Below are 56,985 nucleotides of genomic sequence, written 5' to 3'. Positions count from 1 at the left end.
TTCGCCCTGCTGGCCAGCGGCGAGCTGGAGCGGCGTTACGCCCCGGGTGAGCTGCGCGGGCAAATCGCCGCAACAGCCCAGGCGGCACAGAGCGAGGACGAGCTGGCGCGCAATCTGCGCCGCGCGCGCAACCGCCAGCAGCTGCGCATTATCTGGCGCGACATTACCCGTCAGGCGGAACTTGGCGAAACCTGCCGTGACCTGTCGGACCTTGCCGATGCGGCCATCGACGAAGCCTACCAATGGCTGTACCCGCGCCATTGCCAGCAATTCGGCACGCCCATCGGCAACCGCAGCGGCCAGCCGCAGCACATGGTGGTGCTGGGCATGGGCAAGCTGGGAGCGGTAGAGCTTAACCTGTCGTCGGACATCGACCTGATCTTCGGTTTCCCCGAGGGCGGTGAAACCGAAGGGGTGAAGCGCTCGCTGGACAACCAGGAGTTCTTCACGCGCCTGGGCCAAAGGCTGATCAAGGCACTGGACCCGGTTACCGTCGACGGCTTTGTGTTCCGCGTTGACATGCGCCTGCGTCCCTATGGTTCGGCGGGTGCCCTGGTGCTCAGCTTCAATGCACTGGAGCAGTACTACCAGGACCAGGGCCGTGACTGGGAACGTTACGCGATGATCAAGGCGCGGGTGGTGGCCGGCGACCAGGCGGCCGGCGCGCAGTTGCAGGAGATGCTGCGCCCGTTCGTGTACCGCCGCTACCTGGACTTTTCCGCAATCGAAGCGCTGCGCACCATGAAGCAGCTGATCCAGCAGGAAGTGCGGCGCAAGGGCATGGCCGAGAACATCAAGCTGGGTGCCGGTGGTATTCGCGAAGTAGAGTTCATCGCCCAAGCCTTCCAGCTGATCCACGGCGGGCGTGACCTCAGCCTGCAGCAGCGGCCGTTGCTCAAGGTGCTGGCCACCCTGGAAGGCCAAGGCTACCTGCCGCCAGCAGTGGTGGCCGAGTTGCGCGAGGGTTATGAGTTCCTGCGGTACACCGAGCACGCGATCCAGGCCATTGCCGACCGCCAGACGCAAATGTTGCCGGAAGGTGAGACCGATCAGGCACGCGTGGCCTACGTGCTCGGTTTTGCCGACTGGCAGAGCTTCCACGACCAGTTGATGTACTGGCGTGGCCGTATCGACTGGCATTTCCGCCAGGTCATTGCCGACCCGGATGATGAAGACGGCGAAGGCGAACTGGTGGTGGGTGGCGAGTGGTCGCCGTTGTGGGAGCAGGCGCAGGATGAAGAAGCCGCTGGCCGGCAATTGCAAGAGGCTGGCTTCAAGCAACCCGCCGAAGCCTTGAGGCGCCTGGCCGGGCTGCGTTCCAGCCCGCAGTTGCGCTCGATGCAGCGCATCGGCCGTGAGCGACTTGACGCATTCATCCCACGGCTGCTGGCCCAGGCGGTGGAGCATGACAACCCCGACCTGGTGCTGGAGCGGGTGTTGCCATTGGTCGAGGCTGTGGCAAGGCGTTCTGCCTACCTGGTACTGCTGACCGAAAACCCCGGTGCCTTGCGCCGTTTGCTGACGCTGTGCGCCGCCAGCCCGTGGATTGCCGAGCAGATTGCCCTTTACCCGCTGCTGCTCGACGAACTGCTCAATGAGGGCCGCTTGTTCAGCCCGCCCTTGGCGCCAGAACTGGCCAGCGAGCTGCGCGAGCGCCTGACGCGCATCCCCGAGGACGACCTGGAGCAGCAGATGGAGGCGCTGCGCCATTTCAAGCTGGCCCACAGCCTGCGCGTGGCCGCCTCGGAAATCAGCGGCAACCTGCCGTTGATGAAAGTCAGCGACTACCTGACCTGGCTGGCTGAAGCCATCCTCGACCAGGTGCTGGCCCTGGCCTGGCGCCAGACCGTGGCCCGCCACGGCCAACCCAAGCGCAGCGACGGCAGCCTGTGCGACCCGGGTTTCATCATCATCGGTTACGGCAAGATGGGCGGCCTGGAGCTAGGCCACGGTTCGGACCTGGACCTGGTCTTCATCCATGACGGCGATCCGCAGGCGGAAACCGACGGTGCGAAGCCTATCGACAGCGCGCAGTTCTTCACGCGTCTGGGGCAGCGCATCATCCACCTGCTGACCACCCAGACCAACTCGGGCCAACTGTACGACGTGGATATGCGCCTGCGCCCGTCCGGCGCCTCGGGCCTGCTGGTAAGCTCGCTGGGCGCCTTCGAGCGCTACCAGCAGAACGAAGCCTGGACCTGGGAACACCAGGCGCTGGTGCGGGCCCGTGTGCTGGTGGGTTGCAAGCAGGTGGGGGCGGCATTCGAAGGTGTGCGCGCCAAGGTACTGGGCCAGGCCCGCGACCTGGAAAAGCTGCGCGGCGAGGTGAGTGAAATGCGCGCCAAGATGCGTGACAACCTCGGTACCAAGGCGACGGCTGCCGGTACCGCGGCGAACGCCTTCGACGCCGGTGTACCCTTCGATATCAAGCAGGATGCCGGCGGTATCGTCGATATCGAATTTATGGTGCAATACGCCGCTTTGGCCTGGTCCCATGACCATCCGGCCATACTTCGATGGACCGATAACATCCGCATTCTGGAAGAGCTGGAGCAGGCGAACTTGATGCCGGCCAGTGACGCGGTGCTGTTGCGTGAAGTGTACAAAGCGTTCCGCTCGGCCTCCCACCGCCAGGCCCTGCAGAAGGAGGCCGGGGTGATCGATGCGGCACAGTTTGCCGATGAACGCCGTGAAGTGCGGCGGATCTGGGGTGAACTGGGGCTGACTTGAGATCGATGGGCTGCAAAGCAGCCCCAAAGGCTCATGCCTCACCACCGGTGTTACACTGTCGGCCACATAGCCTGAATATAAAGAGGGGAGGCCAGGCTGTACCGCAGCCTGTAGCCTCCCCGAGCGTTTCTGGACTAAGCATGAGAATACTGATCATTGGCCCCAGCTGGGTCGGCGACATGGTGATGGCGCAGACCCTGTTCCAGTGCCTGAAACAGCAGCACCCCGACTGCGTGATCGACGTGCTGGCCCCTGAATGGAGCCGGCCGATCCTCGAGCGCATGCCTGAAGTGCGCCAGGCCTTGAGCTTCCCGCTCGGCCACGGCGCGCTGGAGCTGGCCACGCGGCGGCGCATCGGCAAGTCCCTGGCCGGCCAGTACGACCAGGCCATCCTGCTGCCCAACTCGCTCAAGTCGGCGCTGGTGCCCTTTTTTGCCGGCATTCCCAAACGCACCGGCTGGCGCGGTGAAATGCGCTTCGGCCTGCTGAACGATGTGCGCAAGCTGGACAAGGCCCGCTACCCGCTGATGATCGAGCGCTTCATGGCCCTGGCTTACGCACCCGGCGCCGAGCTGCCGCAGCCATACCCGCGCCCCAACCTGCAGATCGAAGCGCAAAGCCGTGACGCCGCCCTGGCCAAGTTCGGCCTGGAACTGGACCGTCCGGTGCTGGCGCTGTGCCCTGGCGCCGAGTTTGGCGAAGCCAAGCGCTGGCCGGCAGAGCACTATGCCGCTGTGGCCGATGCGATGATTCGCCAAGGCTGGCAAGTGTGGCTGTTTGGCTCGAAGAACGATCATCCGGTCGGTGAGCAGATCCGCGACCGGCTGATCCCGGGGCTCCGTGAAGAATCGTCCAATCTGGCCGGTGAGACCTCGCTGGCCGAGGCCATCGACCTGATGTCCTGCGCCCATGCCGTGGTGTCCAACGACTCCGGCCTGATGCACGTGGCCGCTGCGCTGAACCGTCCGTTGGTGGCGGTGTACGGCTCGACTTCACCCGGCTTCACCCCGCCGCTGGCCGAACAGGTGGAAGTGGTGCGCACCGGTATCGAGTGCAGCCCGTGCTTTGACCGCACCTGTCGCTTCGGCCATTACAATTGCCTGCGTCTGCTGGAACCGGGCAAAGTGATCGCCGCCCTGCACAGCCTCAGCGGGCCGGACCTGATCGATACCGTGGCCGAGGTCGACTAAGTGCGGGTACTGATCATCAAGACCTCGTCGCTGGGGGATGTAATCCACACCCTGCCGGCGCTTACCGATGCCGCCCATGCCATTCCCGGCATCCGTTTCGATTGGGTGGTGGAAGAAGGCTTCGCCGAAATCCCCAGTTGGCACCCCGCGGTCGACCAGGTCATCCCGGTGGCGATCCGTCGCTGGCGCAAGAACCTTTGGCAAACCATCAAGAGTGGCGAGTGGAAGGCGTTCAAGCAGCGCGTGCGCGAGCGCAAGTACGACCTTGTGATCGACGCCCAGGGCCTGGTCAAGTCGGCCTGGTTGACCCGTTACGTGAAGGCACCCGTAGCCGGCCTGGACCGCTACTCGGCGCGCGAAGGCTGGGCCAGCCGCTTCTACGACCGGCCTCTGTCGGTTGCCACCGGCCAGCACGCGGTGGAGCGGGTACGCCAACTGTTTGCCATGGCCCTGGCCTATGACCTGCCAGAAGGCATCGGCAACTACGGCCTGGACCTCGACCGCCTGCAACTGCCGCCGGCTGCGCCCTATGTGGTGTTCCTGCATGGCACCACCTGGGCGACCAAGCATTGGCCCGAAGCCTACTGGCGCGAACTGGCCGAGCGCATGGGCCGGCGCAAGCTGGAAGTGCGCCTGCCTTGGGGTAATCCGGCTGAGAAGGCGCGGGCCGAGCGAATTGCCCAAGGCTTGAACAACTGTCAGGTACTCCCCAAATTGAACCTTGCCGGCGTCGCTCGTGTTCTGGCGGCGGCAAAGGCCTGCGTGGCGGTCGATACCGGCCTTGGCCACCTGGCGGCGGCACTCGATGTGCCCACCCTTTCGCTGTTTGGCCCTACCAACCCGGGCCTGACTGGCGCCTACGGACGGACCCAGATTCACCAGGCCAGTGACTGGCCTTGCGCTCCCTGCCTGCAGAAGAAGTGCACCTACAAACCGAGCGCCGATGACCTGGCCCGGTTCGATCTGAAACGCGAGTGGCCGCTGTGCTTCACTCGCCTGAATCCCGAGCATGTGGCGAGCCGCTTGAGCGCGTTGCTGCTGGCTGAGGATGTCCGTTGATGCAACTGGCTTTCGTGCTTTACAAATATTTCCCCTTCGGCGGGCTGCAGCGCGATTTCATGCGCATTGCCCTGGAATGCCAGAAGCGGGGCCACCAGATCCGTGTGTATACGCTGATCTGGGAGGGTGACATTCCGCCGGGCTTCGAAGTGCTGGTGGCGCCGGTGAAGGCGATTTTCAACCACCGCCGCAACGAGAAGCTCAGCGCCTGGATGGCCGCCGACCTGGCCAAGCGCCCGGTCGACCGCCTGATCGGCTTCAACAAGATGCCAGGGCTGGACGTGTACTACGCCGCCGACGGCTGCTTCGAAGACAAGGCGCAGACCCTGCGCGGTGGGCTGTACCGCCGCTGGGGCCGCTACCGGCACTTTGCCGAGTACGAGCGTGCGGTGTTTGCCAAGGACGCCCATACCGAAGTGCTGATGATTTCCGAAGTGCAGCAGCCGCTGTTCATCAAGCATTACGGCACCCCGGTAGAACGTTTCCACCTCCTGCCGCCAGGCATTTCCCAGGATCGCCGTGCGCCGGCCAATGCCGCCGAGATCCGCGCTGAGTTCCGCAAGGAATTCAACCTGGGGGATGACGACCTGCTGCTGGTGCAGATTGGCTCAGGCTTCAAGACCAAAGGCGTGGACCGCAGCCTCAAGGCACTGGCTGCGCTGCCGTCAGCCCTGCGCAAACGCACCAGGCTGATGGTGATCGGCCAGGACGACCCCAAGGTATTCCAGCTGCAAAGCGCTACCCTGGGCTTGGGCGACCAGGTGCAGTTTCTCAAGGGCCGCAGCGACATCCCGCGCTTCCTGCTGGGCGCCGACCTGCTGATTCACCCGGCGTACAACGAGAATACCGGTACGGTGCTGCTCGAAGCGTTGGTCGCCGGCTTGCCGGTGCTGGTGTCCAAGGTGTGCGGTTATGCCCACTACATTGCCGAGGCCGACAGCGGCCTGGTGCTGGACGAGCCGTTCGAACAAGAGCAGCTCAACGGCTATCTGCAGCGCATGCTCGAAGACCCGCAGGCGCGTGCCAGCTGGTCGCGCAATGGCCTGGCATTTGCTGATAGCGCCGATCTGTACAGCATGCCGCAGCATGCTGCTGACGTGATCCTGGGGCAAAAAACCGCATGAAGCTGATATTGGCCGAACCCTTCAAACGCCTGTGGGCCGGGCGTGATGCCTTCGACGCCGTGGAGGCGCTGCAAGGCGAGGTCTATCGCGAGCTGGAAGGGCGCCGCACGCTGCGCACCGAAGTGGCTGGCGAGGGCTTTTTCGTCAAGATCCACCGTGGCATCGGCTGGGGCGAGATCTTCAAGAACCTGTTCACCGCCAAGTTGCCGGTGCTCGGGGCTGGCCAGGAATGGCGGGCGATCCAACGCCTGCATGAAGTGGGTGTGCCGACCATGACCGCAGTCGCCTACGGCGAGCGTGGCAGCAACCCGGCCGCGCAGCACTCGTTCATCATCACCGAAGAGCTGGCGCCGACCATCAGCCTGGAAGACTTCAGCATCGACTGGGTCAAACAGCCGCCCGAGCCGCGCCTGAAGCGTGCACTTATCGCCGAGGTGGCGAAGATGACCGGCGGCATGCACCGCGCCGGGGTCAACCACCGCGATTGCTACATCTGCCATTTCCTGTTGCACACCGACCGACCGGTGACGGCGGATGACTTCAAGCTGTCGGTGATCGACCTGCACCGCGCGCAAACCCGTGCCAGAATCAGCCGCCGCTGGCGCGACAAGGACCTGGCTGCGCTGTACTTTTCGGCCCTGGACATCGGCCTGACCCAACGCGACAAGCTGCGCTTCCTGCGTGGTTACTTCCAGCGTCCGCTGCGGCAGGTGCTGAAGGACGAAGCCGCGCTGCTCGCCTGGCTGGAGCGCAAGGCCCAGAAACTCTACGATCGCAAGCAACGCTATGGGGATGCACTCTGATGGCGAGTTGGACACTGGCGCCGGGGTACGAACACCTGGCGGCGGACTTCGGCAGCCTCGACGCGGTGTTCGCCCTCCAGGGCGAACGGCTGACCCGCGACCCGCTCAGTGAAGTGGTACGCATCGAGCGTGACGGGATCAACTACTACGTCAAGCGCTACACCGGGGCCGGCAAGCACATGCGCCGGTACCTGGGGCGGCCACGCATCAAGGCCGAATGGCAAAACCTCAAGCAGTTCGCCAAATGGGGTATCCCCACTGCCGAAGTCGTGGCCTGGGGCCTGGAGCGCAACGGCCTGGCCTTTGGCCGTGGCGCGATGATCACCCGTGAACTGCCGCACACCGAAGACCTGTCGGCCCTGGCCGAACACAACGATGCGCGCTTGGCCGACCGCGCCTGGGTCGACCATGTCAGTCGTCAGCTGGCGCGCCATACCCGGGTCATGCACGAACACCGCTTTGCCCATAACGACCTGAAGTGGCGCAACCTGCTGGTCGATGACCAAGGCACGCTATTCTTCATTGACTGCCCCACCGGCGACTTCTGGCGCGGTTTCATGTGGCGCCATCGGATGATCAAGGACCTGGCATGCCTGGACAAAGTGGCCAAATACCACCTGTCAGCTACCCAGCGCTTGCGCTTCTACCTGCAATACCGTGGCCGCGACCGGCTGAATGTGCGTGACAAGAAGCGCATTCATCGGGTACTGGGCTTTTTCGAGGGAAGGGAATGACCGATTACCTGGCCAGCGCGGACCTCGCGCTGCTCAAGCGCCATGGCCTGGACAACTTCGAGGCGCTGTGGGCGCTGCAACTTGATGCTGTGGACGAGCCCAACACCGGCCGTGGTGGCTGGAGCAGCGTCTTCCGTCTGGAACTCGAAGGCAAGGGCTACTACCTCAAGCGCCAGAGCGACTACCTGACCCGTACCTTGCACCGGCCGTTCGGCGAGCCCACCTTCGCCCGCGAATTCCGCAACATCAGTCGCTACCAGAAGCTGCGCATTCCGGCATTGCAGGCGGTGTTCTACGGCGAGCGCAAGCAGGGCGGCAAGCACCGGGCCATCCTGATGACCCGCGCTCTGGACGAGTGGGCCGACCTCGACAGCCTGCTGGCGCAGTGGCCGCGGTTGGGTGAAGCCGAGCGCACTGGCATCCTGCAGGCCTGCGGTCAGCTGGCGCGTACCCTGCACAGCGCCGGCCAGGTGCATGGCTGCTTCTACCCCAAGCACATTTTCCTGCGTCAACGCCGCGAGGGTTGGGACGCGCAATTGATCGACCTGGAAAAGACCCGGCCGCTGCTGTTCGGCATGCGTGACCGCCTCAAGGACCTGGAACCGCTGCTGCGCCGCGCGCAGGCCTGGCGCGTGCAGGATGTACGTACTTTGCTGGCTACCTACCTGGGGCAGCCGGCTGACGGCGCGCTGGTCGACACCTGGCTGCAACGGCTGACGCAACGCCGTCGTGAAAAAGAGGCCCGCTGATGCGTTTGTCTGAACTGAAGGATGCCGGGCGCAGCCCGGCGCTGCCCCTGAGTATCACGTTGGTTGATGCCGCCGGCAGCGCCGACTTGCAATTGCTCAGCCTGCTGCGCGTGCTGCCGGGCCAGCGTTATGTGGGCGCTGGTGTCTGGCGTGGCACACCGGTGCTGGCGAAGTTGCTGGTCGGGGGTAACGCCGCGCGGCATTTCCAGCGCGAACTGCAGGGTGTGAAGTTGCTGGCCGAACAAGGCCTGACCACACCGACGCTATTGGCCGACGGCCTCAAGGAAGGCGAGGGCGGCTGGCTGCTGTTCGAGTTCCTTGACGGTGCCCAAAGCCTGGCCGATGCCTGGGCCGCAGTGGAAAACCTGCCAGTGTTGGCGGACGAGCAGCACCTGGTACTGGGCGAAGCGCTCACGGCTGTGGCGCACATGCACGCCCGAGGCCTTTGGCAGGAAGACCTGCACCTGGACAACCTGCTGCGCCATGCCGGCAAGCTGTACCTGATCGACGGTGCGGGCATAAAGGCGGAAACACCTGGTCAGCAGTTGTCGCGTCCACGCGTGCTGGAAAACCTCGGGGTGTTCTTCGCCCAGTTGCCCAAGCGCCTGGAGCCGTTCATCGAAGAGCTGCTGGTGCATTACCTGCTGGCCAATGCCGAGCATGCCTTGCCGCTGGAAGCGCTGCAGAAACAGGTGGACAAGGTGCGCAACTGGCGCCAGAGGGACTATCTGGACAAGGCTGGCCGCGAGTGCAGCCTGTTCAGCGTCCAGCGCACCCTCTCGGGCTTGCAGGCGATCCGCCGCAGTGAGGTCGAGGCCATGCAGCCTGTACTGGAGCAGGCCGATGCGCTGATCGACAAGGGCCATTTGTACAAGACCGGTGGCGCTGCCAGCGTGGCGCGCATCGAGGTCAATGGTCGCCAGTTGGTGATCAAGCGCTACAACATCAAGAACACCGCACATTGGTTCAAGCGCTTCTGGCGCCCGAGCCGGGCCTGGCATTCCTGGATTGAAGGCCACCGCCTGGAATTCCTCGACATCGCCACCCCACGCCCCCTCGCGGTGCTGGAACAGCGAGTGCTGGGCCTGCGCAGCCGTGCTTACCTGGTCACCGAGTATGTCGACGGCCCGGACCTGACGGCATGCTTCGCGCCCCACGTCGAAAGCGGCGATGCGCCCGAGGAGCAGGTGGATGCCTTGGTGCACGTGATGCAGCAGCTGATTCGCGAACGCATCAGCCACGGCGACTTCAAAGGCCATAACCTGTTCTGGCACAACGGCCAGTGGTCGCTGATCGACCTCGATGCCATGTGCCAGCACGCCACCCAGCTCAGCTTCGCCCCGGCCTATGCCCGTGACCGGGCACGGCTGCTGCGCAACTGGCCCACTGGCAGTGCCTTGCATCAGCGGCTGGACCGGCTGTTGCCAAAACTGGTCGACTGAGGCCGCCGGCTCCGCTGTCAGTGGGCCGGCGGTGGTTGATCTGGCAGTGTCAGCCAGTCACTGCTGCGCCCTGCCTGGCGAACGCGTATCAGCCACTGGCCGTTTTCGTGGCGCAGCACCGCCCACGGCACCACCCCGGCGTTGCTGGCAACGGCAATCTCCAAGTGGTAATGATCCGGTAGCAGGTGGCGGCGCACAGGCAACTGCCCGTTCTCGAGTGCCAGGTACAGCTGATCGTCAGCCTGAAAAAGCCCTTGTTCGATGTTTACCGGCAGGCCGGCCACAGGCGTTTGTAGATAGCAGTCCTGCAGTAATTGCTTCAGGTCGGGCAGCCCGTCGTACCAGAGCACCGGTGAGTCGATGACCCACTGCCCGTCGGCTTTGCGCTTGAGCGGTTGCTGCAGATAGGCATCTGGCTGGTCAGGGTCAATGGCTCGCCAGCGGTAGCCGTCGAAGCTGACCTGGTAGTAGCGGTTGTCGCTGTCCTTGACGAAATACAGCGACAGCCCACCAAACGCCGAGCTTTGCTCGTATACACCCTCACCGTAGATACCGTCTATGCGATACCGGAGGCTGCTGCTGTCCGGTTGCGCCTGGAAGCGTGCGGGCAGTGGCAGTGGCGGTTGTTTGGGTATTCCGCGCAGGGACCGGCGTAGCAATCTGGAACCGAGAAAACTGGTACCTGCATCGTTGAGGTGGCTAAGCGCCTGATAGGAATGCCGCATCACCCCTTCGACATCCTCTTGGTTGAAGGCCTCGATGCCGTCCAGGATATCGATTGCCATGCGGCCAATCGACAGCACCAGCAACGCGCGGTTGGGCAGCAGCAGGCTGATGAAATCCAGCAAACGCCAGCTCAGCGCCATGACCGACTCCGCATTCACTTCCCTGGTCGTCATGCTGTCGGCGTCGGCCTGGGCGATCAGCGCCCGGGCCTCGGCCATGTAGTAGTCGAAGAAAAGGTCGTCTTTGACCTCGGGCGTGGTCAAATGCGTGCTCAGGCGCCCCTTGTCCAGCAACCGCTGCACCGTGGCGACAGGCAGCAATGGCAGGCGCTGGGCTACGTACGCTCTCAACGTGGGCTGTTGGCGCAATGTGCGAAGCAGTTCGCGGGTTGTTCGAAAACGGCGCCAGGCCCTGCGGTCCGGGGCATCCGGGGTGTATAGCACGCATGCCGGAGACTTGTAGGGGAGGCTGTTGAGCAGAAGCACGCCCTGCAGGGTATGGCCCATGATGTTCAACTGCCGAACAGTGACCGGGTAGCCTGCTACTGGCGCACGCAAGGCATTGTGTGGTTGGTCCAACACTGCGCGCACCCAGTTGTAGCCATGTTCGAAAGGGTCTTCGCCAAAGTGTCCGGCGTAGCGCGCCTTGACTGCTTCAGCGTGCATGCGTGCACGGTTGACCTTGCTGTGCGCAGTCAGGCGCCATTTGCCTGCTCTGGAACTGATGAGTTGGGTGTGCAGGTACTTTGCGTAGCTGTCACCCACGTTCAGTTCCCGGACCATGTGCTTGACATACTGCGGCGTGAGCCCGGCGGGCATGGCTTTGCCGTGGGCATGGATCACCCGGGCAGTCAGCCAGTAGTCGGTATCGAACCACGGCAAGTTCTTGAGGGCGATCTCTTCGAGGGTGTTGATTTCCTCGACCATCTCCACCATCTCGTGGCCCACGCGTCGCATGCCTGCATAGGTGACATAGGATGAGAGGGCGAAGGGATGCATGATGGCGCCCGTGCGGCGGGCGCGTACGACCACGATCTTGATCTCGCGAGGATCTGTTTCGTACCCCAGGTCATGGCTCAGGCGCTCGCGAAGGCGTGCGTTGGCCCAGGCCAGCAGGCTATTGCGTTGCTTGAAGTCGTCAAGGCTCAGCACTCCCGGGGCAGCAGCCTGCTCGGCGATTGCCACCAGCGTTTGCATGGCCTGCATCATATGGCTCAGGCCTTGCGCAGATGTATTGCGCAGCCAGTTGGGCAGGTGCTTCTCAAGCAATTGGGAGTAGCGTGTTTGCAGGATGGGTTTGGCGCCGACTTCGTGCCATAGCGCCAGGGCTTTATGTATTTGGATGTGCTGGTCGGGTGAGGCGTTGCTCCACAAGCCGGTGTCACTCAAGCGTTGGCGTTGGGCTTCTATCGCACTGTCGATCTGGGCCTCCAGCAGGTTATCGGCGTACCAGTCATAGCGCAGACGCTTTGACCGGCGAGCGCGGTCCGCCTGCGTGTCAGTGTACAGATGCAGCAGCGGTCTGCTCTGGAGTGGGTCTTCCAGGCGTTCGCAAAGCTCCTGGTGCAGTGCGCCCAGTGAGTCGAAAGCCTCGATGCCTTGTGACAGGCTGCACAGCAAGGCAGCGCCTGCGGCATCCTGAGGCGTGAGCATAGGGCCTTCGGCGGTACCGGCAACGATGATCAGTGTGCCTGGCAGGTAGCTTCGCCAGTTGGGCCGTAGGCCTTCCAGCAGAACGCGGTAGACCTGTGGCCTTTTGGCCAGGGGCATATGCCTGCGCTGGGAGGGTAGTGGCAGGTGCAGGCAGGCCCATAGTTGATCGGCTGAGCGGTAGCCCAAGGTCTCGTCGCCCAGGCGCAGTTCAACCTCGGCCAGCATCAGCGCCTTGCGCAGTGCCAGCAGCTTTTGTCTGGGGGTTTCACCATGCTCATCGGCCGTGGTCCAGAAGCTGGCCAGTTCACCGTGCAGCCAGGTGCGTGTGTCGGGGTTGATGGGTTGTTGAAGGTCGAGGGTCGGAAGGCCGTCGAGCAGGTCACCGATCTGTCGGTCGATCTGTTCCAGTTGTTCGAGGGGGCGCATTGGGCGGGTCCTTGGTTGAGGAAAACCCCATGCTTGGCAATACCTGCGGTTGCGGGGTGGTAGCGGGCTAGCGCCCCCGACGCCAGAGCAGCCCGCGCAGGCTCAGCAGGGCCGGCAGGCCCAGGCCGGCCCAGGCCAGAACGTCCCAGCCACCGTCGCCGAGCAGCGCAGCGAACAGGCCCAGGAAGCCAAGCAGGGCAATCAACACTGGCCAGGCGAAGAGGCGCGCAGTGGGTTGCGACCTGTGGCTCATGCGCGTGCCTCCCTGGGTTTGCGCTGTTTGCTCCACCACAGGTAGAGGCCGCTGCCGAGCACGATGATTGTCAGCACGTCCAGTAACGCCCAGAGGATCTGCATCGGTCGCCCGCCGTAATCGCCGAAATGCAGTGGCTGCGACAGGCCCATGGCATCCATGTACCAGGGACGGTCGCCTACGGCAGTCACTTCAAGGGTGCGAGCATCGATCAGTACCGGCGTGAACAGGTGCGAACTCAGGTGTGTGGCACCGTTCATGAATACCGCATAGTGGTGCTCACTGGAGAAACGCGTGCCTGGAAACGCGATGAAGTCCGGGCGCATGCCCGGCGCGGCCTGTTCGGCAATGTCCAGCAGGCGAGTGGCTGGAGCGCGCTCGACGAGCGGCGGGGCGTCGCGGTAGGGGGCAACCATCGCAGCCAGGCTGTCGTTGCGCCAGGCCGCAATGACCAGGTCGGACAGGGCGCTGATTACCCCGGTCACGCTCACCGTCAATGCCCAGGCCAGGGTGACCACGCCGATCAGGTTGTGCAGGTCGAGCCAGCGCAGGCGGCGGGATTTCTTGTGGCGTACGGTGCCGAATTCCAGGCGGCGCATGAACGGCGCATAGAGCACGGTGCCGGAGACAATCGCGACAATGAACAATACGCCCATGAAGGCCAGCAGCAGCTTGCCCGGCAGGCCTGCGAACATGTCCACATGCAGGCGCAGCATCACCATCATGAATCCACCATTGGCGGCCGGCATGGCCACCGCCTCGCCGGTGCGTGCATCGAGCATGAAGGTGTGCGACAGGTTGGGGTCGGTGCCGGCGGTGGCGGCGGTAATGGCGACCACGCCGTTGGGGTCGTCTTCATCGTAGCCGAAGTACTGCATGACCTCGCCGGGGCGATGTTGTTCGGCCTTGAGCACCAGTTGCTGCAGGTCGAGGTGCGGGGTGCCTGCCGGCATTTCACGCAGTTCAGGGGCGTCGCCTAGCAGGTGTTCGAGTTCGTGGTGGAAGATAAGGGGCAGGCCGGTGACTGCCAGCAACAGCAGGAACAGGGTACAGACCAGGCTGCTCCAGGTGTGGATCAAGGACCAGCGGCGGATGGTGGGGCTCTTCATCACGGTACCGATTGTTGTCGGTTGGAACCCGGGGCCGCAAGGCGGCCCCAGCTCACTCAGAACTTGTAAGTGGCGCTGGCGACAACGCTGCGCTCATCGCCGTAGTAGCAGTAGTAGGAGTCACAAGTAGAGAGGTAATCCTTGTTCAGCAGGTTGGTGGCGGTGACCGCGACCGACGCGCCCTTCAGGCTGCCGTTCAGGCGACCCAGGTCGTAATGCACCGACCCATCGAAGACGGTGTAGGCCTTGGCCTTGCCCAGGTAGGTATTGCCTTGGTCGCCGTAGGTATTGCCGGTATAACGCGCGCCCAGGCCGATGCCGAAGCCGTCGAGTACGCCCGAGTGCCAGGTGTAGTCGCCCCAGATGGACGCTTGCTGGTTAGGCATCAGTTGCAGGCGGTTACCTTTGAAATCGCCGTCCTGCACCTCGGACTTGGCCAGGGTGTAGGCGGCAATCACCTTCAGGTTGTCGGTCACATCGGAAACCGCTTCCAGCTCTAGGCCGCGGACTTTCACTTCGCCGGTCTGGCTGGTGATGGTCACACCACCGACCGTGTTGGTGACCGAGACGTTTTTCTGAGTCAGGTCGTACACGGCTGCCGACAACAGGGTGTTGGACCCCGGCGGCTGATACTTCACGCCCAGCTCCCACTGTTTGCCTTCGGTGGGCTTGAACGAGTCCGAGGCCGACACACTGGCATTGCTGGACGGCTGGAACGACTCGGCATAGGACAGGTACGGCACGAAGCCCGAGTCGAACACGTAGCTGATGGCTGCGTTGCCGCTGAACTTCTTGTCCCGCTGGGTATTGGTGGCATCGCCCTGGTTGAAGAACTTGGTGCCGGTGTGCACCCAGTCTTCACGACCGCCCAGGGTCAGGCGCCAGTTACCAAGCGCCATCTGGTCCTGCACATACAGGCCGGTCTGACGGGTTTTCTGGTTGTAGTCGTAAAACGCGGTCGACCGATCAGGGCGAGTGATCGGCAGCCCGTAGACCGGGTTGTTGACGTTGCTGTCCGGCACGTTGAAGTCGAAGATCGACAGGTAGTTGGTGTTGATGCGCTGGTGGTCCAGGCCGATCAACAGCGTGTGGTCGATGTCCCCGGTAGCGAAGTCCGCCTGGAAGTTGTTGTCCACCGCGAACTGGCTGATGTCTTCATCGGTGTTGGTGGACATGCGGCTGACAGTGCCATCGTCCTGCACCGGCGGCGAGCTCTTGTTGTAGCTGCCAGGGGTGATGGTCTGGAACGACAGGTCCGACTTGGTGTAGCGCAGGTTCTGGCGGAACTGCCAGACGTCATTGATGCGGTGTTCGAAGGCGTAACCCAGCGCGTAGTAAGTGCGGTCGTAGAACTCGTAATCCGGGTCACCCAGGTTCTTGTGGTGCGAGATCTTGCCGAACGGCATGTCGATCTTGGTGCCCTGGATGGGCCGGAACTGGCTGGTGGCACCGGTATCGTCACGGGTGAACTGGGTGAGGAAGGTCAGCGTCGTGTCTTCGTCAATGTTCCAGGTCAGGCTTGGGGCAATGTTGTAGCGCTTGTTGTCGATGTGGTCGATTTGGGTGCCACTGTCACGAATAACGCCACTGACGCCATAGAGAAAGCGACCTTCATCGTCGATCTTGCCGGTGCTGGCGAAGTTGATCTGGCGATGGTTGTCGCTGCCGTATTGAAGCTCGATTTCGTGAGCGCTTTCGGCTTGCGGACGGCGGCTGACCATGTCCAGCAGGCCGCCAGGTGGAGTCTGGCCGTAAATCGAAGAGGCCGGGCCGCGCAGCAGGGCGAGGCGGTCGAGGTTCCAGGTTTCGGCTTTCGGGTTGGCATACACGCCGCGGGGCAGGGGTAGGCCATCGAGGAACTGCGTTGGCTCGAAGCCGCGCACGCGCATCCAGTCATACCGCGTATCGCTGCCGAAGCTGGCAGAGACGATGCCCGGCATATAGCGCACTGCATCATCCAGGCTGTGTACACCGCGGTCTTTCATTTGCTCGCGGGTGGCGACAGAGACGGAGCGGGGGACTTCCACAAGTGCCGTGTCAGTCTTGGTGCCAGCAGCGGTGCGCTTGGCCACGTAGCCTTCAACCGGGCCCCAGGCGCTTTCGCTGGCGCTGGTGGCATTCACGGTGGTTTCCGGCAAGGCCAGTGTGCCATCCGGCACGGCCACCAGGCTGTAGCTGCCCGCACTGCTCTGCTGCAACTGCAGGCCGGTACCGCTCAGGGCGGCTTGCAGGGCGCCCAGGCCGTCGTATTGGCCGCTGACCGGGGCCGAGGTGCGGCCGCTGACCAGTGCCGGGTCGATGGCCAAGGCAATGCCGGCCTGGCTGGCGATCTGGTTGAGGGTGGTGGCCAGTGGCGCGCTGGGCAGGTTGTAGGCGCGCGACGTGGATTGCTCGGCGGCGAACAAGGCAGGGCTGGTCAGCGGGGCAGCCAGGCCGATGGCCAGGGCCATCAGGCTGGGGCGCAGGATATGATCAACGGCACGGGACATGCGGCGGTTCCTCGACGGGTAAGTGCTTGCTGCTTCCTTGCCGAGCGAGATCTGAAAAGTGACAGGGTGAATCTGAAAAATATTGAGAATTATTTAATGGGATTTTGCCAGCACCGGCCTCTTCGCGGGTGAACCCGCTCCTACGACGACCCCGATGTGTGTCCACCACCGTGGTAGGAGCGGGTTTACCCGCGAATACGGTGGCGGCGGCAACGCTGAACGACTGGTGGAGATTGGCCAGCAAGCCCGGCCTATTTGGAAGTGACGTTCACCCACCACTGCGTATGCCGCTCGATCTTGACCGGCAACGCCGGCACCAGTGAGGCCAGCGCCAGGTCGGTGTTGGTCAGCGGGAAGCTGCCGGTCACGCGCAGGTCGGCGACCTTGGCATCCACCCCGAGGTAGCCGCTGCGGTACTGGCCCAATGTGGCGAGCAGGTCGCCCAAGCGTACGTTGTCGACCACCAGCATGCCGCGGGTCCAGGCATCGGCACCGGCAGGCACCGTGCCAACCTCGCCGAGGCCGTTGGCGTTCATCAACACCTGCTGGCCTTCGCGCAGCACCTGTTCGTCGCCGCTGTCATGCGGCATGGCGGCGACCGAGGCTTGCAGCACTTCCAGGCGCGTACCGCCGGCTTCGCGGCGCACCAGGAAGCGCGTGCCTAGTGGCCGCAAGCGACCGTCCTCAGTGCGTACCAGCAGCGGGCGCGGGTCCTGGTGGCCGGTTTCGACCGAGATTTCGCCCTGGTGCAGCACGATCACCCGTTGCGCGCCGGCGTAGTCGATGTCCACGGCGGTGTGGGTGTTCAGGCTCAGCAGTGTGCCGTCTTCCAGGCGCAAGGTGCGTAATTCACCCGTGGCGGTGCGCTGGACGGCCAGCCAGTAGCTGGGTGCCAGCGACGGGGCGCCGACCCATGCCAGCAGCGCGCCGAGCAGAAACGTGCCGGCCAGCCCGCCGCCAACCTTGCCAATGCGTCGCCGCAGGCTGGCGCGCGATTGCAGCAGCGCCTGGCGTGCCGGGCCAGCTGCCGCGCTAACGCGTTGGTCCATGGCGCCGAGCTGGCGCCAGGCACGTGCGTGCTCTTCGCTGGCGGCATGCCAGCGCATGAATTCGTTGCGTTCATCAGGCGTGCCGCTGCTCTCGCCAAGGCTGAGTTTCCAGGCAATCGCGGCTTCCAGGACCCGGGACGAAACCGGGAGGTTGCTCACGTCGGCTCCCCGTACAAGGCCACGTAGCACTGGCGCATGCCTTGGGCGATGTACTGGCGCACCCGCGATACCGAAACGCCAAGGCGCTCGGCAATTTCGGCATGGCCCATGCCGTCCAGGCGGCTGTGCAGAAACGCCGCGCGAGCCTTGCTCGACAGCTTGCCGAGCAGGCGGTCGATGGCTTTGAGGTCTTCAAGGATCAGGTGCTGCATTTCTGGCGAGGGCTGTTCGGCTTCAGGGATCAATGCCAGCTCGGCCAGGTAGGCCTGTTCCAGCGCGGCGCGGCGGAAGTGGTCGAACATCAGCCCCTTGGCCACGGCGGCCAGAAACGCGCGGGGTTCGCGGGGGGTGTCCAGTTGCTCACGACCAAGCAGGCGCACGAAGGTGTCCTGGCTCAGGTCTTCAGCACGCTGGCGACAGGCCATGCTGCGTTGCAGCCAGGCGAGCAGCCAGCCGCGGTGGTCGCGGTACAGCGCACCGACCAGATCGGCGTGTGGGCTTTGTGCAGAAGACAAGCAGCGTCCCCCCGGAACGAATGCATTAACTAACGATAATTATTCGCGATTGTTGCAGAGGGGAGGGGGTGGGTGCAATGGACGCTTATCGGATTGCCATCATGGGGCTTGGGTTGAGTTGTGTGGCGCCGGTGAGATCGAGCGCCGCCCGCGCGGCGCATCGCGAGCAAGCTCGCTCCTACATTTGTTTCGGGCCAGTTATGCCTGTGACAGGCGCGCGCGACCGCCTTGTTCGTACGACGCGGTATCGCGCCATGCGCCAAGGGGACGCACAACTCCCCCCAGGAATAATTGGCCCGAAACAAATGTAGGAGCGAGCTTGCTCGCGATGCGCCGCGCGGGCGGCGCTCGATCTCACCGACGCTGCAAATCCCACGCCCTACAAACCGTGGCTCTGCATCTTGCGCCGTCGCCATCCGCGCAACCGTTGCTCCAGCTGCAGCGGGCTGTCCAGCTGCTGGCGCCGGGCCTGGCTGAACAGGATCAGCGCCAGTTCTGCGGTCACCTGGGCATCGGCACTGGCATGATGGCGTTCTTCAACCTGCAAGCCAAACCGCGCTACCCAGTCATCCAGCCCGGCCTCGCGCAGCACGGTGTCGGGGTTGAGCATCGGCGCCAGCTCGGCGATATCGAGGAATGGCGACTGCAAGCGGTAACCCAGGCTCTCTTTCAGCGCACGCGCCAGCATGCGCTGGTCGAATGGCGCGTGAAACGCCAGCACCGGGCTGTTGCCAATGAAATCGAGCAAATCCAGCAGGGCCTCGGCCGGGTCGCAACCGGCAGCCAGGGCGCTGGGGCCCAAACCGTGGATCAGTACGCTGGCGTTGGTCTTCTGCAAAGGCCGGTGCAGTGTGCGTTCGAACTGCTGGGCAAAGTCGATGGCACCGTCTTCGATGGCCACCGCCCCAATCGACAGTACCTGATCACGGTTGGGGTTGAGCCCGCTGGTTTCCAGGTCCAGCACCACCCAGCGCTGCTCACGCAGGGTACATACCCCCAGCGGCACGGGCTTGGGCAACCGGGCCAGGCGCTGGCGTGTGGTGTGGTCCAGCTCGGGCGCGCTGGGGCGCAGCCAGGCGAACAGGCTCATAGCTGATACCGCAAGGCCAGGCTGCTTTGCAGGCGCTGAGCCTGGCGCAGGGATTCGCGCAGGATACGCCGGTCCAGGTGGTTGAGGCTGTCCGGGTCGAGCCGGTTGGAGTAAGGCAGGTTGTCGCGTATCTGGCGCTGGTGCTGCTGCATGCGGGTTTGCTGGATGAAGTGGTAGGCCTCTTCATAGGCGGCGCCGTCCAACGGTTCGATCACGCCCTTGGCTACCAGTTGGCGCAGGCGCTCCAGGGTATTGCAGGCAGCTATGCCATTGGCCAGGGCCAGCAAACGGGCACCATCCACGAAGGGCGTCAGGCCCTGGACCTTGAGGTCGAGGGTCGCCGCCTTGTCGTTGCCTTGGCGTGTCAGCACGAACTCGCGCAACCGGCCCACCGGCGGGCGTTGGCGCAGGGCGTTGTCAGCCATCATGCGCTGGAAGATGCGGTTGTCGGCTACCTGTGCCAGCAGGCCCTGGCGCAGCTGCTCGCAGCCTTGCTCGTCGCCCCACACCACACGCAGGTCGAAGTAGATGCTCGAGCCCAGCAGGTTCTCCGGGCTGGCTTCGCGGACAAACCCGGCAAAGCGCCGCGCCCACTCGCTGCGCGACAGGCACAGTTCGGGGTTGCCGGCCATGACGTTACCCATGCACAGGGTGAAACCGCACTGGGCCAGGCATTGGTTGATGTATTGCGCCAGCGGCAGCAGGCGAGCGCGGATGGCGTCGGCCTCGGCGCTGTCGACTGCTTCGAAGAGGATGCCGTTGTCCTGGTCGGTGTGCAGGGTCTGCTCACGTCGCCCTTCGCTGCCAAAGCACAGCCAGCTGAACGGCACGCCCGGGTCGCCACGTTCGGCCAGGGCCAGTTCGATGACCCGGCACACGGTATGGTCGTTGAGCAAGGTAATGATCTGGGTGATCTGCGTCGACGATGCGCCATGGGCCAGCATGCGTTCCACAAGCTGGCTGATTTCGCCGCGCAGCGAAACCAGCGTATCCAGGCGTGGTGCATGGCGTATGGTGCGCGCCAGGTGAACCAGATCGACCCGTTGCAGGGAGAACAGGTCGCGCTCGGAAACCACGCCGCACAAGCGTCCGTTTTCCACCAGGCAGACATGGGCAATATGCCGCTCGGTCATGGCCATGGCGGCATCGAAGGCGCTGGCCTGGGGTGGGAGGTAGAACGGTTTGGCGGTCATGTGCCGGTCGATGGCGGCGCCCAGGTCGGCATCTACTGTCGCCACCACCTGGCGCAGGTCGCGCAAGGTGAAGATACCGATGGGGTAGCGCTGCGGGTCGACCACCACGATGCTGCCCACCTGTTGCTCGTGCATCAGCCGCACGGCTTCGCGCAGGGGCGTATGGGCGCTGCACACCACCGGGTGACGCATGGCCAGTTCACCCAGGGGGGTGTTCAGCGAGTACTGGGTGCCGAGGGTTTCCACAGCGCGCTGGCGTACTTGCTGATTGACCTGATCAAGCAGGCTGCTGACACCGCGCAGGGCAAAATCCCGAAACACATCAGACATCGAGAACACGCGGATGAATGCGGCCTTGTTCAGTTGCAGGCAGAAGGTGTCTTCCCCGGCCAGGTGCTCGGTGCGGGTTGCCCGCTCACCCAGCAGGGCTGCCAGCGGGAAGCATTCGCCGCTGGTGATCTCGAACGTGGTTTCGACACCCGGTTTGGCCAGGTGCTGGCGTTCGCCAACTACCTGGCCCTGCTTGACGATGTAGAAGTGCTCGACCGGCCCGTCGGCAGGTTTGACGATGCTTTCACCGCAGGCGTAGAAGCGCAGCTGGCACTGCTCGACCAAGAAGGCCAGGTGGCTGTGCTCCATCTGATTGAACGGCGGAAAGCGCTGCAGGAACTGCAATGTGCCCTGGATGTTTTGCAGTACCGCTGTCTTGCCCGCCTGGCTGTAGGCGTCCTTTTTGCTCATGAAACTGACCGTATCGCTATGCCGAACTATATATATCTATATATAGGTACCGGCCATGTTGTTCTCTGCCTCCATGGTCGGCTTGCGGCGGGGTGGTGCCCATTGGACGTAAGTCTATGAGCGCCCTTGTCAAAGACCCGACGAAAGGCGAAACGGGTTACGCGAGTAATGCGGTCCTAATGCTGAAGCGGAATTTTTTTGACGAGATGAGCATGCCTGAGCACACCGACATCCTGAGCGACGCCGAGCGCGAGGCCTTGGCCGTGATAAACCAAAGTGCGCCTGTGGCAGCCAGACCGTTGGTGCTGGTGGTGGATGACAACGCGGTTAACCGGGAGGCGCTGATCCTGTACCTGAAAAGCCGGGGCATCGATGCGGTGGGGGCGGATGGGGCCGAGGAAGCCAGGTTGTACCTACACTACCAGAAGCGTATCGGCTTGATGATTACCGATTTGCGCATGCAGCCTGAAAGTGGATTGGACTTGATCAGGACGATTCGTGCGTCGGAGCGGGCGGCGTTGTCGATCATTGTGGTGTCGGGCGACACCGATGTGGAAGAGGCAGTGGATGTGATGCACCTGGGGGTGGTGGACTTCCTGCTCAAGCCGGTGGATCTGGGCAAGCTGTTGGAGCTGGTGAACAAAGAACTGAAAATTGGATGATGCGCCAGGGGGACCGTAAAACGGTCCCCCTGGCAGCAGATGCTGCTTACAACCCGTTACGCGCCTTGAACTCGCGGCGACGGCGGTGCAGTACCGGCTCGGTATAACCGTTCGGTTGCTTGCCACCTTCCACTACCAGTTCCACAGCCGCCTGGAACGCCACGTTGTCGTCGAAGTTGGGCGCCATCGGGCGGTACAGGGGGTCGCCAGCGTTCTGCTGATCGACCACCACGGCCATGCGCTTGAGGCTTTCCAGCACCTGTTCCTGGCTGACCACGCCGTGGCGCAGCCAGTTGGCCAGCAGCTGGGCAGAAATGCGCAGGGTGGCACGGTCTTCCATCAGGCCGACGTTGTTGATGTCCGGCACCTTCGAGCAACCCACGCCCTGGTCGATCCAGCGCACCACGTAGCCGAGAATGCCCTGGGCGTTGTTGTCCAGCTCGTTGCGGATCTCTTCGGCCGACCAGTTGGTGTCGGCAGCCAGCGGAATGGCCAGAATGTCATCCACCGACGCCGGGGTACGTGAAGCCAGTTCACGCTGGCGCGCCTGTACGTCCACCTTGTGGTAGTGCAGGGCGTGCAGGGTGGCGGCAGTTGGCGACGGTACCCAGGCGGTGTTGGCACCGGCCAGTGGGTGGGCGATCTTCTGCTCGAGCATGGCGGCCATCAGGTCAGGCATGGCCCACATGCCTTTGCCGATCTGCGCACGGCCTTGCAGGCCGGTGGCCAGGCCAACGTCGACGTTGTTGTTTTCGTAGGCGCCGATCCACTTCTCGTTCTTCATGGCACCTTTGCGCACCACGGCGCCGGCTTCCATCGAGGTGTGGATTTCATCGCCAGTGCGGTCAAGGAAGCCGGTGTTGATGAACACCACGCGCTCGGCGGCTGCCTTGATGCAGGACTTGAGGTTGACCGTGGTACGGCGTTCCTCGTCCATGATGCCGACCTTGACGGTGTTGCGCGGCATGCCCAGCAGGTCTTCGACCTGGCTGAAGATCTCGGTGGCGAAGGCCACTTCCTCAGGGCCGTGCATCTTCGGCTTGACGATGTACACGCTGCCGCTGCGGGTATTCTTGCGGCTGGTGTTGCCGTTGAGGTTGTGCAGGGCGATCAGGTTGGTGAACAGCCCGTCCTGGATACCTTCGGGGATTTCGTTGCCTTGGGCATCGAGGATCGCCGGGTTGGTCATCAGGTGGCCAACGTTGCGCACGAACAGCAACGAACGACCGTGCAGGGTCACGCTGCCGCCGTTAGGCGCCGCGTACTCGCGGTCCGGGTTCATGGTGCGGGTGAAGGTTTTGCCACCCTTGCTCACGCTTTCGGCCAGGTCGCCTTTCATCAAGCCCAGCCAGTTGCGGTAGACGATGACTTTGTCGTCAGCGTCTACGGCTGCAACCGAGTCTTCGCAGTCCATGATGGTGGTCAGTGCCGACTCCATCAGGATGTCTTTGACGCCAGCGGCGTCGGTGCTGCCGACGGGGGTGCTGGCATCGACCTGGATTTCGAAGTGCAGGCCGTTGTGCTTGAGCAGCACGGCAGTCGGCGCGGCGGCGTCGCCGTGGAAGCCGATCAGTTGCGCATCGTCGCGCAGGCCGCTGTTGCTGCCGCCTTTCAAGGCAACAACCAGCTTGCCGCCTTCGATGCGGTAGCCCGTGGAGTCAACGTGCGAGCCGGCGGCCAGTGGCGCGGCTTCGTCGAGGAAGGCGCGGGCGAAGGCGATGACCTTGTCGCCGCGTACCTTGTTGTAACCCTGGCCTTTTTCGGCGCCGCCTTCATCGCTGATGGCGTCGGTGCCGTACAGGGCGTCGTACAGCGAACCCCAGCGAGCGTTGGCGGCGTTCAGGGCGAAGCGGGCGTTCATCACCGGCACGACCAGTTGTGGGCCGGCCATGTGGGCGATTTCTTCGTCCACGTTCTGGGTGGTGGCCTGGAAATCGTCGGCTTGTGGCAGCAGGTAGCCGATTTCCTGGAGGAATGCTTTGTAGGCTGCGGCGTCGTGGGCCTGGCCTTTGCGTGCCTGGTGCCAGGCGTCGATCTTGGCTTGCAGCTCGTCGCGCTTGGCGAGCAGGGCTTTGTTCTTTGGAGCGAGGTCATTGATGATCTTCTCTGCACCCGCCCAGAACTGCTCGGCGACGATGCCGGTCCCGGGGATGGCTTCGTTGTTCACGAAGTCGTACAGGACCTTGGCGACCTGAAGGCCACCGACTTGAACGTATCCAGTCATTGCTTGCCTCACTCTGCTCAGCTATTTCGCTCTTCTGTATTAAGCCTGTAGCGCTTCTCTAAACACGGCACCAGTGCATGCCCCCGGTTTTGCTCGGGGGCGGCTGGGTGCGGCCTGCCAGACAGGCTGGCGGGCAGTGTGCGTATTTTCACAGGCGCCTTGGCAGACATCCAAACGACGTTTTGTAGTCCGCGCCACGGGATACTACATGAAGCAGTAGGCGGGGCAAAATCAGACTAAAAGCGCCGTTATGCGACCCGTTGGTCGCGTATGGTCACGCTGGGAGTAGGTATGTTCGCAAAAAACAGGTGGATTGTTCCAGATAAATCTTGAAACAGTACACGATTGGCTGTGCAGATTGCCCTGCGGCAGGTTGCCGCGCCTTGCCTATACTGACTCGATCCCCCGATTTTCTGCCGCCCGGCGCGGTCCGACACGAGGAAGGGCTTGTGGATCATCTTGTACTGACTGTAATTGCCCCTGACAAGGCCGGCCAGGTCGAACGTATTGCCCAGTGCATCGCCGACCACAGTGGTAACTGGCTGGAAAGCCGCATGTCGCGTATGGCCGGGCAGTTTGCTGGCATTCTGCGGGTGGCGGTGCCGGCAGAGAATTACGCCGAGCTTGTGGCCTCGCTGCAGGGGCTGGCCAGGTATGACATTCGCGTGCTGATCGCCGAGAGCGGGATTGAGCCGTCGTGCACCTGGAAGCCAATTGCCATGGAGCTGGTGGGTAACGACCGGCCGGGGATCGTGCGGGACATTACCCGCTTGCTGGCTGAGCTGCAGGTAAACGTCGAGCGGTTTTCCACAGAAGTGCGGCCGGCGCCGATGAGCAGTGAGCCGTTGTTCCACGCCGACGCATTGCTGGCGTTGCCGTTGACCTTGCCGCTGGAAGAACTGCAGCAGCGGCTGGAGAGCCTGGCGGATGACTTGATGGTGGAGTTGAAGCTGCGGGCAGAGGATTGATCAGCAAGCGGCCATCTGCGGTTATCCCGATATCACGGGGAAGGCCCTGTGGATAACCTGGGGGTGTACCTCTCCAGCCCAGGTATCACGTGCCTTGTACGGTTTTGCTCAAAAAATGCCCAATTATCAGCAGCTTGTGCACAAAGCGCGGGGACGAGGGTGTGGATAACCTATGGAGATGTCTCTGCAGGCCAGGCGCTACATGACCTGCAGAGTTTTGATCGTTTTCTGATCAGCTACGTTTGCGCAAGTTCAGCCATGCATCGACGCTGTAAATCGCCAAACCTGCCCAGATGAACATGAAGGCCGCCAGGGTGCTCGACGACAAATGCTCGTCGAACAGCACTACGGCCTGCAACAGCACCAAGGTCGGCGCCAGGTACTGCAGGAAGCCCAGCGTGGTGTACGGCAGGTGCCGTGCGGCGGCGTTGAAGCATACCAGCGGCACCAGCGTCACCGGCCCGGCCGCCATCAGCCACAGCGCCTCGCTGCTGGTATAGAACGCGCCCTGGGCACTCATCGCTGTCGGGTGCAGTAGCAGCCAGCCAAGGGCCAGCGGTACCAGCATCCAGGTTTCCACCACCAGGCCGGGCAGCGCAGCCACCGGCGCCTGCTTACGGATCAGCCCATAGAAGCCGAAGCTCAACGCCAGCACCAGTGATACCCACGGCAGGCTGCCCACTTGCCACACCTGCTGCGCCACACCCACGGCAGCCATGCCCACCGCCAGCCATTGCAGGCGGCGCAGGCGCTCACCAAGAATCAGCATGCCCAGCAGTACATTGATCAGCGGGTTGATGTAATAGCCCAGGCTGGCCTCGAGCATACGGCCGTTGTTCACCGACCACACGTAGGTCAGCCAGTTGCCGGCGATCAGTGCCCCGCTCAGTGCCAGGATGCCCAGCCGGCGCGGGTTGTTGCGCAGTTCACGCCACCAGCCGGGGTGTTTCCACACCAGTAGCAGCAGCGAGCCGAACAGTGCTGACCAGAGCACCCGGTGGACAATGATCTCCACCGCCGGGACGCTCTGGATTGCCTTGAAGTAGAGGGGGAAAAGGCCCCAGATGATGTAGGCGCTCAAGCCCAGTATGTACCCGCGACGCGGGTTTGCGGCGTGCATGCAGAATCCTTGCTTAGGTTGCTAAATAAAGCGACGCCTATTGTAGACAGAGGCGGGCGTGCTTCTAGAACAATTTCAGCGGAGCTTCATCCAGCGCAGCCATCTGTTCGCGCAAGGCGAGAATCTGGTCGCCCCAGTAGCGTGGCTGGCCGAACCAAGGGAAGCTGGGCGGGAACGCCGGGTCGTCCCAGCGCCTTGCCAGCCAGGCGCTATAGTGCAGCTGGCGCAGGGCGCGCAGGGGCTCGATCAGGGCCAGTTCGCGCGGGTCGAAGTCGTGGAACTCGTTGTAGCCGTCGATCAGCTCGGCCAGTTGCCCCAGGCGCTCCTCGCGGTTGCCGGCCAGCATCATCCACAGGTCTTGCACCGCTGGGCCCATGCGGCAATCGTCGAGGTCGACCACGTGGTACACCTCATCGCGGTGCATCAGGTTGCCGGGGTGCAGGTCGCCGTGCAGGCGGATGAGCTGGTGTGGTGTGCGAGCGTAGATGTCCTCCACCCGCTTGAGCAGATCGCGGGCCACGGACTCGAACGCCGGCAGCAGTTCACGTGGGACAAAATTACCCTCCAGCAAGGTGTTCAGCGAGGCGTGGCCAAAGTTGTCCACAGCCAGTGCCTCACGGTGCTTGAACGGCTTGCTGGCGCCCACGGCATGCAGGCGGCCAAGTAACTGGCCCAGCCGATACAACTGGTCGAGGTTGCCAGGTTCGGGGGCGTGGCCGCCGCGACGGGGGAACAGCGTGAAGCGGAAGCCCTTGTGTTCGAACAAGGTGCGGTCATCGTGCTGCATGGGCGCAACCACCGGGACTTCGCAGTCGGCGAGTTCGGCCGTGAAGGCGTGCTCTTCGAGGATGGCTGCATCGCTCCAGCGGCCTGGGCGGTAGAACTTGGCAATCAACGGCTGCGCGTCTTCGATGCCCACCTGGTACACGCGGTTCTCGTAGCTGTTCAGCGCCAGCACCCGAGCGTCGCTGAGAAAGCCCAGGCTTTCCACTGCGTCCAGGACCAGGTCGGGGGTGAGGGTGTCGAAGGGGTGGGACATGGTGGCTCCGGAGGGTAAGCGGCGTGGGGCCATGGTAGCGCGTTATGCCTGTGCCGGCTTCACAGGCAGGCCCGCAATCCGCTCGCCGCGTGGCCAGGCTATGCCGGTATCCCGATCAGCACATAGGACGGATGGAACTGCACCCGCACCGAGCTGCCGACCGCCACCTGCTGCCCTGCCAACCACTGCGCCTCTGCAATGGCACACAACGTCTGGCCATTTCCCAGCGCCAGCCTGACCTCGCTGGGGCCGTCATCCTCGGCCAGCACTTCCTCCACCGTCGCGTTCAAACAGTTACTGCCCCTCTCGGCTTCTTCCTCTTGCGCCAGTAAACGCACCCACCCGGCCTTTAGCAGCGCCACCACCATCGTTCCCGGTGTCAGCTCCAGACGCGCCGTGCTGTCGTGGGTGATCAGCGCATCGATCTCCAACCCGCCGCTCAATGCCAGGCTGACGCGGTCATACCGGCCTTCAGGGCGCAGGGCGCTGACCTGGCCCTGCAACTGGTTGCGCGCACTGGTGCGCAGCATCAGGCGCCCGAGCAGGTCGAGGTCGCCGGATTCTTCGGCGGCGTCAAGGATTTGTGCCTGCAGGGCCTGCAGCCGTTGGTACAGGCGCAACACCCGCTCGCCTTCCGGCGACAAGTGCGCACCGCCACCGCCGCGGCCACCGGTGCTGCGCTTGACCAAGGGCTGGCTGGCCAGGTTGTTGAGCTCGTCGATGGCATCCCAGGCCGCCTTGTAGCTGATACCTGCGGCCTTGGCGGCGCGGGTGATCGAGCCTTGTTCGGCAATGTGCTGCAGCAGCGCGATGCGCTGTGGGCGGCGGGCGATGTGCTGGGTGAGAACGGGGGGTAGGGACATGGGTATTCCGTATACAAAGGTGCTTTACAAATGGGCAGGTCGCGCCTGGTCATACATACCCCGGTTTGGGCGTACGTGCCAGGCAATACACATCCACCCGCCGCGCACCTGCCTTGCGCAGTGCCTGGGCGATAGCCTGCGCAGTGGCACCGGTGGTCAACACATCATCGACGATGGCGACATGCTTGCCTTCCAGTTCGCCCTGTACCGCGAACGCCTGGCGCAAATTGCGCCGCCGTGCCTTGGCGCCCAGATGTTGCTGTGCCGGTGTCTCGCGGGTGCGGGCCAGCAAACGCTCGTTGCAGGTTACCCCGACGTGCGACGACAACCACCGCCCAAGCATCCCCGCCTGGTTGAACCCCCGCTCGCGCAGTCGACGCCTGGCCAGAGGCACAGGCAACAGCAGGTCAGGGCGAGGCAACCCTTCGGCATAGCGATACTGCAGCCCCTGCCCCAGCAGCTCAGCCATCAGGCGCCCCAAAGGCCATTGGCGATTGTGCTTGAAACGGCTGATCAACGTGTCCACCGGAAAGCCGAAATGCCACAGGGCAATGACCTGATCGAAGGCCGGCAAGCAGCGGCCACACGGGGCGCAGGTCAAGCCGGCCATGGGCAAGGGCAGGGCGCAATGTCGGCACTGATCACCCAGCCAGGGCAGCGCCTGTTCGCAGGTGATGCACAGCGGGTAATGCTGCTCGGCAGGCTCATCGCATAACAAGCACATCTGATTAATAAGTGAGCACTTGTAAACCAGTCGCTTCCAGTGCAGTTGACAGTTCATAGGCCTTCCATGACTATGCGAGCTATCCGTGATGCGCTGGCGGGCTTTCCTGTCCCGGCGCCAGCTACAGCCTAAACAAGGAAACGCCGATGAGCGCCAGCACAACTGCAACAACACGTCACGATTGGGCCCTGGCCGAGGTCAAGGCGCTGTTCCAGCAACCGTTCAATGACTTGCTGTTCCAGGCGCAGACCGTGCACCGCGCGCATTTCGACCCCAACCGCGTGCAGGTTTCGACGTTGCTGTCGATCAAGACCGGCGCCTGCCCGGAAGATTGCAAATATTGTCCGCAGTCCGGTCACTACAACACCGGCCTGGAGAAACAGAAGCTGATGGAGGTGCAGAAGGTGCTGGAAGAAGCTGCCCGCGCCAAAGCCATCGGTTCTACCCGTTTCTGCATGGGGGCGGCGTGGAAGCACCCGTCGGCCAAAGACATGCCCTACGTGCTGGAGATGGTCAAAGGCGTCAAGGCCATGGGCCTGGAAACCTGCATGACCCTCGGCAAACTCGACCAGGAGCAGACCAAGGCCCTGGCCCAGGCTGGTCTGGACTACTACAACCACAACCTCGACACCTCGCCGGAGTTCTACGGCAGCATCATCACCACGCGTACCTACAGCGAGCGCCTGCAGACCCTGGCCTACGTGCGCGACGCCGGGATGAAAATCTGCTCTGGTGGCATTCTGGGCATGGGTGAATCGCTGGATGACCGCGCCGGCCTGCTGATCCAGCTGGCCAACCTGCCGGAACACCCGGAGTCGGTGCCGATCAACATGCTGGTCAAGGTGGCCGGCACGCCGTTGGCTGAGGAAGAGGACGTCGACCCGTTCGACTTTATCCGTATGCTGGCCGTGGCCCGGATCCTTATGCCCAAGTCTCACGTGCGCCTGTCCGCCGGCCGCGAGCAGATGAACGAGCAGATGCAGGCCCTGGCCTTCATGGCGGGCGCCAACTCGATCTTCTACGGCGAAAAGCTGCTGACCACCGCCAACCCCCAGGCCGACAAGGACATGCAGCTGTTCGCACGCCTGGGCATCAAGCCCGAAGCGCGTGAAGAGCACGCCGACGAAGTGCACCAGGCAGCCATCGAGCAAGCGCTGGTCGAGCAGCGCAGCAGCGAGATGTTCTACGACGCCGCGACAGCCTGACATGGCTTTCGACCTGGCAGCGCGCCTGGCCGAACGGCGCGCCGCAGACCTGTATCGGCAGCGGCCATTGCTGGAAAGCCCGCAAGGGCCGGAAGTGGTGGTCGACGGCCAGCGGTTGCTGGCCTTCTGCAGCAATGACTACCTGGGCCTGGCCAACCACCCCGAGGTGATCGCCGCCTGGCAGGCCGGCGCCGAGCGCTGGGGTGTGGGGGGGGGGGCCTCGCACCTGGTAGTTGGCCACAGCACCCCGCACCATCAGGTTGAAGAGGCACTGGCTGAACTCACCGGCCGCCCGCGCGCCCTGTTGTTCTCCACCGGCTATATGGCCAATCTGGGCGCCATCACCGCGCTGGTGGGGCAGGGCGACACGGTATTGCAAGACCGCCTCAACCATGCCTCGTTGCTGGATGGCGGGTTGCTCAGTGGTGCCCGCTTCAACCGCTACCTGCACAACGACCCGGCCAGCCTGGCCAGCCGCCTGGACAAGGCGGTCGGCAATACCCTGGTGGTGACCGATGGCGTGTTCAGCATGGACGGTGACCTGGCCGACCTGCCGGCGCTGGCCAATGTCGCCCGTGCCCGCGGTGCCTGGCTGATGGTCGACGACGCCCATGGCCTGGGCACCCTGGGTGCCAAAGGCGGCGGCATCGTCGAGCACTTTGGCCTGGGCGTGGATGATGTACCCGTGCTGATCGGCACGCTGGGCAAGGCTTGCGGCACTGCGGGCGCCTTTGTTGCCGGCAGCGAGGCGCTGATCGAGGCGCTGGTACAGTTCGCCCGCCCCTATATCTACACCACCAGCCAGCCACCGGCGCTGGCCTGCGCCACACTCAAGAGCCTGGAGCTGTTGCGCCGCGAAACCTGGCGTCGTGAGCACCTGGCAGCCTTGATTCGCCAGTTCCGAGAAGGCGCGCAGCAGTTGGGGCTGCAGTTGATGGACAGCCCGACGCCGATCCAGCCCATCGTGATCGGTGACAGTGCGCAGGCGTTGCGCCTGTCACGCCTGCTGCGTGAGCGCGGCTTGCTGGTGACGGCCATCCGCCCACCCACCGTGCCGGCTGGCAGCGCACGCCTGCGGGTAACCCTGAGCGCCGCACACAGCGAGGCGCAGGTGCAGCTATTGTTGAATGCATTGGCCGAGTGTTATCCACAGTTGGAGAACGCCGATGCGTAATCGACTTGTTCTATTGCCCGGCTGGGGCTTGGGAACTGCTGCTCTGGAGCCGCTGGCCGCTAGCCTGCGTGCCCAGGACGCCCGCCTGCAGGTAGAGCTGATGCCCCTGCCAGAACTGGCCCACAGCGATGTGCAGGCCTGGATCGACCATCTGGACCGCAAGCTGCCCAACGATGTCTGGCTGGGTGGCTGGTCACTGGGTGGCATGTTGGCCAGCGCGCTGGCGCACAAGCGTGGCGACCACTGCTGCGGGCTGCTGACCTTGGCCAGCAACCCCAGCTTCCTGGCCCGGCCAGATTGGCCCCATGGCATGGCCGAAGACACCTTCGGCACCTTCCTCGACGGTTGCCGCAACCATACTCAGGTTACCCTCAAGCGCTTTCGTACCTTGTGCAGCGACGGCGCACTGCAGCCGCGCACCCTGTTGCGCCAGCTGGGTGTCGGCGTGCCGGAAACCGACCCGTTGTACCTGGCCACTGGCCTTGAAGTGCTGGCTAAGCTGGACACCCGTGAGGCCTTGCAGGCCTATGATGGCCCGCAGCTGCACCTGTTCGCCGGCAGCGATGCACTAGTGCCAGCAGAGGCGGCAAAGGCGTTGAGCGAGCTGTTGCCCGATGTAGAAGTGGGCCTGGTCGAAGACAGTTCCCACGCGTTCCTGCTGGAGTATCCGCAGGAGTTGGCGGCGGGCATCAAGAGTTTTCTGCATGAGAGTGGCGATGACTGACCTTTCCCGTCCGACCCTGCCCGGCGCATTGCCCGACAAGCGCCAGGTGGCGGCCTCGTTCTCCCGCGCCGCGGCCAGTTACGACAGCGTGGCGGCCCTTCAGCGCGCTGTAGGCCTGAGCCTGCTGGAGCAGTTGCCGGCAGGCCTGCAGCCGTCACACTGGCTGGACCTGGGCAGCGGCACCGGCCATTTCAGCCGCATGCTGGCCGAGCGTTTCGCCCAGGCCAGCGGCGTGGCGGTGGATATTGCCGAGGGCATGTTGCTTCATGCGCGTCATGTCAAGGGTGGGGCGCAGTATCACGTGGTTGGCGACGCCGAGCGTCTGCCGCTGCGCGATGCCAGTGTCGACCTGGTGTTTTCCAGCCTGGCGGTGCAGTGGTGCGATCAGTTCGCCAGTGTGCTGGCCGAGGCGCAGCGGGTGCTGCGCTCAGGCGGTGTACTGGCCTTCAGCAGCCTGTGCGTGGGCACTCTCGACGAACTGCGCGCCAGCTGGCAGGCGGTGGATGGCCTGGTGCATGTAAACCGCTTCCGCCGTTTCGAAGACTATCAGCGCCTGTGCGCAGCCAGCGGTTTTGAACAGCTTGAGCTGCAGCGGTGCCCGCATGTGCTGCACTACCCGGATGTGCGCAGCCTGACCCACGAACTGAAGGCGTTGGGGGCGCACAATCTGAACCCTGGGCGACCTTCCGGCCTCACCGGCCGGGCGCGAATGCAGGGCCTGTTGCAGGCCTATGAGGCATTTCGCCAGCCTGCGGGGCTGCCAGCCACCTATCAAGTGGTCTATGGTGTGTTGCGCAAGCCACAGGCGTAAGGGGAGCACGATGAGCCAGGCCTTTTTCATTGCGGGTACCGATACCGATGTCGGTAAGACCACCATCGCCGCCGGCCTGTTGCATGCGGCGCGTTTGCAGGGCATGAGCACGCTGGGTGCCAAGCCGGTTGCCTCGGGCTGCACCATGACGCCGAAAGGCCTGCGCAATAGCGATGCCCTGGCGCTGATCGACGAAAGCACGGTCAAGCTGCCTTATGAGCAGGTCAATCCGTTTGCCTTCGAGCCTGCTATAGCCCCGCATGTGGCGGCGCGCGAGGCAGGGGTGACGCTGGCTGTGCCAGAACTGCTCGCGGCGATGCGCAATGTGCTGCAACAAAATGCCGACTTCACCCTGATAGAGGGTGCCGGTGGCTGGCGCGTACCGCTGTCGGGCCTGGAGAACCTGTCCGACCTTGCCGTTGCCCTGCGGTTGCCGGTGATTCTGGTGGTAGGCGTGCGGTTGGGTTGCATCAGCCATGCCTTGCTCAGCGCCGAAGCGATCGAGCGTGATGGGCTGCAGTTGGCGGGTTGGGTGGCAAACATCATCGAGCCGCGCACTTCACGCCTGGAAGAGAACCTGGCCAGCCTTGCAGAGCGCTTGCCGGCGCCTTGCCTGGGGCGGGTGCCCAAGCTCAAGCAGGCCAGTGCCGACATGGTGGCTGAGCATCTTCAGCTGGATCTGCTGGATTAGTGGGATGCAGGCCCGGCCTCTTCGCGGGTAAACCCGCTCCTACGAGGGGACGCATACCGTTGTGGGCGCGGGTTTACCCGCGAGGCGGCCAGTGCAGGAATACCCAAGGCCTATCAACTGGCATTGAGCCATTAGGGATTTAAACGGGCCTTTTCGCCCCTAGCCTGTTTTAATTGGGGCTGTTCGTCATCCAGCGTCAATGGAGTCCTGACATGGAAATCACCGGTAGCTCCGCCTACTACGCAGGCCTGAGCGCAATCCAGACCGGCCAGAATCGCGTCGATCAGGCCGCCAGCCAGATCGCCAACACCACTGCCGAACGTACCGCCACTAGCCAGTCCAGCGATTTTCAGGCCGAACGCCTGCGCGCGGTCGACCGCAGCCAGCAGATGGACATGGCCACCAGTGTCGTGCAACAGGCGGTGGGCAAGACCGAAGTCGAGCTCGGCGCAAAGGTCGTCAAGGCATCCGACGAAATGCTTGGCCGGATCATCGACACCTACGCCTGAATACTTGCGTCATCCCCTATTTCAGCGCCTGCCTTGTAGGAGCGGGCTTGCCCGCGAATGCGTCCGATCAGACAACAATTTTGTCTGGTCGGGCCTCTTCGCGGGCAAGCCCGCTCCTACAAGGGTTTGTGGCATGGCATGACTGATTTGCCATTTTTCGTGGCGTAAATGGCACCATAGTCCATCCTTGACAGAAAGCTGAGCTAAACGTAAGTTTCAAACAACTGTTTGATCGGCTTCCGCCAAGCGCGGGTCACCCCACAGAACTCACCTAGAGGTTCATCGCAATGCCTGACTACAAAGCCCCCTTGCGTGATATCCGCTTCGTTCGCGACGAGCTGCTTGGCTATGAGGCGCACTATCAGAGCCTGCCGGGCTGCCAGGACGCCACGCCCGACATGGTCGACGCGATCCTTGAAGAAGGCGCGAAGTTCTGTGAGCAGGTGTTGTCGCCGCTGAACCGCGTGGGTGACCAGGAAGGCTGCACCTGGAGCGAATCGGGGGTGAAAACCCCAACCGGCTTCAAGGAAGCCTACCAGCAGTTCGTCGAAGGCGGCTGGCCGAGCCTGGCACATGACGTCGAACATGGCGGCCAAGGCCTGCCAGAGTCGCTGGGCCTGGCCCTGAGCGAAATGGTCGGTGGCTCGAACTGGTCGTGGGGTATGTACCCAGGCCTGTCGCATGGCGCGATGAACACTATTTCTGCGCATGGCACTGCCGAGCAGCAGCACACCTACCTGACCAAGCTGGTGTCCGGCGAGTGGACCGGCACCATGTGCCTGACCGAACCGCACTGCGGCACCGACCTGGGCATGCTGCGCACCAAGGCCGAGCCACAGGCCGACGGCAGCTACAAAGTGTCGGGCACCAAGATCTTCATTTCGGCCGGTGAGCACGACATGGCCGACAACATCGTCCATATCGTCCTGGCCCGCCTGCCGGACGCACCGGCCGGTACCAAGGGGATTTCGCTGTTCATCGTGCCGAAGTTCCTGCCCAACGCCGAGGGCGGCGTGGGCGAGCGCAACGGCGTGAGCTGCGGCTCGATCGAACACAAGATGGGCATCCACGGTAACGCTACCTGCGTCATGAACTTCGATGCTGCCACCGGCTACCTGATCGGCCCAGCCAACAAAGGCCTGAACTGCATGTTCACCTTCATGAACACTGCTCGTCTGGGGACCGCGCTGCAAGGCCTGGCCCACGCCGAGGTGGCGTTCCAGGGTGGCCTGAAGTACGCCCGTGAGCGCCTGCAGATGCGTTCCCTGACCGGCCCGAAAGCACCGGACAAGGCCGCTGACCCGATCATCGTCCACCCGGACGTGCGTCGCATGCTGCTGACCATGAAGGCCTTCGCCGAAGGCAACCGCGCGATGGTTTACTTCACCGCCAAGCAGGTGGACATCGTCAAGTACAGCCAGGACGAAGAAGAGCGCAAGAAGGCTGACGCCCTGCTGGCGTTCCTGACCCCGATCGCCAAGGCATTCATGACCGAAGTCGGTTTCGAAGCCGCCAACCACGGCGTACAGATCTACGGCGGCCATGGCTTCATCGCCGAATGGGGCATGGAGCAGAACGTGCGCGACAGCCGTATCTCCATGCTGTACGAAGGCACTACCGGTATTCAGGCCCTCGACCTGCTCGGTCGCAAAGTGCTGATGACTCAGGGCGAAGCACTGAAGGGCTTCACCAAGATCGTGCACAAGTTCTGCCAGGCGCAGGAAGGTAACGAAGCGGTCAAGGAGTTCGTTGAACCGCTGGCGGCCATCAATAAGGAGTGGGGCGAGCTGACCATGAAAGTGGGCATGGCTGCCATGAAGGACCGTGAAGAAGTGGGTGCGGCTTCGGTCGATTACCTGATGTACTCCGGCTATGCCTGCCTGGCCTACTTCTGGGCCGACATCGCCCGCCTCGCCGCCGAGAAACTGGCAGCCGGCACCAGCGAGGAGGCGTTCTACACCGCCAAGCTGCAGACTGCGCGCTTCTACTTCCAGCGCATCCTGCCACGTACCCGTACCCATGTGGCGACCATGCTCTCGGGCGCCAACAACCTGATGGCGATGGACGAAGAGCACTTCGGCCTGTCGTACTGATACTGGCGCTGTACCCAAAACCCGCCTGCCCTGACCGGGAGGCGGGTTTTTTACGTCTTCAGGTTCAGCGTGGTCCCTCGTAGGAGCGGGTTTACCCGCGAAGTGGCCGGGGCTGCTGGCCAATCTCCATCAGCCGTTCACCGTTGCCAGCGCTACCGTATTCGCGGGTAAACCCGCTCCTACAAGGCTCGCGTGGCGGCCGGAAGTTCGTTCATCCAACCGCAAATTCAACTGTTCCAGTGCACTGCCGATGAAGTGAGGGCACAATGCCATTATTGATCTGCCGGGTTGGAGATTACCCTTGTTTCGTCTTAACGCTGTTCGCGCAAGCCACTTCCTGCCGTCGCTGTTCTTGTTGCTGGCAGGGCTCGCCGCAGCCTATGTGAGAGACCTCAGCGTCTTTTTCACATCGCTGTTCAATGTCCTGCCTACCTTGGTTCTGCTGCTGGGTGGCGCCTACTGCGCGGTATACCGCCGTCAGCGTGAGCTGTTCCTGATGCTGACGGTGTACATCGCCTACTTTCTGCTCGATACCCAGACCGACTTCTACCGTGACCATGGCCGCGTGCGTGAGGACGCCGCGGTGATCTTCCACCTTGTCTGCCTGTTGCTGCCGGCGCTGTTCGGGCTGTATGGCGCCTGGCAGGAGCGTACGCACCTGCTGCAGGACCTGGTCGCCCGCGGTGCGGTGCTGTTTGCCGTGGGCAGTGTGGCGGTGGCCCTCCAGCAAAGCTACCCCGAGGCGTTGCTGACCTGGTTGGCGGAGATCCGCTGGCCGGCTTTGCATGGCCACTGGATGAGCCTGATCCAGATGGTCTACCCGCTGTTCCTGGGTGTGTTCATTCTGCTGGTGGTGCAGTACCTGCGTGCACCCCGGCCGCTGCACGCCGCGCAGTTGATCGGCCTGCTGGGCATTTTCTGGATGCTGCCGCAGACCTTCATCCTGCCGTTTACCTTGAACATCATGTGCAGCCAGGTGATGTTGATGATCGCCGCAGCAGTGGCGCACGAGGCTTATCAGATGGCCTTCCGTGACGAGCTGACTGGCCTGCCGGGGCGCCGTGCGCTGAACGAGCGCATGCAGCGCCTGGGGCGTAACTATGTGATCGCCATGACCGATGTCGACCACTTCAAGAAATTCAATGACACCCACGGCCACGATGTCGGTGACCAGGTGCTGCGGTTGGTCGCCAGCCGCTTGTCCAAGGTCACCGGCGGTGGCCGTGCCTACCGTTATGGCGGGGAGGAGTTCGCCCTGGTGTTCGCCGGCAAGACCGCCGCGGAATGCGTGCCGCATGTGGAAGCCGTGCGTGAAGTGATCGCCAATTACGTGATGCACCTGCGCGATCAGCACAACCGCCCGCAGGACGATACCGCCGGGCGCCAGCGCCGGGCGGGCAGCGCCGGCGGCACGGTCTCGGTCACCATCAGTATCGGCGTGGCCGAGCGCCAGGCCGATCATCGCAACCCCGAGGCGGTGCTGAAATCCGCCGACCAGGCGCTTTACAGTGCCAAAGGCGCGGGGCGCAATTGTGTCATGGTGCATGGGCGACAATCCCTGCGGGGGGCAGTGCGCACGGTGTGACCAGGCGAGACCATGCAGTCGGTTGATGACCCTATGTCTCGCAAAAGTTGTTCGGTTACACTGCCAGTAACCCCAGTGTCGCGGTTCCCCGAGACCGCCCCGACCCGACTAGCGAGAGGTTGTCATGGCTGACTATAAAGCGCCGCTGCGCGACATGCGCTTCGTACTGAATGAAGTCTTCAACGTGGCCGAGCAGTGGACGCAGTTGCCCGGGCTGGCCGAGGTTGTCGATGCCGACACGGCCATGGCCGTGCTGGAAGAAGCCGGCAAGGTCACCGCCAGGACCATTGCGCCGCTCAGCCGCGCCGCCGACGAAGAGGGCTGCCACTGGGACAACGGCGCGGTGCGGACCCCAGCCGGTTTCATTGAAGCCTACAACACCTACGCCGAAGGCGGCTGGGTGGGCGTGGGCGGCGACCCGCTGTTCGGCGGTATGGGTATGCCCAAGGCCATCTCGGCCCAGGTCGAGGAAATGGTCAACGCGTCCAGCCTGGCCTTCGGCCTGTACCCGATGCTGACGGCCGGCGCCTGCCTGTCGATCAACGCCCACGCCAGCGAGGCCTTGAAGGAAAAATACCTTCCGAACATGTATGCCGGCGTTTGGGCCGGCTCCATGTGCCTGACCGAGCCGCATGCCGGCACCGACCTGGGCATCATCCGCACCAAGGCCGAGCCCCAGGCTGATGGCAGCTACAAGGTCAGCGGTACCAAGATTTTCATCACGGGTGGCGAACACGACCTGACCGAGAACATCATCCATCTGGTGCTGGCCAAGTTGCCGGATGCACCGGCGGGGCCGAAAGGGATTTCGCTGTTCCTGGTGCCGAAGTTCCTGGTCAATGAAGACGGCAGCCTCGGTGCGCGGAACCCGGCCACTTGCGGCTCGATCGAGCACAAAATGGGCATCCAGGCTTCGGCTACCTGTGTGATGAACTTCGACGAGGCTGTCGGCTACATCGTCGGTGAGCCGAACAAAGGCTTGGCGGCCATGTTCACCATGATGAACTACGAGCGCCTGGGCGTCGGCATTCAAGGCCTGGCGTCGGCCGAGCGCTCCTATCAGAACGCCGTGGAGTACGCCCGCGATCGCCTGCAAAGCCGTGCCCCGGCCGGCCCACAAGCCAAGGACAAGGCTGCCGACCCGATCATCGTCCACCCGGACGTGCGTCGCATGCTGTTGACCATGAAGGCGCTGATCGAAGGTGGCCGCGCATTCTCCACTTATGTGGCCATGCAACTGGACAGTGCCAAGTACAGCGAAGACGCCAGCGTGCGCAAACGCAGCGAAGAGCTGGTGGCACTGCTGACGCCGGTGGCCAAGGCCTTCCTCACCGACCTGGGCCTGGAGTGCGCAGTGCATGGCCAGCAGGTATTCGGCGGGCATGGTTACATTCGTGAGTGGGGGCAGGAGCAGTTGGTGCGCGATGTGCGCATTACCCAGATCTACGAAGGTACCAATGGCATCCAGGCCCTCGACCTGATGGGGCGTAAAGTGGTGGCCAGCGGCGGGGCATACTACAAGCTGTTCTCTGACGAGATTCGCCAGTTCATTACCGGTGCAGGCAGCGAACTGGACGAATTCGCCAAGCCACTGGGCGCTTCGCTCGATCAGCTCGACGGTTTGACCGAGTGGGTATTGCAGCAGGCCAAGGGCAACCCGAATGAAATTGGCGCGGCTTCGGTCGAGTACTTGCATGCCTTTGGCTATGTTGCCTATGGCTACATGTGGGCACTGATGGCGCGGGCGGCCCAGGCGGGCGAGGGGGATGCGCCGTTCTATTCGGGCAAGCTGGGTACGGCGCGGTTCTACTTTGCGCGGTTGCTGCCACGGGTGGATTCGCTGGTGGCTTCGGTGAAGGCGGGGAGTGAGTCGCTTTACCTGCTGGATGCCGAGCAGTTCTGATCGATTATTGGGGCTGCTGCGCAGCCCAATCGCGACGCAAGGCCGCTCCCACAGGTATCGCCTAAGTTTAGATAGGTGGAAGCGGCCTCAGCCATCGCATATCTGTGAATGAATCTCCTGTGTAAGCTTTTTCCTACACGACGTGGTGACTTTTCACCACTGTTCTAAGATTGGATCCACTGTTAATCTTTACCACATGGACGTTGCGCAGGAAGCGCAAAGGACAGATCAAGGACGACGACGAAGGACCACCTGCCAGGATGGCGGGGCGATACGGATGTCACAGGGAAACAGTCTGGAAAACCCCGCTTCGGCGGGGTTTTCTTTGCGTGCGTGTTTTTCAGGCCAGCACATCCAGCGGTGATGCTCCCATCAGGCGAGCGTCCGTCTCTTCCTCCAGCAACGTGCGCAGCAGCTCCACAGAGGCCTGCTGGCGCTGGGCATCGCGAAATACCAGGCCGACCTTCAACGGCACGCGCGGCTCGCTCAACGGCTTCCACAGCAGCCCTTGATCATCTTCGGCGGCCTCCTTGGCACGCCCCGGCAGAATGGTCGCCAGCGCCGTGTGCGCGAGGCTATCGAGAATCCCTGCCATATTGTTCATCTCTGCCTGCACCTGCGGCCGTCGGCCCTGACTGGCCAGCTGCGCCTGCCAGATCTGGCGGATCTGGAACTCTTCGCCCAGCATCAGCATGGGCAACTCGGCGGCCTGACGGATGGACACCTTCTTGAAGTCCTTCAGCGGGTGGGTATCGGGTATGACCAGTTGCAGCTCATCTTCGTACAACAGCAGGCCATGCAGCCCTGGCTGGCGCGGCGGCAAGTAGCTGATGCCGATGTCCAGGTTGCCATTGAGCAGGCGCCGTTCGATCTCTAACCCTGACAACTCGTAAATCTGCACGACCAGGTGAGGTTGAGCCTTGCGCAGCCGTTCAAGCAGCTGCGGTATCAGGCTTGGCCGCACCGTCTGCAGTACACCGATAGCCAAGGTGCGCAGCGACTGGCCCTTGAAGTTGCGCATGGCCTCGTGGGCCCGCTGCAGGCCGTCGAGCAGCGGCAGGGCATGGTTGTACAAGGTGTGGGCGGCCAGGGTCGGCAGCAAGCGTTTGTTGCTGCGCTCGAACAGGCTCAGGTCGAGGCTGTGCTCCAACTGGCGGATCTGCTGGGAAAGCGCCGGCTGTGACAGCGACAGGCGTTCGGCGGCACGGCCTACGTGGCCTTCTTCGTACACCGCGACGAAATAACGCAGTTGGCGGAAATCCATAAGCAACACTTATCGAAAATGCTGGAAAAACGAAATGGTCGAAAACCCTGCTGAAGCCTAGTCTATCGCCGTATTCCAAAGGGTTACAGCGATGATTCGGTCGATTGTTACCCCGGATGAAAAACACTTTTGATAGGCAAGGCAAAATATCGAGTGCAGGCACCAAGACCGCACCGTGGCTGCCCTTTACCGTGATTGGTTGGAGCCCTGATGAACCTGTTCAACCTGCGCCGCTCGGCTCCTGCCGCCGCCGCCGAGCCCAAGCGTGCGCCGGTGATCGTGCCGCACGCGTCTGAGCTGTCGCCTGAGCGCCTGATGCCCGGCGCCGAACGTGCAGCGCAGGTATTCGTGCGTGGCCAGGGATCGTGGTTGTGGGACAACGAAGGGCATGCCTACCTGGACTTCACTCAGGGCGGTGCGGTCAACAGTTTGGGCCACAGCCCCAGCGTGCTGGTCAAAGCGTTGGGCAACCAGGCTCAGGCGTTGATCAACCCGGGCTCGGGCTTCCACAACCGTGGCCTGCTGGGGCTGGTCAACCGGCTGTGTCAGAGTACCGGCAGTGACCAGGCCTACCTGCTTAACAGCGGTGCCGAGGCCTGTGAAGGGGCGATCAAGCTGGCGCGTAAGTGGGGCCAACTGCACCGCAACGGCGCCTATCACATCATTACTGCCAGCCAAGCCTGCCATGGCCGTAGCCTGGGCGCGCTGTCCGCGTCCGACCCGTTGCCGTGCAATCGCTGCGAACCTGGCCTGCCGGGTTTCAGCAAGGTGCCGTTCAATGACCTGGCGGCGCTGCACGCCGAGGTGGATTCACGCACCGTGGCAATCATGCTCGAGCCGATACAGGGCGAGGCGGGCGTTATTCCCGCTACTCAGGAATACCTCAAGGGCGTGGAAACGCTCTGCCGCGAACTGGGCATCCTGCTGATCCTTGATGAGGTGCAGACCGGTATTGGTCGCTGTGGTGCGCTGCTGGCCGAGGAGCTCTATGGCGTGCGTGCCGACATCATCACCTTGGGCAAGGGCCTGGGGGGCGGCGTGCCGCTGGCCGCCTTGTTGGCGAGGGGCAAGGCATGCTGCGCCGAGCCTGGTGAGCTGGAAGGCAGCCATCACGGCAACGCGCTGATGTGCGCCGCCGGCCTGGCGGTGCTGGACAGCGTGCTGGAACCTGGCTTTCTGGCCCAGGTACAGGACAACGGTCGTCACCTGCGTGAAGGCCTTAGCCGCCTGACCGGGCGCTATGGTCAGGGTGAGGTGCGCGGTCACGGGCTGCTATGGGCCCTGCAACTGAAAGAAAACCTGGCCCGCGAACTGGTGGCTGCGGCCCTGCACGAAGGCCTGCTGCTCAACGCGCCGCAAGCGGATGTAGTGCGCTTTTCACCGGCGCTGACTGTGAGCAAAGGCAACATCGACGAAATGCTGCTGCGCCTGGCGCGCGCTTTCGCCCGCCTGCATGCCCAGCAGCAGGCCCGTCGCGAAGTGCCGGCGTAGCGGCCTGGCAAAGAACTCAACGAACCGTCTGGCGTTCCTGCGCATCGCCCCTGGCCTGTTTCATTCGGCCCGGGGCGTTTTTTTTTGCCTGTGGAACCTCTACGGCTGGGAGCTAGTCTTTGATGTAACCCTTCAGGAGAGACTCGCATGGACTTTATTCGCATCATCATCGCCATTCTTCTGCCACCGCTGGGCGTGTTTCTGCAGGTGGGGTTTGGCGGGGCGTTCTGGCTTAATATCCTGCTGACCCTGCTGGGGTACATTCCGGGGATCGTGCATGCGGTGTACATCATCGCCAAGCGGTGAGGTGCCGGGGGGGGGAAGACATCCCAGTCTCCCACCCCCGCAACAGCCCTCAGTTTCGAAGCTCGCTATGCAATGCGTTTTACCATGAGTTTGTCGACGTAGTGTTTCAGCGCGTTCAGTGGGAACCCGGTATTGTAAACGCCCCATTTCAAGTAATGCCGGGCAGGGGAGAACGTCTGGCATACGAGGGTAAAAGGATCCCTTTCATCGGGTTCCCTAGGCTTTCCTTCCCGGTCGGCTGTGAATTTCTGGGGGGCATTATCCAGAAAGAGTTGAACAGTACCGATATCTTGGTCACTGGAGAGCAGAACCCGAATCCGGATGTCGTACCACTTGTCCGCTTCAATTCGCGTCCACCAGACCACCTTGTGTTTTTCACCATCGAGCCGGGTGTTGTAGTGCGTCATTTCAAACCGGCCGGCCTGCACCTTCATGAAGAAAGGGTAGACATTGCTGCCCTCGGACTTCCACTGAAAGATCACATAGTCGCCATACGGGTCGTTGTCGACTTCAGGGAATTTGCTGCTCCAGCAAAAGTCGTAAATCTGGTTTTCCTTCCAGCCTTCATAGACTTCGTAGGGTGCCACATTAACTTTGATGGAGTTTGACTCGCACCGGTAATTACTCGTGTGCGCAGGCTTATCAAACAACCAGACTTTGCCTCGTTCCGTATCTCGCACCACCTTGAGGCTCGCACCCGTTTCCGGCCCGCCTGTTTCTACCATTCTGAAGAGCTCATGGGTGGCTTTCTGTTCATCTTCCTGGTTGCGGTCGAGGGGTGTGGTTGACCCGACCCACATCAGAAAGTTTTCAGGGGCATTGGGTGGGCAGCTCTCCTCGTCATCATCTGGCAGGTTTTTCCCAAGGATTGCACTCTGAGTTTTATCCGGCGATAACCATTGAAGTAATAGCGCCCATACCCGCATGACGAAATGCGTATGGCCATTTTGTCGATCTTTGATTGGTGCTCCGTGCGCGTCTTTTTTCATCATGGCGGCCCATTGTCAATTTACAATAGCCGCCGCCCTGATAGCGCATCCATACAGGTTCAAGGGCGGCGCGAATACCGCGACGTTAGGGCCAGAACCAAGACACGTCTACTGACAGAATTGCCAGGTAATTGTGGTTTTCCGAATGCAAAGCACACTTAGTTTTTATTGTGTTGATGGTTGATCACGTTGCAAAAGAACAGCCACTCCTGTTCCAGCGCATGCGCCAGGTTATTTGCCTGTCGGAAACCGTGCCGTTCGAGAGCATAGAAATGCGCCTCTGCTTGAACACCCTTGGCCTTGAGCGCTGCGAGCATTTTTCGGGTCTGCTCCGGTACCACTACAGCATCCAGTTCACCCTGGAAAAAAATCACTGGCGCCCTGATGCTATCTGCATGCAGAAGAGGGGTGCGCTGGCGATAGCGTTCAGCGTCGCGCTGCGGGTCGCCGATCAGCCAGTCCAGGTAATCCCCTTCGAACTTGTGCGTGGCACGGCCCAGGGCTATCGGGTCGCTGACCCCGTACAGGCTGGCGCCGGCGCGGAACACGTCATGGAACGCCAAGGCGCACAAGGTGGTGTAGCCACCGGCGCTACCACCGCGGATAAACGCCTTGTGCTTGTCGACCAGGCCTTGAGCAGCCAGGTATTCGACCGCCGCGCAGGCATCGGCCACGTCACTTTCGCCCCAGCGCAGGTGCAGTGCCTGGCGGTATTCCCGACCATAGCCGGTGCTGCCCCGGTAGTTGAGGTCGGCCACGGCAAAGCCACGCTGGGTCCAGTACTGGATGCGCGGGTCGAGCACGGGATAGCAGGCTGAGGTTGGCCCGCCGTGGATGAACACCACCAGCGGTGCGGCGCCTTGCGGCTGCGCTGGCGGGTAGAAGAAACCATGGGCCTGCTCGCCGCCACTGCCGTAGTGGATCGGCTGCGGTAGGCTGATTTGCCCTGCTGGCAGTATTTCGGCACCACCGGCCAGTACGCGTACTTCATGGTTGCCGCGGTCAATGGCAATGACTGCCGGTGGGCTGATGGGCGACGCGGCAATGGCATACAGGTGTTCGCTGTCCATGGCCAGGCTGCGAAAGCGTGTGTAGGCACTGGCGAAACGCTCCATACGGCCATCTTCACCACTCAGCCCCAATTGCCCGAAGCCGTCTTCGAACCAGCTTGCCAGGTAGCTTTGCGGGCCCAGTGCCAACCAGGTACAGGTGCCCAATTGCCAAGGCGCAGCAGCATGGTCCGCCGGTGCAGCAGGCAACGGCTGCCATTGGCCATCGACCTCACCCCAGGGTTGCCAGAAGCCATTGCGGTCGGAAAGGCAGTAGAGCCGACCTTCGGCATCGAAGCGTGGCTGTTGCAGCGATTCTTCGGCGGCGGCTACACATTGCGCCGGTCCCCAGTGGCCGCTGGCATCGCGCGCGCGATACATCAGCCGGGTGACGGTCCAGGGCTGCGCCGGGCGGTCCCATTCGATCCACGCCAGGCGCTGGCCATCGGCACTGACGGCAGGCGAGGCGTAGAAGTCGGCGCCCTCGGCGAGCACCTCGCGGCTGCTGTCACCCAAAGCGACCAGGCGGTGCTCTACTTGCTCGGCATGGCGCTCTTCGACGGCCAGCACGTGGCCGTCGTGCCACTGCACATCGCCATAGCGGCAGCGGGCATCCTGGGTCAGTGCACGTGGTAACAGATCGTCCAGCGGCTGGGTGTAGACCTGCTGGTCCTTTTCGTTGACGAACACCAGCCCGTCGCCACCCAGGCAGAAGCTGCCGCCGCCGTACTCATAGACCCGGCTGCGTACGCTGAAGCCGTCCGGGGTCAGGCAGCGGGCCTGGTAGTGCAGCCAGTGCCAGATACGGCACGCTCCATCGGCCGGGCGGAATTCGTTCCAGAACAGCCCGTCGGCACTGACCTTGAGTTCGGCGAAGTCGGTGCCGGCGGCAACCGCCTGGGCCGCGCTGAATTCAGCCGCGGGCGATGACACGGGAGTTTCGATCATTGCGGAAGGTCATCTGTTCGATCGCGAGCTGGGCGGTTTCAGCCTCCTCGCGGGCCTTGAGGATGATGCCGTGGTCGGTCGACTTGGCGCACACCGGGTCGGCGTTGCTGGCATCACCGGTCAGCATGAAGGCCTGGCAGCGACAGCCGCCGAAGTCCTTTTCTTTCTCGTCGCAGGAGCGGCACGGTTCGCGCATCCACTCATAGCCACGGAAGCGGTTGAAACCAAACGACTCATACCAGATATGGTGCAAGTCGTGGTCGCGTACATTCGGAAACTGCACCGGCAGCTGGCGGGCGCCGTGGCAGGGCAATGCGGTACCGTCCGGGGTGATGGTGAGGAACAGGTTGCCCCAGCCGTTCATGCAGGCCTTGGGACGCTCTTCGTAGTAGTCAGGGGTAACGAAAATCAGCTTGCACGGGTTGCCCTCGGCCTTGAGCTTGTCCCGGTATTCGTTGGTGATACGTTCGGCCCGCTCGAGCTGCGCGCGGGTTGGCAGCAGCCCCAGGCGGTTGAGGTGCGCCCAGCCATAGAACTGGCACGTGGCGAGCTCGACAAAGTCGGCCTCCAGGGCAATGCACAGCTCGATGATGCGGTCGATCTTGTCGATGTTGTGCCGATGGGTGACGAAGTTGAGCACCATCGGGTAGCCATGGGCTTTCACCGCGCGGGCCATTTCCAGCTTCTGTGCAAAAGCCTTTTTCGAGCCGGCCAGCAGGTTGTTCACCTGCTCGTCGCTGGCCTGGAAGCTGATCTGGATATGGTCCAGGCCGGCCTTCTTGAAGTCGGCGATGCGCGCCTCGGTCAGGCCAATGCCCGAGGTGATCAGGTTGGTGTAGTAACCCAGGCGACGGGCCTCTGCGATCAGCTGGGCAAGGTCCTGACGTACCAGCGGTTCACCGCCGGAAAAGCCGATTTGTGCGGCGCCCATTTCCCGCGCTTCAGCCATGACCTTGAACCACTGTTCGGTGCTCAGCTCCTGGCCCTGGGCGGCGAAGTCCAGTGGGTTGGAGCAGTAAGGGCACTGCAGCGGGCAGCGGTAGGTCAGCTCGGCCAGCAGCCACAGCGGCAGGCCGACCTCGGGCGTAGGTGGCAACTCAGGCGAGGACGATCCAGTGTTCGGCACGGGCCACCTCCATGAACTGCTCGATGTCATCGGCCACTTCCGGGACATCGGGGAATTGCTGTTCGAGTTCGCTGATGATCGCTGCCACGTCACGCTGGCCGTCGATCAGGCCACCGATCAGGCTCGCGCTGTCGTTGAGCTTGATCATGCCTTCGGGGTACAGCAACACATGGCCCTTTTGCGCCGGCTCGTACTGGAAGCGGTAGCCGGGGCGCCAGTTGGGTACCTGGTTACGGTCGAAACTCATAGGGTGATTCCCTTGTGCCACACCCGTTCCTGGGTGACGGAGTGATAGGGCGGGCGGTTCAGTTCGTAGGCCATGCTCATGGCATCGAGCATACTCCAGAGGATATCCAGCTTGAACTGCAGTATCTCCAGCATACGCTCCTGGCCCGCACGGGTGGTGTAGTGCTGCAGGGTAATCGCCAGGCCGTGTTCCACATCGCGTCGCGCCTGGCCCAGGCGGGTACGGAAATACTCATAGCCGGCGGGGTCGATCCACGGGTAGTGCTGCGGCCAGCTGTCCAGGCGTGACTGGTGGATTTGCGGGGCGAACAGCTCGGTCAGCGAGCTGCTGGCGGCTTCCTGCCAGCTGGCGCGGCGGGCGAAGTTGACGTAGGCGTCCACGGCAAAGCGCACGCCAGGCAATACCAGTTCTTGCGAGCGCAATTGGTCCGGGTCCAGCCCGACAGCCTGGCCCAGGCGCAGCCAGGCTTCGATGCCGCCATCCTCGCCGGGAGCACCATCGTGGTCGAGCAGGCGCTGGATCCACTCGCGGCGCACTTCGCGGTCCGGGCAGTTGGCCAGGATCGCGGCATCCTTCATCGGGATGTTGACCTGGTAATAGAAGCGGTTGGCCACCCAGCCCTGGATCTGCTCGCGGGTGGCGCGCCCCTGGTACATCGCCACGTGGTACGGGTGATGGATGTGGTAATAGGCGCCCTTGGCGCGCAGGGCCTGCTCGAATTCGGCAGGGGACATTGGCAGTGCGTCGCTCATTCGGCTGGCTCCTGTAGAACGATTATCTGGCCTGGCACACCCTCTCCCTTGTGGGAGCGGGCGTGCCCGCGAACACCGGCGAAGCCGGTGCCATGGACCGTGTTGGCTTTTTCGCGGGCATGCCCGCTCCCACAGGGTCTGGTGTCGCCTCACAGACTGTTTTACAACTCGATGCTCATGCCATCGAAGGCAACTTCGACGCCCCGGCGCAGGACTTCGGCGCGCTCGGGGGAGTTTTCATCGAGAATCGGGTTGGTGTTGTTGATGTGGATAAGTACCTTGCGCTGGCGCGGGAAGCCGTCGAGCACTTCCAGCATGCCGCCAGGGCCGTTCTGGGCCAGGTGACCCATCTCGCGGCCGGTGCGGGTGCCCACGCCACGGCGCTGCATTTCGTCGTCTTCCCACAGAGTGCCGTCGACCAGCAGGCAGTCGGCACCGTGCATCATCGCCAGCAGCTTTTCGTCTACCTGGCCCAGGCCCGGGGCGTAGAACAGCTTGCCGCCGGTGCGGGTGTCTTCGACCATCAAACCCAGGTTATCGCCCGGGTGCGGGTCGAAGCGGTGCGGTGAGTAGGGCGGCGCGGCGCTGCGCAGGGGGAAGGGGGTGAACTTGAGGTTGGGGCAGGCGTCGATCACGAAGCTGCCTTCCAGCTCGATACGGTTCCACTTCAGGCCACCGTTCCAGTGGCTGAGCATGTTGAACAGCGGGAAACCGGTGGTCAGGTCCTGGTGGACCATGTCCGTGCACCACACCTGATGCGGGCAGCCTTCGCGCAGGCTGAGCAGGCCGGTGGTGTGGTCGATCTGGCTGTCCAGCAGGACGATGGCGTTGATACCGGTGTCGCGCAGTGCCCGGGCCGGCTGCATCGGCGCAAAGGCTTGCAGTTGGGCGCGGATGTCGGGCGAGGCATTGCACAATATCCAGTGCACACCGTCGTCGGACAGGGCGATGGATGACTGGGTGCGCGCCGTGGCTTTCAGGGTGCCATCACGGTAGCCCTTGCAGTTGACGCAGTTGCAGTTCCACTGCGGGAACCCGCCACCGGCGGCGGAGCCGAGAACCTGGATGTACATGGCCACTCTCTATGCAGAAACCGGATCGAAAAAACGAAAACGCCCCGGCAGGCCGAGGCGTGAAACCCTAAGCCTGGCTTAGCGGTTAGCGAAGTACATGGTGACTTCGAAGCCGATACGCAGGTCAGTGTATGCAGGTTTGGTCCACATGGAATTACTCCTTCCGAATGAGGGTTGGGTTGTTCAGCTACTACTTGGGTACCGCCATGCGTTGGCAGTTCCGTGAAAACGGGATTGCGCTATCTTACAAGAAAAATTTGAACCGGAAGGTTAATTATTCGAGAAGCGCCGTTGCAGTTCGCGTAATGATCATCGATTTTCGCTCTGCCAGGAAGTGTCTGGCGCGGCAGCGTTGGCCAAACATAGCCAAGCGGAACCTGGGTCGAGCAGGGCGCTCAGCAGGTGGTCCAGATCCGTCTGCCGCGTAGTCAGGATAGACCTGCGCAGCACATCCAGCCGATCGGCTTGTGTGGCCAAGTGTGTCTGCCACGCCCATTCGGCGACATCGGCATTGGCCATGGCGGGCTCGTCGAATTGCCCAGCCAATGCCTGGCGAGCGGCCGGGTCAAGGGTGACGCCATGGCGCAGCAGGTTGAGCAGGTGGTCGAGCACCTGTGCCTGATCGGTGTGGGGGGATTGCACGCCGAACAGCAGCCCACCGACCCCCTCGACCTGACGAAAGGCGCTGAACACCGCGTAGCCGAGTTGCAAGTCTACCCGCAGGCGCTGGTAAACCGGCCCTTGCAGCAATTGGGCTAACAGGCGGCCTGCGGCCTCTTTGGCAGCAGGCAACGGGTAGAACAGCAGCAGGGCATGTTCGCTGCCTGGCACTTGAACATGCTGCCAGCGGTGGTTTGCCCAGGTTGGCAGGGGGCCAGGTCGCGAGCCTTGCCCAGGGCACTGTTCCAGCGCAGCGCCCAAGGCCTTTAGCGCGGTATCCTCGAAGCCTGCGGCCATGCCATGCCACTCGGTGTGCAGCCACAGGCTGTCGAGTTGCTGCTGGGTCAGCGTGCAGGCAGGCACCGCTGCGGGCAGGCTACCCCGTACCGCGTCTGGCAGTTGCTTGAGCAGGGCCCTGATGGGGATCAGGGCCGGGGGCAGCGCCGTGCAGGGCAGCCAGCAACTGGCAGGTGGCTTGAGCATCAAGGCCAAGGCTTGTTCCACTGCCCGCAGCACTGCTGCTGGCAGGCCGGCGCAGTGCAACTGCCAGTATTCCCCGGCACTGCTGTACTGCAGTTGCACGGAGGCGCGGTCACAACGTTCCTGCAGTGGCGCCAGGGCCTGTTCCAGCACACGCTGTAACGGCTGGCGCATAGGTGAAGGTACATGCCAGCGCAGGTACAGCGCTGCGAATTGACGCGCGGGCGGAAGCTGGTCACTGATCTTCAGCGCTGCCGGCAGCGGTTGCGCCTTGGCATGGGGCAGGTCAGCCTTCAGTAATGGGTCGACTGGCAGCAGCTGCCAATCGCCATGGTCGGCACCTGGCAGGCTTTCCAGCAGGGCGCCAAGCGCCTGCAACCCTTGGGTATCCAGCTTGGCGAACGGCTGGCCAGTGCTGTCCCGGCGGGCCAACTCGAGCGCGCTGGCACTGTGCGCTCGGCTGTGCTGCAGTAAGCCGAATTGATGGTTCAACTGTTCGCGGTCGGCCTGACGGATGAACCTGAACCAACCTTGCAGCAGGGCGCTGGCTTCGTCCGGGCAAGCGTCGGCACTGAGCTTCAGGTCAAGGTGCCACAGCAGCTGACCGGCGAACGCATACAGCCTTTCGGCTGTGAAACGTCGTAGCCAGCCACGCTCGCGAAGCGCGCCCAGCCAGGTACCTGGGCGGCTGTCCTCCAGGTAAGCGATCAGCAGTTCCAGGGCGTGCTCGGCACCGCTGGGGAGGCTTTGGTGCGTGAAGGTCAAAGCGCTAGCCATTGCTGGCAGTGGCGGCGGCAGTATTTGCGGCACGCGCTCACCTGCAGCGAACAGTTCGGCCTGCTGCCGGGCAAGGCGTTCAAGTTCATCCAGCGGCTGCGGACCGCAAAGGCTCAGGCAGATCTGGCCGCCTTGGTAGAAGCGTTGATGAAAGCCCGCAAGCGCTTGCTGGAAGGCCGCATCGTGCAAGGCCAGGGTGTATCGATTGCCAGCATGAAAAGCGCCCAGTGGATGCCTGGCTGACACTGACTGCAGCAAGGCGAACTGCTGTTGGGCCGTTGGATTGCGCGACCAGGCGATGAATTCGGCATGGATCACTTCGCGTTCACGGCGTTGGCGTTCGATGCCCAGATCCGGTTCTGCCAGCATTTGGCACAGGCGCTCGAGACCGCCACCGAGCGCGTTGGGTGGCACCTCGAAGAAAAAGTCGGTGGCGCGTTCGCGCGTGCTGGCGTTGACCTGGCCGCCCAGGGCTTGCACGTAGCGCATCAGGCCGTCTTCCAGCGGGAAGCGCGGGGTACCGAGGAAGAACAGGTGTTCGAGGAAGTGCGCCAGACCGGGCCATTTGGCAGGTGCGTCGTGGCTGCCCGCGTGCACCCGCAGTGCGGCGGCCGAGCGCTTGAGGCGCGGGGCGTGGCGCAGGGTCAGTTGCAAGCCGTTGGCGAGGGTGAGTTGGCGGATGGCGTCAGGCATGGGGGCTCCGGTGGCTGCTCTCCATGCTAACCGATTTGTTTGCAGGCCCGGCCTTTTCGCGGGTATGGCGCCGGTATGAAAGGCAGCGCAAATCCCGTGGGAGCGGGCGTGCCCGCGAATGGGCCGCATAGCGGCCCTTGTCAGCCTTTACGCAGGTGCAGCTCCTGGCGCAAATCGGTCAGGTAGGGAAACGCCCTGCGCCCCTGCACCACCCGCTCATGTTCAAGCTCTGCCAACAACTGGCACTCATCCCGCCCGGCCATGGCCAGCAAGCTGCCATCCGGGCCGATGATGCTGCTCTGCCCGCAATACTCGATCTCGTCTTCCGCGCCGCAGTAGTTGGCATATACCAGGTAGCACTGGTTTTCCTGCGCCCGTGCCCTCACGGTCACCTGGCAGGTAAAGTCGTACGGCGTCATGTTCGCCGTCGGCACCAGGATCAGCTCGGCGCCGTCCAGCGCCAGGCGTCGGGCGTTCTCCGGGAACTCGATGTCGTAGCAGATCAGCAGGCCAACCTTCCAGCCTTCCAGTTCCACCACCGGGAAGTGGTCCGCACCAGGGCTGAACATCGAGCGGTCCAGTTCACCGAACAGGTGGGTTTTGCGGTAATTGCTCAGGCTGCGGCCATGCGCATCGATCAGTTGCACGCTGTTGTAGATCGCCCCGTCATCGCCGCGCTCTGGGTAGCCATAGACAATGGCGATGCGGTGCGCCTGGGCGATCTCCACCACGGTCATGGCTGCCGGGCCATCGGCGGCCTCGGCCAGGCGCTCGACCTGGGCCAGGCCGATGTTGTAGCCGGACAGGAACATCTCCGGGCACACCAGCAACTGTGCGCCGCGGTCGGCTGCCAACTGCGCCTGGTGGCGCAGCCGTTGCAGGTTGCCGGGCACATCCAGTGGCTTGGGTGCGCCCTGGTACAGAGCGATGCGCATGGTGCCTCCTTGTCTCAATCCGCCAGGGCGATCGGGCCGATTTCGTTGAACACATCGCCCGGGCCGGGGTTGTCGGGGTGGGTGTGGCCACCAAAGTGGTTCATGATACCCCACACCGCATTCAGCGACGTCTGCACCGCGCCTTCAACCCAGGCGGGGGTCCATGACACGTCGTCACCGGCAATGAAGATACCGCGCTGCTCCGCCGGCATGTCCTGCTGCATGAAGTGCGCGTACATGCGCTGGTTGTAGCGGTAATGGCCCGGAAGCGCGCCTTTGAAGGCGCCGAGGAAGTACGGGTCGGCCTCCCAGGAAACCGTGATCGGGTCGCCGATGATGTGCCCGGCGATATCGGTCTTCGGGTAGATCTTCTTCAGCGCATCCAGGGCCAGTTGTACGCGCTTTTCCACCGGGTGCGGCAGCATCTTCAGCGCGTCGCTCATCCACGAGTACGACAGGCAGATCACCCCGGGCTTGTCGTTGCCGTTGTCGAACAGGTAAGTGCCGCGGGTGAGGCGGTCGGTGAGGGTCATGCTCAGCAGGTCACGGCCGGTTTCCGGGTCCTTGTCCTTCCAGAACGGGCGGTCGACCATGACGAAGGTTTTCGACGACTGCATGTAGCGGGTACGGTCCAGGGCCATCCACATCTTTTGCGAGAACAGCGATTCCTCGCAGTCGATCTGGGTGGTCAGCAACCAGGTCTGGCAGGTGGCGAGTACTGCGCTGTAGTGGCGGGTATCGCCCCAGTTGTCGGTGACCGCCAGGCGGCCATCGGCGGCGCGGGCAATGCGCTTGACCCCGGTACGCGGTGCGCCGCCATGCAGCGTGCTCAGGCTGGTGCCCTCTGGCCAATGCACGCAGCGTTCCGGTACGTGGCGCCAGATGCCTTGTGGCACTTGTTCCACGCCCCCGACCACCAGGTGCTGGTGGTCGTCGCAGTTGGTCATCACCACGCGGAAGATTTCCAGCATCGAGTTGGGGAAGTCCGAGTCCCAACCGCCGGTGCCGAAACCGACCTGGCCGAACACTTCGCGGTGCTGGAAGCTCAGCTTGGCAAAAGAGCGCGAGGTGGCGACGAAGTCGTAGAAGGTGCGGTCGTCCCACAGTGGCACCAGCTTGTTCCAGAGTTCCTTCAGGCGCGGTACATCACGGTCGCGGATGGCCTGCTGGATATCGGCGAACTGCGCACCGCTCTCCAGAGCATCGGCCCAAGCGTCGGCTACCTCATGAAACAGTTGCGGCAGGTCGGTGGGCTTCTCGGCGTAGTAGGTCTGGCCTTCCAGGTCGATCACCGTGCTGCCCGAAGCCGGGGTCAGCGGGTTGGGGAAGGGCTTGGTCTCCAGGCCCAGCTTGTCGACGTAGTGGTAGAAGGCGGTGGACGACACCGGGAAGCGCATGCCACCCAGCTCGGCAACGACCCCGTCAGTGCCATTGAAGGCTTGCGAGCGCAGCCGGCCGCCCAGCTTGGAAGCCTCGTACACCACCGGCTTGAGGCCCAGCTTCATCAGCTCGTAGGCCGCTACCAGGCCGGCGATACCGGCACCGACAATGGCCACCTCTTCCCCATGGTGCTCAGCCGGAATGCTGCCCAGGCCTGCCGGGTGTTCCAGCCAGTCGTCGAAAGCAAAAGGGAAGTCCGGGCCGAAAATGGTGATCGGCTTCTTGCCGTCGGCGGGGTGGCGGTTCTTCTTGTTCATGAAATGACCTTGCCAGAGAGGCTGCGCGAGGAGCGGAGCCTGAGTATAGGAGATGCCCGGCTGTCATTTTAGGGAGTGGGGTGTTCGTAATTAAGGTGCAGAGTGTTGTCTGAATGTAGTTAGTTTCGTCGTAATGATTAAAGTCATGTTCATTAAGACGAGGAGGCGGTCGAGGTAGTTCAAAAACCGCCCTGGCCCTTTGTAGGAGCGGGTTCACCCGCGAATGCGTCGGTAGATTCTCTGCCCCATTCGCGGGTAAACCCGCTCCTACAACAGGCCTCATCGATAACCCACCCGAGCGCCAGCCCGTTCAAAGCGGCTGTCCACGGTCCACCTTGCTGCTGAGAATGATCGACGTGGTGGTTTTCTCCACCCCGTCGACACTGCCAATCTGGTCGAGCAACTGATCCAGCTGCTCGGGCGAGTCCGTACGCAGCCAGGCGACATAGTCGAATTCGCCGCTTACCGCACACAGCTGCTGCACCTGGCCCATGGCACTCAGGCGCCGCACCACGTCCTTGCCGGAGCGTGGCTGCACCTTGATCCCGACATACGCTTGCAACCCGCCGCCTATCACACTCTGGCCCAGGCGTACGCCATAGCCAGAGATAACCTTGTTTTTCTCCAGCCGCTCCAGGCGCGAATTGACGGTGGTGCGGGCGATGCCCAACTGGCGGGCGAGGGTGGCGACGCTTTCGCGGGCGTTGATCTGCAGCAGGGCGATCAGCTGGCGATCGATTTCATCCAGCGTGATGGAGCGGGAATCCGACATGGCGAGTCTCTACGGTTGGCCCGCTAGCCTAGCCAGCCTGTGCCAATCAGGGCAAGGCCAGGTACAGTCGATCACCGTTGACGGCGTCGGCTTGGCACTTTGGGTTAGAACGGCCGTGCATGTCCGAAGGCTGCGTCTTCGGCACTAATTCGGCATGATGAAGCGCTAGTCCAACGGGAACCTCAGCGTGAACCTTGACCACCTGCTCGAATGCTGGCGACTGGAAGTCTCCAACAAGAAAAGGCCCGGACGCCCTATCAGCCTGCTGTTCAACGTGCTGCGCCGCGCACGCAAGGACAACAAACTGCGTTTCCTCTTCGCCTATCGCCTGGCCCAGTACCTCGACGCCCGCGGCGGCCTTGCCCGGCGTCACGCCCGGCGCATGCAACAGCGGCTCAACCTCAAGTATGGGGTGGACATCGACATCGGCGCCCAGATTGCCCCTGGCCTGCGCATCGCGCACCTGCCGGGGGTGGTGATTACCCGGTACGTCAGCATCGGGCGCAACTTCTTCATCCGGCAGAACTGCTCGATCGGCATCAAGACCCTGGGGTTGCAGGAGTACGCACTGCGCATTGGTGACAACGTGAGCATGGGCGCCAACAGTTGCATCGTTGCTGATCGCATCGACATTGGCGATGACGTAGTGATCGGCGCGATGTCGTTGGTTACGCGGGATATTCCGCCTGGCATGACCTTCTACAACCCACGGCAGGTCGAGATGCGTCCGGGAGGGGATTAACCAACAGCGGTACATTTGCGGACGTTGGCAGAGGGGATGGTGGAGCAGGCTGGGAGGGTTCTTATGGGTTTGCCCATGGTTGATGGCCATCGCCCGATGGACTGGAACGTGCAGTGGTGCGGCCTCCTTCGTTTAGCCCAGGCGCCGCGTTAGTGATGAGCGCACCGAACGAATACGCAAAGGCTTGAGGCAGTTGGCTCTGTAGCCAGCTTCCTGGCGTCCGTTGTCACGGGGCAGGCCCAGGTTCATTCATGGGGCTTGCTCATCTGTGAGCCGATTAGCGAGCCTATTCGGCTCATTTTGTGAGCTGATAATGGCGGCTATTCGGCTCATTGTCCGATCCTCAAGCTAGGGTGTTTGGCTTGAAGTATCGATAGGGCACCTTTCCGCGATTATCGGCGCGCTGGGTGACCGGCTTCTTGGTGGGGCTGATTTCGCTGAGATACCGTTTTAGCGCTACTTCCAAGGTCATGCGCTCGGCGCCGCTGCGCTGGATGTACGCGCCCCTGACCATTTATTTCTTGCGGGCATGAAAAAGCCGCGCAATCGCGCGGCTTTGTCGTATCTGGTGGGCCCACACGGACTCGAACCGTGGACCAAAGGATTATGAGTCCTCTGCTCTAACCAACTGAGCTATAGGCCCTCAGTAAGTGGGCGGATTATAACGAGGGTTTCGCACCTGTGCCATCTGAAAGATCCGATAGTGCTATGCGAAGAAACGCGGCCGCGAATTCCTCTGGTGGTAGCGGGAGGCTGACGATGTAGCCCTGGATCTGCTCGCAGCCCTCGGCCGCCAGAAAACGTTGCTGGGCCTGGTTCTCCACGCCTTCGGCAATGATGGTCAGCTGCATGCTGCGGCCCAGGGCAATGATCGCCCGGGCAATGGCGGCGTCATGTGGATCGTCGGGCAGGCCGCGGATGAACGACTTGTCGATCTTGAGGATGTCCAGCGGCAGGCGCTTGAGGTAGCTGAGCGAGGAATAGCCGGTGCCGAAGTCATCGATGGCCAGCTGTACGCCGAGTTTCTTCAGTTGGTACAGCACGGCCAGGGCCTCTTCTGCCTGGCTCATGATGAAGTTTTCGGTGATTTCCAACTGCAGGTCACCGGCCTTCAGCTGATGGTGCTTGAGCAGTTGTTCGATGCGCCGTGCCAGGTGCGGGTGGCGCAGCTGGGCGCCGGCAAGGTTGATCGACAGCGGGCCGAAGGGTTGGTAGTGCTGCTTCCAGGCCTGCATCTGCCGGCAGGCTTGCTCCAGTACCCAGTCGCCGAGCTGCAGGATGGTGCCGTTCTCTTCCGCCAAGTGGATGAAGTGTTCCGGCGGTACCTCGCCAAAGGTCGGGTGGCTCCAGCGGATCAGCGCTTCGGCACCCACCAGGCTCTGGGTCTTCAGGCTGAGCTTGGGCTGGAAGCACAGGCTCATTTCGTTGCGTTCGACGGCCCGGCGCAGCTCATGCT

The 56,985-nt window shown here is 63.0% G+C and carries 48 protein-coding genes, 1 tRNA gene and 1 pseudogene (2 of these 50 running past the window's edge); 22 read left to right on the top strand and 28 right to left on the bottom strand.

Annotated features, from left to right (window positions below):
• The 8 genes from glnE to ACF8O8_RS09570 all read left to right on the top strand — a co-directional run.
• Positions 1-2,730, top strand: the 3' portion of a protein-coding gene (glnE, locus tag ACF8O8_RS09605; RefSeq protein ID WP_350298363.1) for a bifunctional [glutamate--ammonia ligase]-adenylyl-L-tyrosine phosphorylase/[glutamate--ammonia-ligase] adenylyltransferase. The gene continues 204 nt to the left of window position 1, outside the view; the window shows 2,730 of its 2,934 coding nt (coding positions 205-2,934); the start codon falls outside the window, past its left edge; the stop codon is at positions 2,728-2,730.
• Positions 2,731-2,870: 140 nt separating this feature from the next.
• A complete protein-coding gene (waaF, locus tag ACF8O8_RS09600) occupies positions 2,871-3,920 on the top strand; it encodes a lipopolysaccharide heptosyltransferase II (protein WP_010951695.1) in 1,050 nt (349 codons plus the stop codon).
• Positions 3,921-4,979: a lipopolysaccharide heptosyltransferase I gene (waaC, locus tag ACF8O8_RS09595; protein ID WP_003255648.1), complete on the top strand. Its 1,059-nt coding sequence runs from the start codon at positions 3,921-3,923 to the stop codon at positions 4,977-4,979. It begins immediately after the preceding gene.
• Entirely contained in the window at positions 4,979-6,103 is a 1,125-nt protein-coding gene (locus tag ACF8O8_RS09590; protein WP_010951696.1) for a glycosyltransferase family 4 protein, read from the top strand. The genes waaC and ACF8O8_RS09590 overlap by 1 nt, the downstream gene beginning before the upstream one ends.
• Positions 6,100-6,906, top strand: coding sequence for a lipopolysaccharide core heptose(I) kinase RfaP (rfaP, locus tag ACF8O8_RS09585; RefSeq protein WP_010951697.1), 807 nt, complete (start codon positions 6,100-6,102; stop codon positions 6,904-6,906). The genes ACF8O8_RS09590 and rfaP overlap by 4 nt, the downstream gene beginning before the upstream one ends.
• Positions 6,906-7,640, top strand: a complete 735-nt coding sequence (locus ACF8O8_RS09580) for a lipopolysaccharide kinase InaA family protein (RefSeq protein WP_010951698.1) — start codon at positions 6,906-6,908, stop codon at positions 7,638-7,640. The genes rfaP and ACF8O8_RS09580 overlap by 1 nt, the downstream gene beginning before the upstream one ends.
• Positions 7,637-8,389, top strand: coding sequence for a lipopolysaccharide kinase InaA family protein (locus ACF8O8_RS09575; protein ID WP_003255640.1), 753 nt, complete (start codon positions 7,637-7,639; stop codon positions 8,387-8,389). Before ACF8O8_RS09580 ends, ACF8O8_RS09575 begins: the two co-directional genes overlap by 4 nt.
• A complete protein-coding gene (locus ACF8O8_RS09570; protein ID WP_392509594.1) occupies positions 8,389-9,831 on the top strand; it encodes a lipopolysaccharide kinase InaA family protein in 1,443 nt (480 codons plus the stop codon). The genes ACF8O8_RS09575 and ACF8O8_RS09570 overlap by 1 nt, the downstream gene beginning before the upstream one ends.
• A gap of 17 nt (positions 9,832-9,848) precedes the next feature.
• Here the strand turns inward: ACF8O8_RS09570 and ACF8O8_RS09565 are convergent, their stop codons facing one another.
• From ACF8O8_RS09565 to ACF8O8_RS09530, 8 genes are all read right to left on the bottom strand, one after another.
• Complete coding sequence (locus ACF8O8_RS09565) at positions 9,849-12,635, bottom strand: dermonecrotic toxin domain-containing protein (RefSeq protein WP_060489129.1); 2,787 nt, start codon at positions 12,633-12,635, stop codon at positions 9,849-9,851.
• 67 nt (positions 12,636-12,702) lie between these two features.
• Positions 12,703-12,888: a hypothetical protein gene (locus ACF8O8_RS09560; RefSeq protein WP_019750253.1), complete on the bottom strand. Its 186-nt coding sequence runs from the start codon at positions 12,886-12,888 to the stop codon at positions 12,703-12,705.
• Positions 12,885-13,997, bottom strand: coding sequence for a PepSY-associated TM helix domain-containing protein (locus tag ACF8O8_RS09555; RefSeq protein WP_392509593.1), 1,113 nt, complete (start codon positions 13,995-13,997; stop codon positions 12,885-12,887). The genes ACF8O8_RS09560 and ACF8O8_RS09555 overlap by 4 nt, the downstream gene beginning before the upstream one ends.
• Positions 13,998-14,053: 56 nt before the next feature.
• A complete protein-coding gene (locus ACF8O8_RS09550) occupies positions 14,054-16,486 on the bottom strand; it encodes a TonB-dependent siderophore receptor (RefSeq protein ID WP_392509592.1) in 2,433 nt (810 codons plus the stop codon).
• 251 nt (positions 16,487-16,737) lie between these two features.
• Positions 16,738-17,694, bottom strand: a complete 957-nt coding sequence (locus ACF8O8_RS09545) for a FecR domain-containing protein (protein ID WP_392509591.1) — start codon at positions 17,692-17,694, stop codon at positions 16,738-16,740.
• On the bottom strand, positions 17,691-18,209 hold the full coding sequence (locus ACF8O8_RS09540; protein ID WP_010951704.1) for an RNA polymerase sigma factor: 519 nt from the start codon (positions 18,207-18,209) through the stop codon (positions 17,691-17,693). Before ACF8O8_RS09540 ends, ACF8O8_RS09545 begins: the two co-directional genes overlap by 4 nt.
• A gap of 379 nt (positions 18,210-18,588) precedes the next feature.
• Positions 18,589-19,299: a PolC-type DNA polymerase III gene (locus ACF8O8_RS09535; protein ID WP_010951705.1), complete on the bottom strand. Its 711-nt coding sequence runs from the start codon at positions 19,297-19,299 to the stop codon at positions 18,589-18,591.
• Positions 19,296-21,233 (bottom strand): putative nucleotidyltransferase substrate binding domain-containing protein, encoded by a 1,938-nt coding sequence (locus tag ACF8O8_RS09530; protein ID WP_392509590.1) that lies wholly within the window; start codon positions 21,231-21,233, stop codon positions 19,296-19,298. The genes ACF8O8_RS09535 and ACF8O8_RS09530 overlap by 4 nt, the downstream gene beginning before the upstream one ends.
• 116 nt (positions 21,234-21,349) lie before the next feature.
• Between ACF8O8_RS09530 and ACF8O8_RS09525 the strand changes: the two genes are divergently transcribed.
• Positions 21,350-21,895, top strand: coding sequence for a response regulator (locus tag ACF8O8_RS09525; protein ID WP_020192755.1), 546 nt, complete (start codon positions 21,350-21,352; stop codon positions 21,893-21,895).
• Between the two features lie 46 nt (positions 21,896-21,941).
• Here ACF8O8_RS09525 and ACF8O8_RS09520 read toward each other — a convergent pair whose 3' ends face one another.
• A complete protein-coding gene (locus ACF8O8_RS09520) occupies positions 21,942-24,119 on the bottom strand; it encodes a malate synthase G (protein ID WP_392509589.1) in 2,178 nt (725 codons plus the stop codon).
• Between the two features lie 449 nt (positions 24,120-24,568).
• Between ACF8O8_RS09520 and ACF8O8_RS09515 the strand changes: the two genes are divergently transcribed.
• The gene (locus ACF8O8_RS09515) at positions 24,569-25,087 is read left to right on the top strand and encodes a glycine cleavage system protein R (protein ID WP_010951709.1); all 519 of its coding nucleotides are present in this window, start codon (positions 24,569-24,571) and stop codon (positions 25,085-25,087) included.
• A 232-nt stretch (positions 25,088-25,319) separates the two neighbouring features.
• Here ACF8O8_RS09515 and rarD read toward each other — a convergent pair whose 3' ends face one another.
• From rarD to ACF8O8_RS09495, 4 genes are all read right to left on the bottom strand, one after another.
• Positions 25,320-26,207: an EamA family transporter RarD gene (rarD, locus tag ACF8O8_RS09510; RefSeq protein WP_010951710.1), complete on the bottom strand. Its 888-nt coding sequence runs from the start codon at positions 26,205-26,207 to the stop codon at positions 25,320-25,322.
• Between the two features lie 64 nt (positions 26,208-26,271).
• A complete protein-coding gene (locus ACF8O8_RS09505; RefSeq protein WP_020192753.1) occupies positions 26,272-27,246 on the bottom strand; it encodes a serine/threonine protein kinase in 975 nt (324 codons plus the stop codon).
• Between the two features lie 98 nt (positions 27,247-27,344).
• Positions 27,345-28,109, bottom strand: coding sequence for a TOBE domain-containing protein (locus ACF8O8_RS09500; RefSeq protein WP_392509588.1), 765 nt, complete (start codon positions 28,107-28,109; stop codon positions 27,345-27,347).
• Positions 28,110-28,158: 49 nt separating this feature from the next.
• Positions 28,159-28,890 (bottom strand): ComF family protein, encoded by a 732-nt coding sequence (locus tag ACF8O8_RS09495; protein WP_010951713.1) that lies wholly within the window; start codon positions 28,888-28,890, stop codon positions 28,159-28,161.
• Between the two features lie 89 nt (positions 28,891-28,979).
• Here ACF8O8_RS09495 and bioB point away from each other — a divergent pair, with 89 nt between their 5' ends.
• From bioB to ACF8O8_RS09450, 9 genes are all read left to right on the top strand, one after another.
• A complete protein-coding gene (gene bioB, locus ACF8O8_RS09490) occupies positions 28,980-30,038 on the top strand; it encodes a biotin synthase BioB (RefSeq protein WP_010951714.1) in 1,059 nt (352 codons plus the stop codon).
• Position 30,039: 1 nt separating this feature from the next.
• Complete coding sequence (gene bioF, locus ACF8O8_RS09485; protein WP_010951715.1) at positions 30,040-31,212, top strand: 8-amino-7-oxononanoate synthase; 1,173 nt, start codon at positions 30,040-30,042, stop codon at positions 31,210-31,212.
• The gene (locus ACF8O8_RS09480) at positions 31,205-31,936 is read left to right on the top strand and encodes an alpha/beta fold hydrolase (protein ID WP_392509587.1); all 732 of its coding nucleotides are present in this window, start codon (positions 31,205-31,207) and stop codon (positions 31,934-31,936) included. The genes bioF and ACF8O8_RS09480 overlap by 8 nt, the downstream gene beginning before the upstream one ends.
• Positions 31,929-32,747: a malonyl-ACP O-methyltransferase BioC gene (bioC, locus tag ACF8O8_RS09475; protein ID WP_392509586.1), complete on the top strand. Its 819-nt coding sequence runs from the start codon at positions 31,929-31,931 to the stop codon at positions 32,745-32,747. Before ACF8O8_RS09480 ends, bioC begins: the two co-directional genes overlap by 8 nt.
• Before the next feature lie 10 nt (positions 32,748-32,757).
• Positions 32,758-33,438, top strand: a complete 681-nt coding sequence (gene bioD / locus ACF8O8_RS09470; RefSeq protein WP_003255605.1) for a dethiobiotin synthase — start codon at positions 32,758-32,760, stop codon at positions 33,436-33,438.
• 212 nt (positions 33,439-33,650) lie between these two features.
• A complete protein-coding gene (locus ACF8O8_RS09465) occupies positions 33,651-33,947 on the top strand; it encodes a hypothetical protein (protein ID WP_049587144.1) in 297 nt (98 codons plus the stop codon).
• Between the two features lie 287 nt (positions 33,948-34,234).
• Complete coding sequence (locus tag ACF8O8_RS09460) at positions 34,235-36,040, top strand: phenylacyl-CoA dehydrogenase (RefSeq protein WP_010951720.1); 1,806 nt, start codon at positions 34,235-34,237, stop codon at positions 36,038-36,040.
• Positions 36,041-36,341: 301 nt separating this feature from the next.
• Positions 36,342-37,625 (top strand): diguanylate cyclase, encoded by a 1,284-nt coding sequence (locus tag ACF8O8_RS09455; protein ID WP_392509585.1) that lies wholly within the window; start codon positions 36,342-36,344, stop codon positions 37,623-37,625.
• Positions 37,626-37,749: 124 nt separating this feature from the next.
• Positions 37,750-39,528 carry an acyl-CoA dehydrogenase C-terminal domain-containing protein gene (locus ACF8O8_RS09450; RefSeq protein WP_234546305.1) on the top strand — a complete coding sequence of 593 codons (1,779 nt, stop codon included), beginning with the start codon at positions 37,750-37,752 and terminating at the stop codon, positions 39,526-39,528.
• A gap of 340 nt (positions 39,529-39,868) precedes the next feature.
• Here the strand turns inward: ACF8O8_RS09450 and ACF8O8_RS09445 are convergent, their stop codons facing one another.
• Positions 39,869-40,792: a LysR family transcriptional regulator gene (locus tag ACF8O8_RS09445; RefSeq protein ID WP_010951723.1), complete on the bottom strand. Its 924-nt coding sequence runs from the start codon at positions 40,790-40,792 to the stop codon at positions 39,869-39,871.
• Positions 40,793-41,002: 210 nt separating this feature from the next.
• On the opposite strand from ACF8O8_RS09445, the gene ACF8O8_RS09440 reads away from it, so the two are divergent.
• Positions 41,003-42,283 (top strand): aspartate aminotransferase family protein, encoded by a 1,281-nt coding sequence (locus ACF8O8_RS09440; protein WP_011953286.1) that lies wholly within the window; start codon positions 41,003-41,005, stop codon positions 42,281-42,283.
• A gap of 147 nt (positions 42,284-42,430) precedes the next feature.
• Positions 42,431-42,589, top strand: coding sequence for a YqaE/Pmp3 family membrane protein (locus tag ACF8O8_RS09435; RefSeq protein ID WP_003177654.1), 159 nt, complete (start codon positions 42,431-42,433; stop codon positions 42,587-42,589).
• Positions 42,590-42,654: 65 nt separating this feature from the next.
• Here the strand turns inward: ACF8O8_RS09435 and ACF8O8_RS09430 are convergent, their stop codons facing one another.
• The 11 genes from ACF8O8_RS09430 to ACF8O8_RS09380 all read right to left on the bottom strand — a co-directional run bounded on the left by ACF8O8_RS09430 (position 42,655) and on the right by ACF8O8_RS09380 (position 54,787).
• On the bottom strand, positions 42,655-43,581 hold the full coding sequence (locus tag ACF8O8_RS09430) for a heparin lyase I family protein (protein ID WP_061405558.1): 927 nt from the start codon (positions 43,579-43,581) through the stop codon (positions 42,655-42,657).
• 155 nt (positions 43,582-43,736) lie between these two features.
• Positions 43,737-45,575: a prolyl oligopeptidase family serine peptidase gene (locus tag ACF8O8_RS09425; RefSeq protein WP_392509584.1), complete on the bottom strand. Its 1,839-nt coding sequence runs from the start codon at positions 45,573-45,575 to the stop codon at positions 43,737-43,739.
• The gene (pqqE, locus tag ACF8O8_RS09420; protein WP_049587150.1) at positions 45,541-46,701 is read right to left on the bottom strand and encodes a pyrroloquinoline quinone biosynthesis protein PqqE; all 1,161 of its coding nucleotides are present in this window, start codon (positions 46,699-46,701) and stop codon (positions 45,541-45,543) included. The genes ACF8O8_RS09425 and pqqE overlap by 35 nt, the downstream gene beginning before the upstream one ends.
• Positions 46,673-46,948: a pyrroloquinoline quinone biosynthesis peptide chaperone PqqD gene (gene pqqD, locus ACF8O8_RS09415; RefSeq protein ID WP_003255595.1), complete on the bottom strand. Its 276-nt coding sequence runs from the start codon at positions 46,946-46,948 to the stop codon at positions 46,673-46,675. Before pqqD ends, pqqE begins: the two co-directional genes overlap by 29 nt.
• The gene (gene pqqC / locus ACF8O8_RS09410) at positions 46,945-47,700 is read right to left on the bottom strand and encodes a pyrroloquinoline-quinone synthase PqqC (protein WP_003255592.1); all 756 of its coding nucleotides are present in this window, start codon (positions 47,698-47,700) and stop codon (positions 46,945-46,947) included. The genes pqqD and pqqC overlap by 4 nt, the downstream gene beginning before the upstream one ends.
• 161 nt (positions 47,701-47,861) lie before the next feature.
• Positions 47,862-48,773, bottom strand: coding sequence for a pyrroloquinoline quinone biosynthesis protein PqqB (gene pqqB / locus ACF8O8_RS09405; RefSeq protein WP_392509583.1), 912 nt, complete (start codon positions 48,771-48,773; stop codon positions 47,862-47,864).
• 78 nt (positions 48,774-48,851) lie between these two features.
• A complete protein-coding gene (pqqA, locus tag ACF8O8_RS09400) occupies positions 48,852-48,923 on the bottom strand; it encodes a pyrroloquinoline quinone precursor peptide PqqA (protein WP_003243383.1) in 72 nt (23 codons plus the stop codon).
• A 159-nt stretch (positions 48,924-49,082) separates the two neighbouring features.
• A complete protein-coding gene (gene pqqF / locus ACF8O8_RS09395) occupies positions 49,083-51,383 on the bottom strand; it encodes a pyrroloquinoline quinone biosynthesis protein PqqF (RefSeq protein WP_392509582.1) in 2,301 nt (766 codons plus the stop codon).
• 140 nt (positions 51,384-51,523) lie between these two features.
• Positions 51,524-52,318, bottom strand: a complete 795-nt coding sequence (locus tag ACF8O8_RS09390) for a carbon-nitrogen hydrolase family protein (RefSeq protein WP_010951731.1) — start codon at positions 52,316-52,318, stop codon at positions 51,524-51,526.
• A 14-nt stretch (positions 52,319-52,332) separates the two neighbouring features.
• Positions 52,333-54,015, bottom strand: a complete 1,683-nt coding sequence (locus ACF8O8_RS09385; protein WP_392509581.1) for a flavin monoamine oxidase family protein — start codon at positions 54,013-54,015, stop codon at positions 52,333-52,335.
• A gap of 310 nt (positions 54,016-54,325) precedes the next feature.
• On the bottom strand, positions 54,326-54,787 hold the full coding sequence (locus ACF8O8_RS09380; RefSeq protein ID WP_003255583.1) for an Lrp/AsnC family transcriptional regulator: 462 nt from the start codon (positions 54,785-54,787) through the stop codon (positions 54,326-54,328).
• 187 nt (positions 54,788-54,974) lie between these two features.
• On the opposite strand from ACF8O8_RS09380, the gene ACF8O8_RS09375 reads away from it, so the two are divergent.
• On the top strand, positions 54,975-55,529 hold the full coding sequence (locus ACF8O8_RS09375) for a serine acetyltransferase (RefSeq protein ID WP_003255582.1): 555 nt from the start codon (positions 54,975-54,977) through the stop codon (positions 55,527-55,529).
• A gap of 394 nt (positions 55,530-55,923) precedes the next feature.
• Here ACF8O8_RS09375 and ACF8O8_RS09370 read toward each other — a convergent pair.
• The 3 genes and pseudogenes from ACF8O8_RS09370 to ACF8O8_RS09360 all read right to left on the bottom strand — a co-directional run.
• Positions 55,924-56,043 (bottom strand): annotated as a pseudogene (locus ACF8O8_RS09370) (site-specific integrase); the annotation flags it as partial.
• Positions 56,044-56,095: 52 nt separating this feature from the next.
• Positions 56,096-56,172: transfer RNA gene (locus ACF8O8_RS09365), tRNA-Ile, on the bottom strand.
• Positions 56,173-56,188: 16 nt separating this feature from the next.
• Positions 56,189-56,985 carry the 3' end of an EAL domain-containing protein gene (locus ACF8O8_RS09360; RefSeq protein WP_392509580.1) on the bottom strand. The gene runs 2,947 nt beyond the window's last position, so the window shows 797 of its 3,744 coding nt (coding positions 2,948-3,744); its start codon lies off the right edge, out of view; its stop codon occupies positions 56,189-56,191.

The organism is Pseudomonas sp. TYF_14 (assembly GCF_043105275.1).
Lineage (GTDB): Bacteria > Pseudomonadota > Gammaproteobacteria > Pseudomonadales > Pseudomonadaceae > Aquipseudomonas > Aquipseudomonas alloputida.
Note: the sequence above shows the minus strand (reverse complement) of the source record. Positions and strands in the feature narration are given on the sequence as shown.

What these genes read in the sequence shown, in the direction of transcription:
- waaF (WP_010951695.1), top strand. Translation starts at nt 2,871, where the DNA reads ATGAGAATACTGATCATTGGCCCCAGCTGGGTCGGCGACATGGTGATG.
- ACF8O8_RS09590 (WP_010951696.1), top strand. Translation starts at nt 4,979, where the DNA reads ATGCAACTGGCTTTCGTGCTTTACAAATATTTCCCCTTCGGCGGGCTG.
- rfaP (WP_010951697.1), top strand. Translation starts at nt 6,100, where the DNA reads ATGAAGCTGATATTGGCCGAACCCTTCAAACGCCTGTGGGCCGGGCGT.
- ACF8O8_RS09580 (WP_010951698.1), top strand. Translation starts at nt 6,906, where the DNA reads ATGGCGAGTTGGACACTGGCGCCGGGGTACGAACACCTGGCGGCGGAC.
- ACF8O8_RS09575 (WP_003255640.1), top strand. Translation starts at nt 7,637, where the DNA reads ATGACCGATTACCTGGCCAGCGCGGACCTCGCGCTGCTCAAGCGCCAT.
- ACF8O8_RS09570 (WP_392509594.1), top strand. Translation starts at nt 8,389, where the DNA reads ATGCGTTTGTCTGAACTGAAGGATGCCGGGCGCAGCCCGGCGCTGCCC.
- ACF8O8_RS09565 (WP_060489129.1), bottom strand. Translation starts at nt 12,635, where the DNA reads ATGCGCCCCCTCGAACAACTGGAACAGATCGACCGACAGATCGGTGAC.
- ACF8O8_RS09560 (WP_019750253.1), bottom strand. Translation starts at nt 12,888, where the DNA reads ATGAGCCACAGGTCGCAACCCACTGCGCGCCTCTTCGCCTGGCCAGTG.
- ACF8O8_RS09555 (WP_392509593.1), bottom strand. Translation starts at nt 13,997, where the DNA reads ATGAAGAGCCCCACCATCCGCCGCTGGTCCTTGATCCACACCTGGAGC.
- ACF8O8_RS09550 (WP_392509592.1), bottom strand. Translation starts at nt 16,486, where the DNA reads ATGTCCCGTGCCGTTGATCATATCCTGCGCCCCAGCCTGATGGCCCTG.
- ACF8O8_RS09535 (WP_010951705.1), bottom strand. Translation starts at nt 19,299, where the DNA reads ATGAGCCTGTTCGCCTGGCTGCGCCCCAGCGCGCCCGAGCTGGACCAC.
- ACF8O8_RS09530 (WP_392509590.1), bottom strand. Translation starts at nt 21,233, where the DNA reads ATGAGCAAAAAGGACGCCTACAGCCAGGCGGGCAAGACAGCGGTACTG.
- ACF8O8_RS09525 (WP_020192755.1), top strand. Translation starts at nt 21,350, where the DNA reads ATGAGCGCCCTTGTCAAAGACCCGACGAAAGGCGAAACGGGTTACGCG.
- ACF8O8_RS09520 (WP_392509589.1), bottom strand. Translation starts at nt 24,119, where the DNA reads ATGACTGGATACGTTCAAGTCGGTGGCCTTCAGGTCGCCAAGGTCCTG.
- rarD (WP_010951710.1), bottom strand. Translation starts at nt 26,207, where the DNA reads ATGCACGCCGCAAACCCGCGTCGCGGGTACATACTGGGCTTGAGCGCC.
- ACF8O8_RS09505 (WP_020192753.1), bottom strand. Translation starts at nt 27,246, where the DNA reads ATGTCCCACCCCTTCGACACCCTCACCCCCGACCTGGTCCTGGACGCA.
- ACF8O8_RS09500 (WP_392509588.1), bottom strand. Translation starts at nt 28,109, where the DNA reads ATGTCCCTACCCCCCGTTCTCACCCAGCACATCGCCCGCCGCCCACAG.
- ACF8O8_RS09495 (WP_010951713.1), bottom strand. Translation starts at nt 28,890, where the DNA reads ATGAACTGTCAACTGCACTGGAAGCGACTGGTTTACAAGTGCTCACTT.
- bioB (WP_010951714.1), top strand. Translation starts at nt 28,980, where the DNA reads ATGAGCGCCAGCACAACTGCAACAACACGTCACGATTGGGCCCTGGCC.
- bioF (WP_010951715.1), top strand. Translation starts at nt 30,040, where the DNA reads ATGGCTTTCGACCTGGCAGCGCGCCTGGCCGAACGGCGCGCCGCAGAC.
- ACF8O8_RS09480 (WP_392509587.1), top strand. Translation starts at nt 31,205, where the DNA reads ATGCGTAATCGACTTGTTCTATTGCCCGGCTGGGGCTTGGGAACTGCT.
- bioC (WP_392509586.1), top strand. Translation starts at nt 31,929, where the DNA reads ATGACTGACCTTTCCCGTCCGACCCTGCCCGGCGCATTGCCCGACAAG.
- bioD (WP_003255605.1), top strand. Translation starts at nt 32,758, where the DNA reads ATGAGCCAGGCCTTTTTCATTGCGGGTACCGATACCGATGTCGGTAAG.
- ACF8O8_RS09465 (WP_049587144.1), top strand. Translation starts at nt 33,651, where the DNA reads ATGGAAATCACCGGTAGCTCCGCCTACTACGCAGGCCTGAGCGCAATC.
- ACF8O8_RS09460 (WP_010951720.1), top strand. Translation starts at nt 34,235, where the DNA reads ATGCCTGACTACAAAGCCCCCTTGCGTGATATCCGCTTCGTTCGCGAC.
- ACF8O8_RS09450 (WP_234546305.1), top strand. Translation starts at nt 37,750, where the DNA reads ATGGCTGACTATAAAGCGCCGCTGCGCGACATGCGCTTCGTACTGAAT.
- ACF8O8_RS09445 (WP_010951723.1), bottom strand. Translation starts at nt 40,792, where the DNA reads ATGGATTTCCGCCAACTGCGTTATTTCGTCGCGGTGTACGAAGAAGGC.
- ACF8O8_RS09440 (WP_011953286.1), top strand. Translation starts at nt 41,003, where the DNA reads ATGAACCTGTTCAACCTGCGCCGCTCGGCTCCTGCCGCCGCCGCCGAG.
- ACF8O8_RS09435 (WP_003177654.1), top strand. Translation starts at nt 42,431, where the DNA reads ATGGACTTTATTCGCATCATCATCGCCATTCTTCTGCCACCGCTGGGC.
- ACF8O8_RS09430 (WP_061405558.1), bottom strand. Translation starts at nt 43,581, where the DNA reads ATGATGAAAAAAGACGCGCACGGAGCACCAATCAAAGATCGACAAAAT.
- ACF8O8_RS09425 (WP_392509584.1), bottom strand. Translation starts at nt 45,575, where the DNA reads ATGATCGAAACTCCCGTGTCATCGCCCGCGGCTGAATTCAGCGCGGCC.
- pqqD (WP_003255595.1), bottom strand. Translation starts at nt 46,948, where the DNA reads ATGAGTTTCGACCGTAACCAGGTACCCAACTGGCGCCCCGGCTACCGC.
- pqqC (WP_003255592.1), bottom strand. Translation starts at nt 47,700, where the DNA reads ATGAGCGACGCACTGCCAATGTCCCCTGCCGAATTCGAGCAGGCCCTG.
- pqqB (WP_392509583.1), bottom strand. Translation starts at nt 48,773, where the DNA reads ATGTACATCCAGGTTCTCGGCTCCGCCGCCGGTGGCGGGTTCCCGCAG.
- pqqF (WP_392509582.1), bottom strand. Translation starts at nt 51,383, where the DNA reads ATGCCTGACGCCATCCGCCAACTCACCCTCGCCAACGGCTTGCAACTG.
- ACF8O8_RS09390 (WP_010951731.1), bottom strand. Translation starts at nt 52,318, where the DNA reads ATGCGCATCGCTCTGTACCAGGGCGCACCCAAGCCACTGGATGTGCCC.
- ACF8O8_RS09385 (WP_392509581.1), bottom strand. Translation starts at nt 54,015, where the DNA reads ATGAACAAGAAGAACCGCCACCCCGCCGACGGCAAGAAGCCGATCACC.
- ACF8O8_RS09380 (WP_003255583.1), bottom strand. Translation starts at nt 54,787, where the DNA reads ATGTCGGATTCCCGCTCCATCACGCTGGATGAAATCGATCGCCAGCTG.